Genomic DNA, 56,570 nt, shown 5'->3' with positions numbered 1-56,570 from the left:
AAGGCTGATTTAATCGATTATTCAAGTGTGCGTGGTTCAATGATTATCCGCCCGTATGGCTATGCTTTATGGGATAATATAAAAAATGAGCTCGATCGTCGTATTAAAGAAACGGGGCATGAAAATGTTTATATGCCATTGTTTATTCCTGAAAGCTTGCTTCAAAAAGAAAAAGACCATGTCGAAGGTTTTGCACCTGAAGTGGCATGGGTTACACATGGCGGATCAGAACCATTAGCAGAACGATTAGTTGTTCGTCCAACATCAGAGGTTCTTTTCTGTGAGCATTATAGCAACATCATTCATTCATACCGTGATCTGCCTAAGCTCTATAACCAATGGGCAAACGTTGTCCGTTGGGAAAAAACAACTCGTCCATTCCTTCGGACATTAGAGTTTTTATGGCAGGAAGGGCATACTGCCCATGCGACTGACGAAGACGCAATGGAAGAAACAATTAAAATGCTAAACGTTTATGCCGCTGTCTGTGAAGAAATCCTTGCGATTCCGGTTGTAAAAGGACAAAAGACGGAAAAAGAAAAGTTTGCTGGTGCGAAAGCTACGTTTACCATTGAAAGCTTAATGCATGATGGAAAAGCATTACAGTCTGGTACATCCCACCACTTTGGTACAGGTTTCGCTGAGGCCTTTAACATTCAGTACACGGACAAAGAAGGTAAGCTTCAGTATGTGCATCAAACGTCTTGGGGTTTTACAACGAGAATTATCGGTGCCTTAATCATGGTACACGGCGACGACCGTGGTTTGGTAATTCCACCAAAAGCAGCACCAACACAAGTGATGATTGTGCCAATTGCACAGCATAAAGAAGGCGTGCTTGATTTTGCATATGATTTGAAAACGTCCCTTGGTAAAGTTGCTCGTGTAGATATTGATGCCAGCGATAAAAAGCCAGGCTGGAAGTTCAATGAATACGAAATGAAAGGTATACCAGTTCGTCTAGAAGTTGGACCTAAAGATATTGAAAATAAGCAAGTGGTTTTAGTAAGACGTGATACTTTAGAAAAAGTGTTCGTTCCACTAGATCAATTAGAAACAAAGCTTGTTGAGTTATTAGATGAAATTCAAACCAATTTGTATAATAAAGCACTGAATCACCGTGAAGAAAGAACATCAGTTGCCTTAACTCTAGGCGAGTTAAAAGAGTCGCTTGAAGCTAAGCCTGGTTTCATTAAGGCTATGTGGTGCGGCGATTTAGCGTGTGAGGAAAAAATCAAAGAAGATACTGGGGCAACATCAAGATGTATCCCATTTGAGCAAGAACAGGTATCGGATAAGTGTGTCTGCTGTGGAAAAGATGCAGACAAGATGGTTTATTGGGCAAAAGCATACTAATAATAGCAATTCTTGGGCTCTTCCTTGATGGGAAGAGTCCTTTTTAGTGCCGTATTGGGGCAATATTAGGGTATTTAGCTAATTTTTGGAATCAATGGGCGGATTTTTCAATTCAATGAGCGAATTTGATGGTCTTATGAGCAAATTTCTCAGTTAAATGAGCTAATTTTTTTCGGCAAGCTAATCAGCGGAATTTCCTATCAGCGAATTTAATGATTCTATCGGCGAATTCCAATATTCTATCAGCGAATCTTCCTAATCAATCGGCGAATTTTCCCATCCAATCAGCGAATCCATTCTAAGGTAATTTTTTTTGAAAAAGGAATTACAAAATCAGCAGCGAATATTTTAAATTCAGAAGGGGGACAAGATTATGAAACCAATACTATTAGACTTTGCAGAAGAGTTTTACACAGAGAGATTACTAATACGCAAGCCTTTACCCGGAGATGGTAAAGCTGTCTACCAAGCCATGCAGGCCTCTTTAACTGAACTAAAAGAATGGATGCCTTGGGCCCAACGCGAGCAAACAGAGGAAGAAGTTGAAATAAATATGCGTGATGCACACGCTAAGTTTTTCAGACGTGAGGATTTAAGGCTACATATTTTTAATAGAGAAACAGGGGAATTCATTGGTTCATCAGGTTTGCATAGAATTAACTGGAGCATTCCAAAGTTTGAGATTGGTTACTGGATTGATTCGCGCTTTAGCGGTAAAGGGTATATTACCGAAGCAACTCACGCAATCACTAAATTTGCCTTTACCGAACTTAAAGCAAATCGGGTGGAAATCCGCTGCGACTCTAATAATGTCAAAAGCCGGGCTATTCCTGAACGACTAGGATTTCACTTAGATGGGATTTTACAGAATGAGGGACTTTCAGCGGATGGTAAAGAATTACGAGATACATGTATTTATGCAAAGACAACCCAAGATTAATAACCAAGAGTACTGAAGCACAGTACTCTTGTTTTTTGAAATTTAGTCTAGGATAAATTTCTTTAAATAATATTTTGTAATCGCTAAATATTCGCGTGAATAGGACTTTGGCACAGCAATCCATGGAGTTTCTGCAGGGAGCCCCTGTACCGTTAAGCCATAGTCTCGAGCAATGGAGACGGCACGGTAGAGATGAAAATTATTTGTCACGACCAGTCCAAGCCTATCACCCTTGGGAATTAGCTTTTTTGAAAAATTAATATTTTCATAGGTATCAGTGGATTGATCTTCTAAAATAATCCGATCCTCGCTTATGCCCTGGTCGACCAGTTCTCTCTTGATCGATTCCGCTTCAGAAATATCTTCACCAGGTCCCTTTCCACCAGAAGCGATGACAATTGTTTCTTTGTTTCTCTTTAAATATTCGGCGGCAGCATTAATTCTACTCGCAAACGCAAGGGAAGGGACAGTTCCTTTCACCCTAGCCCCAAGTACAATCAAATAGTCTGCATTTTTAGGAACGTCTTTATGACTATATTGACTAATTTTAAATTGTAAAAAACCAATATAAATCAAACCTAGAATAACCAGAACAGCAGCCAATCCAAACACTCTTTTCTTATGTTTCATCATTTCAAATCCATTTCATGTCATTTTTTTAAACCTATAATATAAAATAATAAATTAAATTAGTGGAAAACTCTAACATATTTTTGAAATAAAGTATAATAATAGAAGAATCAGTTTACTTTTCTTGCACCATTTCGTTATTGGAGGGTTTATAATGTCATCAATTAGTCTATTGAAAAAAACGGCCGGTATTGTATTAGAAAAGAAAAAGCTAACGAAAGTCGTCTCTAGAGTTGGTCTAGTATTGGATATCTCAGGTTCTATGAGAAACTTATACAAAAATGGTACGGTTCAAAAAGTTGTGGAGCGTATTCTTGCGGTAGCTAGCCAATTTGATGATGATGGATTATTGGATATTTGGGTTTATGATAATGAATTTTCTCGTTTGAAATCAGTTTCTGAACAGGATTTTATCAACTATGTAGAAGAGTATATTTTAGCTAACGATTTAATACATAAATTCGGAAGAAATGATGAACCGCCTGTTATGGAGGATGTCATTCAAAAATACACGGTAGAATCTCCGGCCAAGGAACCCGCCTTTATTGTTTTCATTAATGATGGTGGCTGTAAAAGAACAATTAAGAAACCAGTAGTTGAATCGTCAACAAAACCGATTTTTTGGCAGTTTGTTGGTATCAGTGACTCCAACTTTGAAGTTTTAGAAAAATTGGACACTATGGAAGGACGATATATCGATAATGCAAACTTTTTTCACATTAAAGATATCGAAAAAACCACTGATGAGGAATTGTATAATCAGTTACTAAATGAATTCCCATCTTGGTTAAATGAAGCCAAAGCTAAAGGAATTTTACCAGGTGGGAAAATTTAGAGTAAAATTAATTGTTACCTGATTCAATTAAAGTTCGTGAATAGGGGCACGAATAGCATCTAATTGTTCCCGCAATCATCTTTTTTTCAAGGTTATGGGCATAAATAGCGTCTAATTGTTCCCCCCATTCATCTATTTTTCAATGTTACGGGCACAAATAGCTACTACTGTTACAACATGTGAAATCTCTGGCGACTTCATTATAAGAAAAAAGGACTGAATTGATCAGTCCTTTTTCTTACATTATTCGCAAACCCACGAAAGTCCTAGTGTTCCAACTCCCGTATGCACTCCAGCGACTGTAATTAGCATCATTTTTTCCGTTTTAATTTCCGGGAATGTTTCGTTGACTAATTTCTCTAACGCAGTAGCGCGTTCGAGATCGTTAGCATGGACAATAGCTGCCTTCGTAACAGTTTTTGTTTCCAAATCAGTTTTTAAATTATTAATTAACCATGCAATAGCTTTCTTTTCTGTTCGAACTTTATCTTTTATCTTAGCGCCTCCATCTTCGATTGCTAAAATAGGCTTGATATTAAATAGAGAGGCTAGGATGGCTTGGCCGCCTGATACTCTGCCGCTTTTTTTGAGTTGGTCTAAATTTGATGGGACTAGGTATAAACGTGTATGCTCCCGTAATCCATTAAGTCTTGCCTCCACTTCACTGATTTCATACCCTAGTTCTACTAGTTCGATCCCTTTTTTTATTAAAAATGAGAGTGGGTAGGAGCCAGTCATGGAATCAATAGGTACCAATTTAAAACCAGCCATTTCCGCTGCCATCACAGAGGTTTGATATGTTCCGGAGAGTGAACTGGAGGCATGAATAGCGATTCCAAAGTCATAGTTTTCTTTTAATTTTGTATAAAGTTCCACAAAATCACCAAGTCCTGGCTGGGAGGTTTGAAATTTTGAATCTTCCTGTTTCATTCGCTCGTAAAACTCTTTTTGAGTAATATCTATAGTTTCCTTGTAGGACTCTTGGTTAATGATAATATTTAGTGGAACAACGTGAATATTATTTTCCTCGATGAATTCTTGGCTGAGAGAAGCCGTGGTGTCAGTGATCCACGCAATTTTTAGTTTATTCATCTTAATCCTCTTCCTCCAGTGTAAATCTCTTTTTAAGTATCCGTTACCTCATTCGTTTTGGGTAAATTTTAATGGAATTATTAAGTATTTTGATAACTAGGTTCAACATTACAAGAAGGAATAATAGACGACAAGTTATATTTGTCATATTAAAAAGTTAACACTTTGTGACAAAAATATATAGTTCAAATTATTCAAATATAGGAAACTGTGATTTAAATCACTTAGTATGCGTGTGAAATTTCATATAATCACTATGGAAATAGTAATTACATAGGGAGTGTTATTCATGTTAGATCAAAAAACAATTGAAATAATTAAATCTACTGTACCCGTATTAGAAAAACATGGCGAAGCCATTACCACTCGATTTTACCAATTGATGTTTGGTAACCATCCTGAATTATTAAATATCTTTAATCATGCTAATCAAAAACAAGGCAGACAACAAAAAGCATTAGCTGGAACGGTTTATGCCGCTGCAATGTATATTGATAATTTGGAAGCCATTCTTCCGGTTGTAAAACAAATAGCACAAAAACATAGAAGCCTTGGAATTTTGCCAGAGCACTATCCGATTGTTGGGAAACATCTTTTGCTAGCTATTAAGGATGTTTTAGGTGATGCAGCAACAGATGAAATTATTGATGCATGGGCAGAAGCATATAATGTCATTGCCGATGTTTTTATCAGTGTTGAGGCAGAATTATATGATGAATCAGAAAATAAACAAGGAGGCTGGAGTGGCTTCCGCAATTTTATTGTTGATCGAAAAGTAGTTGAAAGTGAAGTGATCACCTCATTTTACTTAACACCTGAAGATCATAAGGCAATTGCAGATTTTACCCCTGGACAATACATTAGTATCAAATTAGAAATAGCTGGTGAAAAATTTACTCATATTCGTCAATACAGCCTGTCAGATGCACCGGGTAAGGCATATTACCGAATTAGTGTGAAACGTGAAGCAGGTACACAAAATTCAGACGGTATGGTATCCAACTATTTACATGATGGTGTAAATCAAGGTGATATTTTAAAAGTTAGTGCTCCTGCAGGCGACTTTGTTTTAAATACTGAAAAAAATACACCTGTCGTGTTACTTAGTGGCGGGGTTGGTTTAACACCAATGATGAGTATGTTAAAGACAGTTGTAGAAGTTCAACCAGAACGGAAGGTCACTTTTGTTCATGCCGCTGCTAATGGGAATGTCCATGCTTTAAGAGATGAAGTAGAGGAATTATCGAAATTAGACAATGTTAATTCTTATTTCTTCTATGATTCACCTACAGAAGAGGATCGCAAAAATAGCCGATTTGATGTGGAAGGATATGTAACTCGCGATTGGCTGCAAGAAAAAGTCAATGCAAAGGATGCAGACTTCTATTTCTGTGGACCTATTCCATTTATGAAAGCAATTAATCGTTCATTAAAGGAAATTGGTGTAACCGAAGATAGAATTCATTTTGAATTTTTTGGCCCGATGGGGAATTTAGAAGAATAGTAAAGAAAAAAGCTGATTTCTTATGGAAATCGGCTTTTTTTGCCAGCATTTTTTCTTTGATTCCAATTAATTCATGGAAAGCGCTACTAGATTAGAGAAGAATGGATAAAATACCTATATCGATTATTGCCTTTTACTGCCATAAATCCTAAAAGAGAAAGGAGCTTTCATCATTGCATTTTTTAACCACAATTATGAACGAGTATGGATATCTAGTCCTTTTTCTTTCAATCGCGCTAGGGATATTGGCACTTCCAATCCCGATGGAAGCAGTGTTGGCATATGCAGGTTTTCTATCATTTCTTGAACAACTCAATTGGTTTGGTAGTATTCTTTCCTCAGCATTGGGATGTACCTTAGGTATGTTGCTCTCCTATTGGGTGGGATATAAGCTCGGTATGCAATTTTTTGAAAAGCATGGCAAGCGGCTTCATATAGAGTCTGAACGTTTAGCTGCCATTTCAAATTGGATAAGAAAATATGGAAATAAACTATTAATTATCTCAATATTCATCCCTGTATTTAGACATTTCATCGGATATTTTTCAGGGATCACTCGTGTTCCAATCAGGGTTTATATTTTATATATGGGAATTGGATCGACCCTATGGGTTTCAAGTTTCATTTTTTTAGGAAAAATCCTTGGACCTCAATGGGAAATGTATTTTGAAGCTATCAAGCGATACGTAATTATTACAAGTATCGTCCTTTTCATCCTATTGGGAATCATTTATGTGATTAAGAAAATAAGGAATGTTGTTATGGAAGCTGGAACCAAATAAATGATTAAAGCAAAGGAATTCTCAGAGAGATTCCTTTGTTTTTATTGTAAAAGTACTATTAAAAGTTACCAATTATCGACACTTTGGAAAAATTCAGCAATGACACGTATTGAAAGTTTGAATCATATCGCAACTATGATTAAATGAAAGAGAGAAATGGCCAGAAAGGATGTTAGTTTCATGAATAAGAATGTCATTCGTTCGATTACGGGCATAGCTGTATTGTTTTGCCTCCTCTGGCTGGTCGGGCTTGTCTGGGCAGTTGGTGAGTATTATGCGGGAAAACCTGAGAAGGTTCCGGAAGTAAAGACCGTTTCCAAAGTAGAAAATAAAAAAGGCTTAACCATTGTGGCCCTAGGCGATTCCTTAACTCGTGGAACTGGGGATGAGACTGGAAAGGGGTATGTCGGTGTCTTAGTTGATGAAATCAAGGAAAAAACAAAACGTCCAGTTCAACTTACCAATCTCGGCATTAATGGTCAAAGGTCTGATTCATTAAGAAAACAAGTCCAGGAAACGGAAGTCGGCCGCCAAATCGGGAAAGCTGATATGGTGCTGGTCACGATTGGCGGGAACGACTTGTTCCGAGGGGGCCAAGCATTAATGGACTTTGAAACAGAAGATATTGCTTCCATTGAAAAGAAATACTTGAATAATTTAAAATTTATTTTAAAACAAATACGCCAAAACAATCCTAATGCTAATGTGTTTTTCATTGGATTGTATAACCCTTTTATTGATTTAGATCATGGAAAAGAAATGTCAAAGGTGGTTCGCCATTGGAATTATGACAGTGCAGAAGTCAGCGCATCTTTTCCAAAAATAGTGTTTGTCCCAACTTTCGATTTGTTTGAGTTAAAGGTAAATGATTATCTATATTCAGACAAGTTTCATCCAAACTCAAAAGGGTATCGTTTAATTGCCGAACGAGTTGCCTCACTGCTCACCTGGTAAGGAGGGGAAATCGATGGAGAAAAAAATTACATTAGCAGTTAAAGATTTAAAAAAGGTGATTGGAAAAAAGGAAATCATTAAAGGATTGACTTTCGATTTACGAGAAGGAGAGGTATTTGGTTTTTTAGGACCGAATGGAGCAGGAAAAACAACAACAATCCGCATGCTTGTCGGATTAATCAAACCGACATCAGGGAGCATTCATATTTGTGGCTCTAATATTGAGGGGGATTTTCAGGAAGCAATGACCAACCTCGGTTGTATTGTGGAAAACCCAGAATTATATCCCTATTTGTCTGGCTATAATAATCTACTTCATTTTGCCAGAATGATTGAAGGGATCGGAGAAGGACGGATTAAAGAAGTTACCGAACTTGTCGGTCTAACAGAAAGAATCCATGATAAAGTAAAAACCTATTCCTTAGGGATGAGACAGAGGCTTGGTATTGCTCAAGCATTATTGGGAAATCCAAAAGTGTTGATACTTGATGAGCCGACCAACGGCTTGGATCCGGCAGGAATTAGGGAAATGCGTCAATTTATTCGGTATCTGGCAGAGGAAGAAGGTTTGAGTGTTTTAGTGTCAAGCCATCTTTTAAGTGAAATTCAACTTCTGTGTGATCGAGTCGCGATCATTTCCAAAGGGACAATCATTCGAACAGATACGGTTCAACAATTGCTTTCCAATCGCGAACGAGTCATTTGGCATATACAACCACTGGAGAGGGGAAAGGATGTATTACGTTCTCTAACAAATATTGAAGAAACAGATGATGGCACTATATTGACGGAATTTAATGAACAAAAGATTCCTCTGTGGAATAAGCAATTGGTTGAAGCTGGTGTTTCCGTCATGGAAATGAATCGGAAAATGCCAGTCCTGGAAGATTTATTCCTCGAACTTACGGGGGGTGACATGATTGAATAAATTAATTCAAAATGAAATGATGAAACTGATTGCCAAGAAACGGCTCATTGTCATTGCTATCATTATTGGTGTTCTTGTCATGTTATTTACATATGCACAATATAAACAAGTCCAAACGCAACGTGAGAAACTTGGAACCAGTGATTGGCGAACAATATTACAACAGCAGATTGTTGATACGACGAATCGTTTAAGCAGCAGTCGAATAACAGATGAATGGAAAAAGCAGCTGCAAATCTCTCTCCAGCAGCAACAATACTATCTCGACCATGATATCAATCCGTCCGAGCCAGGTGCCCCAACGTTTATGAGAATTTTCCTGGAAAACTCGATTGATCTGTTTATTCCTTTAATGGTTATGGTAATAGCCAGTGATTTGGTCTCGTCTGAACATAGCTTAGGATCAATCAAGCTACTGTTAACAAGGCCCGTCAAGAGGTGGAAAGTTCTTCTGAGTAAATATTTTACTTTGTGTTTAGCCATTTCCTTAATCATTGCGATTGCAGGGATTCTTTCTTATTTAATATCAGGCCTCGTTTTTGGTTACAAGGGGTGGGGTGCACCAATCCTAACTGGATTTAATGTGACTGAGACTGGATTGAATACGTCAGAAGTTAAACTGATGGGTCAATGGAAGTTTTTATTAATGGACTTTGGGCTAGTCTGGTTTGTATCCATTGTTGTTGGTACGCTTTCCTTTATGCTGTCAGTATTGATTCGTAGTACCGCAGCTGGGATGGGTGTTATGCTTGCTTCATTAATCTCAGGAGCTATCTTAACAAACATGGTGTCCTCGTGGGAATCCGCCAAGTACTTTTTTATGGTCAATTTGCGGTTAACGGATTATATGAAAGGAACAGCACCACCGATAGAAGGTATGAACCTGTCATTCTCCATTCAAGTCCTTTTCGCTTGGTGGGCAGTAGCAATCTTCGTTTCATTCTTTGTGTTTACAAAAAGAGATGTATATTAAACTAGAGGCTATTTCCGTATTGGCGGGAATAGCCTTTATTATTTAGCTTTGTTTAACCACTGTGAGTTTTTGCACCCTGTTGATTGGGCGGACATCAATCGGCCAAGTTCAACATAACCAATTATTAAAGATAAATAATAAAAGTTCTAACTTGAAAGAAAATTATAAAATTAATAAAATATGAGAGAGGAGAATTGACAAATGGAGGAGTGTTTATGTCATTTGCAATAAAAAAGATCGATCATATCCAACTTGCTGCCCCTAAGGGTTGTGAAGAAGTCGCAAGGGAATTTTTTGGTGGAATACTAGGGTTAATTGAAGTGGAAAAGCCTGCAGAATTAAAGAAACGAGGCGGTGCTTGGTTCGAATTTGGAACCTTTCAACTTCACATTGGTGTAGAAGAACCGTTTTCACCAGCAAAAAAAGCACATCCTGCCTTAGTTGTTGAAAATATTGAAGAATTAAAAAGACATCTACATGAAAAGGGAGTTACATTTACAGAAGACCATCTACTTCCAGGGGCAAACAGAATTCACCTGCACGACCCCTTCGGCAATCGTCTTGAGCTCTTAGAATGGGATTAGGAAACGCCTTTAAATAATTGTTGATTTTGGCACTCTGTTGATTGGAGTGGAAGGCACGAAGACTCCTGGTGGAGTACGGGGCAAGGGAGACCCCGCAGGAGTAAAGCGACGAGGAGGCTCCCCGGCACGCCCGCGGAAAGCGAAGTGCCTGGAACGGAGATCAACAGACAAGTTTAACACAGCCTAAATAATAAAAAACAGCCCCACTCCAAACAATTGGAATGGGGCTGTTTGCCTCTAATTGGGGGATTGAAGGCCATATTACATAGGGATATTCTATTCAAATTCCAGAAAGGGGGGACCAACTGGAAAGGAAACAAGCTAAAAGTAATCGCTCGTTTATTTATTATTGTTTCGCAGTAATTTTCACTGGTTCACTGCTTACTCCAAAGTGCTGTTTTATGATTAATGAAGGACCGCCAAGACTAAACAAGTAACGGGCTTCAATGACTAGCTTCATAAATGCACCAATTAAGCCTGACAATCGGACCTTCCCTACTTTACCAACTCCAGCAGATAGTCCAATCGAAGTGACAGAGCCTTTGTGGTGATATTCAAAAGCAGTTAAGTAACATCTGCTTCACCAGATTTAAGTAGTTTCTCTAATTTCTTACTTGTGATAATTCCGCCGTATCCTGCACCTAGAATCACGATTTTTGGTTTGTTCATAACTTCCCACTCCTAATATCTCTATATAATTTATTGTAAATTATTTCACATATGTATTTTCAAAAAAATAAATCTTCAAGTTTTATATTTTGTGAAGTGTTTCACATATGTTCTATTCATAGAATACTCTACTTAAAATAATTCCACAATAGTATTTTTACTAAGAATTTGTCAAATTGGTAAATTTTTTTTCAATTACTGGGAATGATAATTTCGTACCAGATATGAAGTTTACTAAATACCTATGTGGAAGGAGATACTTATGAAGTTTAAATTGTTACTTTTATCATTAGGAATATTAATGTCAGTGCCTGGAATGGCAGCCGCCGCCCCATCCACACCAGATACCTCCAATGGTGAACAGAGGGAAAAAGCCCCGTGCAATTGTGAAGAAAAAGGGCATCGCAATATGATGCATAAAGATTGGCAAGCAAAGATGGAAGAAAAACAGAAAATGCTTCTTTCCTGGGTAGACCAGTATACACCAGAGAAAAAAGCAGAATGGACGGCAGTCCTTGCTGAGAAGAAAACTCTAAGGAACCAATGGATGAGTCCTGAGAATGCCGCCAAACGTGAGCAATGGAAAAAAGAAAAAATGGCAAAAATTATAGAACTAAAAAAACAATTCGATGCTGGAAAGATAACAAAAGAAGAATTTTTTAAACAAGCACACGGCGGAAAAGAAATGTCTCATTGGAAAACGTTCCATGAACTAAAGATGGCAGTTGAAAAGAAGGATAACAAACAAGCAGCATTACTTCTGAATCAATTGTTAGAACAAAGTAAACAACATAATGAAAAAATCAAAGAATTATTAAAAAAGTAATTAGCATCAGTAAAAAAACTAATTCAAGCGGAATTAGTTTTTTATTTTTTCTCTTTGGGTACAGATTGTAAATATTTTCAGTTGTTAAAATGGCTTAATAAAGGGAACATTTAAAAATGATAATCAATGAGGAGGTTCAAAATGAAAAGAAAAAATTTGATGATGACTACCGTTGCACTTGGCGCAGCATATTTACTCCGAAATCCAAAATCCAGGAAAAAATTAATGAATCAAGTTCAATTATTCACAAAAAGGTAATATCCAAAAACATCCCCATCAAGTGATTGAAGGGGATGTTTTCAGAGTTAAGAATTACTTCTTTAAATTAATTGTACCTTGTTGTGTTTCTTTGATATCTTCTTTTATTTCTTCCCTTATATCATCCGCAATTCCATCAGTGGCTTTTTTAAATTCACGAATCGAACGGCCAAAGGCACGGCCAATTTCAGGGAGTTTGTTTGGACCAAAGATGACTAAAGCTACGATTAAAATCAAAATTAATCCTGGTACACCAATATTTGAAAACATATTTTCATCTCCTACTGGATTAAATCCGCCTGCACGTAATGATACAGCAGTTTTGCAGTATTTTCAATGGAAGTTTCATGTGTTCTCTCGAACGCATGTGAAGAATCGATACCAGGACCGATTAAGCCATGGACAATATCATGACCAGAGCGGATTGCAGCTGACGCATCTGAACCATAGAAAGGATAAATATCCAGTTTATAATCGATATTGTTCTCCTCGGCAAGTCGCACTAAGTTCTTTCTCAATTCAAAATGATATGGACCACTTGCATCTTTCACACAGATGGAAACAGTATATTCATCAGTTGATTGTCCGTCTCCCATCGCCCCCATATCGACTGCTAAATATTCCACAGTTTCGGGAGTAATATTGGAGTTACCACCGTATCCGATTTCTTCATTGTTAGAAATTAAGAAATGCGTTGTATGGGGGAGGGTGATATTTTCCATCTTTATTTGTTTTATTAATTGTAGAAGAATAGCCACACTTGCTTTATCATCCAAATGGCGCGATTTAATATAACCACTTGGTGTGATTTCTACACGGGGGTCAAATGAAACAAAATCACCCACTTCAATTCCAAGTGCACGAACTTCTTCAGCATTATGTACTTTTTCATCAATTCTTATTTCAATATTGTCCTGATTGCGCTCAGCTTTCCCCGCATCTTTATAGACATGGACAGAAGTTTGATGCATTAAAATGGTTCCTGTGATTTTTTTTCCGCTGCTTGTTTCAATTTGACAGTATTCGCCTTCGATGGAGTTAAACTTAAATCCGCCAATTAGATCAATTTTTAAGCGTCCATTTGATTTTACTTCCTTTACCATCGCACCTAGCGTATCCACATGTGCTGTCAGCATCCGATGTTTACTTGAATCCTTTCCTGGAATTGTCGCGATTAGCCCTCCTTTACGGTTTCTGTATGTTTGAATTTGTAATTCAGCTAGGAATTTTTCAACATAAGTAATAACCTCATTTGTATTTCCAGATGGACTTGGAATGGATACTAAGTCAGCTATTAATTTCATTGTTTCTTTAGTATTTGTATTTACCACAGCAACTGCTCCTTTCTAAATACCTCTGCAACTATTATACATAATTATGACATTCATGTGTTTATTCGCAATTATGGTCAACTAATACAAAGACAATGCATAACTTAACAGGTGTTAATTTTTTTCAAATGGATTAAAAAAGAAGGTTTTGGGCATTAATGAAGTATTCGGATTATTTGAAAAATTATGTGCTGCTTCAGCAACAATTGGAGGAGAAAAAATTGACTAGAGCTGAACTATACCATTCTAAGCCGAAGCAATCATTCATAAAGGGTTTATTTATTTTCTTAGTCATGTGCCTTGTAGTAACTTCCGGTTTCATTGTATTTCGACACTATTATCAAAACACAATTAAAATTGAAGCTCCGATAGAAAACCCAGGGCCGAAGGTGGTTATTCATCTGCCAAATGGGCATAAGGTATATACCTATGAAAAATTCATTTTTAAAAAAGATGGAAAAACCTATTATAAAGGGGATCGGAACACGATTGATTTAACTGGTGGAACTGTCGCCTACGAAGATTGGAAATAAACATCGTTTGCGAGAAAAGAAAGGACTAGCAGGGGCTAGTCCTTTTCCATGGTAAAAACCTTTATCTGAACCAACCCTTCTTCTTAAACCAAAGAGACATGCCTAATGCAACAATAACCATTAGAAGAAGCGTGACAAAAAATCCATATTTCCAAGATAATCCAGGGATGTAATGGAAATTCATCCCATACAATCCAGCGATAAAAGAGAGTGGCATAAAAATCGTGGTAATCACGGTTAAAACCTTCATGACATGATTGGTTTGATGGGAGTTAAGTGATATATAGCTGTCGCGGATGTCCGTGGTTAGTTCACGGTTTGCTTCAATCATTTCTGATAATTTCAATAAATGGTCATGAATATCAGAATAATATTCCCTTTTCCCCTGGATGGAAGTTAGTCGCTGTGAATTTAGAACTCTGTATATTAGGTCGCGCATCGGTGAAATGGTGTGCCTCAATGATAGAAGATAGTGCCTTGTATCAAATAAATCCTCAAGCAATGCCTCCATGGATCTTCCTCTAGAATTCTCGTCAATTTCAGTTAATCGTTCTTCGATTTTAAAGACTTGTGGGAAATAACTATCTACCATTTTATCAAGGACAAGGTATAAAACATGTGTTGGCTCCCACTTTTCAATGTTAGTCGACTCAGTAAATCGTTTCCATACTGCCTCGATTTCAGTTGAAGGGTTAAGGTGAAAGGAAACGATATAGTTTTCACCTAGGAAAAAATCAATCTCATCTCTTGTGAGTGTTTGGTGATTTAGGGACTGTGTAATAAAAAAAGTGTGGTCTTCATAATAATCCAACTTAGGTCTTTGTAAATGATTAATACAATCCTCGATCGCCAATGGATGAAAATGAAAAGGATCTCGTAGATATTCGATTTCCTCATCAGTTGGTAGATGAAAATCAATCCAATACCATTTATATTCCCCTTTAAGCAAATCAACGATTGCTACATCTTTAACCAATTGATAATTTTTATTTACAGCAATTGTCTTAATCATAATAACTCCTTATCTTGACTGACCATCTTCTTTTATAGGATGGTATAGTTTAGGAATAAAATACCATCTAATGAGGAATTTATAAAGAAAGTAGTTGGGGAGAAGTAAAAAAATAAACATTGAAGATGAGGGGTTAAATGAATAAAAAAAAGGTATTCTATAGTAGAATGCCTCTTCATAGATCTAAAAATATTACACACTTGGTGCAGTTTCTTTATTCCGCATCGCTTGTGGTATGTAGACACAGAACGGTTCACTTTCCATATAGTCTCCAGTCACTGCATAGGTACGTGAGCGAGAGCCGCCGCACATTTTGTTATATTCACAAACGCCGCATTTTCCTTTGTAGTTATCAGGCTGCCGTAGTTGTTTAAACACTTTGGCCTCACGGTAAATTTCAGCGAGTGGGGTATCACGGATGTTTCCACCTACAATTGGGAGTAAGCCACTTGGCATGACATCACCAATATGGGAGACAAATGCAAAGCCGTTGCCATCATTTACACCTTTAGGTGCCCGCTTTAAACCGTCATGCATAGAAGCAAAATCTGTAGTAATGGAGTCTTCGTAATGAATTTCGCCTTTTTCAATCAATTGTTCGCGTGTTTTTTGCTGTAACACAACTCTGCGGTAATGCTGGGCTGCCGTTGTTTTGATATCATATGGGGCAGTTTTGCTCAACTCATATAACCAACGAAACACTTTTTCATGCTCAGCGGGAGAGATACAAGCGTCCATTTGTCCTCTGCCTGTTGGAACTAGCAAGAAGATATACCACATGACTGCGCCAAGTTCACCGACAAGCTTTGCCATCTGTTCAAGCGAATCATAATTATAACGAGAAATGACGGTATTGATTTGAAGCGGCATATCTAATTCGATTAAGTACCTAATTTTTTCAACGGTTAAATCAAAGGATCCAGGAGTCCCACGAAAGTGGTCATGTATCTCTGGGGTTGGACCATCTAAGCTAAAGCCCCAGCGAGAAAGTCCGACGTCCTTAAACATTTTCATCTTTTCTTTGGTAACATTCGCAGTCGCACTTGGTGTCATCGAAACACGCATACCTTTTTTGATCGCATAATCAGCAAGCTCATAAAGGTCTTCTCGCAACATACAATCCCCGCCAGTAAATACGAGCATCGGATTATCCATTTCATAGATTTGATCAATTAAATTAATTCCTTCAGCATGCGTTAGTTCGCGTGGATCTGGAGTAAGCTGCGCATCAGCTCGGCAGTGAACACATTTAAGTTGGCAGGCTCTTGTTACTTCCCAAATGACAATAAATGGATTCTTTTCATAATCGATTACATTTCTCATTCCATGTGGATGCCCCACAGCATGAGGATGTCCTTTTCCTATTCCTTGCATCATCATCACCCAAATCATTATGATTTATAAAACTATAAAGATTGTTTCTATAGGTTTATTATAGGTTTAACAGACTAGAGTGCATGTTAGGATTGTTACAATATTTCTACATTACTTGTGTGAATTATCTGATTTCTAATAATATCTTAATCATCTTTTTATTACATTTTTATTACAAAAATATTAATGAAAATAAAATTTCAATGCATAATGTTACATTTTGTAGGATTGGGTAATAGTTTGTTTGTAATATTAAAGGACTTATTTACTAATTCTGTTACTTTTTACTAGGTAAGCCATATCTTTGGGGATTCTAACAACCTGTAAATTTCGTTTATGATATTAATACATAAACGAAATGAAGGAGTGCTACGATGAAGAAACATCTACTATCTATCGCAGCAACGGCGGGGATCCTGATTTCTACATATGCTGGGACGGCAAGTGCACACGAAAACATCTATACTGTCCAGTCAGGGGATACTCTTTGGAAAATTTCACAAGCTAATAAAGTTACTGTAGCAGACTTGAAAACTTGGAATCACCTAACATCTGATTCTCTTTTTGTAAATCAGAAGCTGACATTGTTAGCTCCACACAGTCATGAAACAGCGATTGAAACGTATACAGTTCAAAAAGGGGATACATTATACCTAATCGCTGTTCGTAACAAACTATCAGTTGCTCAGCTTAAATCACTGAATAATCTTACTACTGATACGATTTATGTAGGACAAGTGTTGAAACTAACTACAAGTGGTACATCTACACCAGTGCCTGCTCCGACAGTATCAAAGGCTCAAATGGTAATTGATGAAGCCAAAAAGTACATTGGGACATCTTATTTATGGGGTGGAAATACGCCTGCTGGTTTTGATTGCAGTGGGTTAACAAGCTACGTGTTTAATAAGGTGGGAGTATCAATTCCACGAACGGCGGCTGCTCAATGGTCAGGAATGAAGTCTGTCAGCACCCCAAAAGCCGGAGATTTAGTATTCTTTGAAACATACGCTCCAGGTCCTACGCATGTAGGGATTTATTTAGGCAACAACCAATTCATTCAAGCAGGTTCAAAAGGCGTCTCAATCGCAGATATGACAAATTCCTATTGGAAACCAAGATACCTTGGTGCGAGAACCGCATTTTAATAGATAAACTGGAGGGCCTTTTCAATACGAAAGGCTCTTTTTTATTTTTCCAAAATTAAAAATATAGTATGATAGGATTAATCAAAAATGAAGTGAATGGAGTTGTCGGATGTTTAAAAGAATATTAAGTATAGGGATTCTGTTGTTAATCATAGCAATAGGTTTTTTTCAAAAGGATGAATTACTTCACCTTGTTAAACAAGGGGGAGCCTTATCCATTTTGATTAGTATGATATTGGTAGCGATTTGTGTCTTTTTTCCCGTGATTCCATTTCCCGTTCTTGCAGGAACGATTGGTGCGGTATTTGGAACATCTCAAGGTATGATAGTTTCCTTAACAGGTGCCATGGCAGGAACAATGGCATTCTTTTTCTTATCTAGGTATGGTTTTCGTGATTATGCTCAGCAAAAACTAATGAATTTTCCAAAGGTTCAAGAATACGATGAGTTTCTAAATAAGAATTCCTTTGTTGCGATCTTAACCTGTCGATTAATTCCAATCATACCGGCACCAGTTGTTAATATCGTGTGTGGTTTAAGTCATGTCAAATGGCTAACTTTTTTTACGGCTTCACTCATAGGAAAAATACCAAATATTCTACTTTTGTCGTATGCTGGTGCATTATTTAGTAACAACAAGCTCTATTCTTTTGGAATCTATGGTGTATATTTGGTTTTTATTTTTATCATTAACTTTATTATTATTTATCGCAAACAAGCAAATAAATCACTGGATTAAACGACTTCTCGAATGTTTAAATCATTTTGTTTTTCAACAGAGATGACTTCCTTAAAGAAGCTTTTTAAGATGAGCCATTTAGCTGGATAACTGTAAATGAAATCTTCTATGACCTGTGAGGAATAATATAAAAAACAATCGATGCTTACTTTTTCCTTTTTTAAGTCGTAAAGAAGAGCATGTGGAATGGTGTAATAGTCATTCAACTGATAAGGATTGAACTTTACGACTTGAATTTTTTGTTCATTGATAAAATTTTTTAAGGATTGTTCTTGAATGGCTATACTTTCTTCCTTGCTAAGTCCATCTAAACAAATACGATCATTAATAAAATAAATTCCCTTCAAATTAAACACCCCAATTTTTCATTGATTGGTATTGTTATTGACAGGGTTTAGAAGAAGTATACTTCTATTTGAAAATACATATGGAGAGATACAATATGATAAGTGCTGCAATACATGGATTTATTCTAGCTTTTGGGCTCATTCTGCCACTTGGAGTCCAAAATGTGTTTATTTTTAATCAAGGGGCGATGCAGTCGCGGTGGATTTACGTGCTACCAGTTGTTCTGACCGCTTCAATTTGTGATACATTACTTATTTCTTTAGCTGTTTTTGGTGTCTCGGCGGTTGTTTTAGGGATAACTTGGATAAAAATGGCGTTATTGCTTGGAGGAATTCTTTTCTTACTATACATGGGGTATTCTACGTGGAAAAGTAAACCTAATGAAGAGAAAACAACAGGTAATACATTCTCGCCCCAAAAACAGATAATGTTTGCTGCCTCAGTCTCTTTATTAAACCCTCATGCAATCATGGATACCATTGGAGTAATTGGTACTAGCTCCTTATCCTATTCGGGTTCAGCCAAAATTACCTTCATGGTGGTATGTATTTTGGTTTCCTGGTTTTGGTTCTTTGGACTATCAATCGTAGGTAGATTGGCTGGTAAAGTAGATTCTTCAGGGAGATTTATTCTTATTTTAAATAAGATTTCCGCAATAATTATGTGGGGAACTGCGATTTATCTTATGATTTCTCTTTAAATGAATGAGTTTCAAAGACTATTCAATCCATCCTTCCGTCATTAACAATTGACTTAACAACATGAAAAGTACGCATTTAAGTATGAATGCGTGCTTTTTTTATAAAAAAAAATTACCCAGCTATTGGCCGGGTATGCAAAACTAATCTATATTTTAAGGGGGCGGAGGTTTAAGGTTCTTCCGTGAACCTATTTATATGATAATGGATAAATATTAATAAATTATGAACGAAAGATTAATAGTATAAGAAAAGGTGATAAAATGAGAGATTTTCATTGTTGCGCGACATGCAGGCATTTTAAAGCAGAGAAAAGGGCAGAGGGGATGCACTATTTTTGTAGTCGTTTAGGCTTTGAAACAAAAACGGCCTACAAATTTAATTGCTGGAATCCGAAAGAAAACATTAAGAAAATGATTGATAATAATAGGAAGGATATTAATACTCCAGGATGAGTTGCACTTTTTTTCTAAGATTAATGACAAATATACATTGTCCTCCTGTCATAATCATGTTATTTTCATCAATATCATTTAAGATTTGGTTATTGGCAGGGAGTGAATTCTAATGGCAGCAACACATGTTTTTTCAAAGAAAGAAGAACTCGCGAATTCAATCACACACGGAATAGGAGTAATGCTTAGTATTGCTGCCTTAGTTATATTGATTACATTTGCTTCCCTTTACGGGAATGTCAGGCATATCGTAAGTTTTACAATTTTTGGTGTAACAATGCTGATTCTTTATATGTCTTCAACACTGCTCCATAGCTTCCCGGAAGGAAAGGTAAAGGACATTTTCGAAATATTTGACCATTCTTCTATTTACTTTTTCATTGCCGGGACCTATACCCCGTTTCTACTAATTGTAATTAAAGGAGCACTAGGCTGGACACTGTTAGGAATTGTATGGGGACTGGCGATTGCTGGCACTGTTTTTAAATGTTTCTTTGTGAAAAAGTACCTTTTTACCTCCACAGCTCTTTATGTTGTCATGGGGTGGTTAATTGTTTTTGCCTGGAAACCTTTAGTCAATAATCTCTCGCCACAGGGTATGACTTATTTAATTATTGGCGGTGCTCTTTATACACTAGGCGCCATATTCTATGTGTGGCGAGGGTTTAAATATCACCATGCGGTTTGGCATCTATTTGTATTGGCAGCCAGTACAGTACACTTTTTTTGTGTCTTGCTTTATGTATTGCCGTTAAGATAAAAGAAACAGCACTCACCTTGAGGCTGTTTCTTTTATATCGATAATAGTTTAACATCAAACATGCCGCATTTTTTTAAGATTTATTGTCTCTCGTGAAAACCATAAGCTCATTAAAAAGCTAATGATTCCTGTAACCACTAATACCGCTCCGATGATTTTCATGCTTTCCTCAGTAATGTTTTCTCCAAAAATTAATCCCAAGATAATCGATGCTAGAATTGAGCCTAAATATCGGCAGGTTTGAAACAGGCCAGAGGTGGTGCCAATTATCTCTTTTGGACTTTCCTTCACCATCGCCACTTGGAGAACAACATTTCCAATTCCGTAGCTTAAGCCCATGATTGATAAAATAATCCCAATACCAAGATAGGAGGATTGAACAAAAAACAACATAAAAGTCAACGCACCAATAATTGATATGAATGCCCCAACCATAATTGGCTGGTTTACACCCGTACGGTCAATCCATTTTCCAGTAACAGTTGATATAATAATGCTAACTCCTGACATAAATAGCATTAACATACCGCTTAATTCAACACTTAAACCCATTCCTTCTTGAAAATAACTAGGCAATCCGAAAAATAAACAATAGAAAAAGATATTTAAAAAAATAAACTGGATATAGACCATCGAAAGTTTTGGATGTATTCTAAAAATCCGTATATCAATAAATGGCTCTTTAACCCTTAACTCCCTCCAAGCAAATAAACCGAAAAAGATGATTCCAACCAAACCTGATAAATAATGAATTTTTTCTTCAAAGGATAACAGGAACCATAAAAAGAAGACCATTCCTGCAGCAAAAAATCCGATTCCAAGAAAATCTAGATGGGATAATAACTCTTTCATGTGAGACTTGTCCTGTTTAATGTCCTTAGGAAACATATACCAACCAAGCAGAAAACTAAGGATAATAAACGGGAAATTGACCCAAAAGATGGCTGGCCAATTCCCTAGCACGATTAAGAAACCACCAATGGTCGGTCCAAGCGCTACCATTGCTGAAGCAAAAATTGATAAAACAGCTAGAGCTGAGGCCTGTCTATCCTTAATATGATCACGAATTAACGCCATTCCGGATGGGTATATGGCACTGCTGCCAATCGATTGAAAAAGTCTCATGATCAATAACATCAGAAAGGTAGAGGCAAGAGCTGCACCAAGAGCAGATAGGGCAACTAAAATAAGCCCAATTAAGAAGGTCTTTTTTCGACCGAAAATATCACCAATTTTTCCCGTTACTGGCTGTGCAACCGCACTTGCTAAATAAAAGCTGGAGATTAGCCAAGAAACAGTTGAAAAAGAAAGGTGAAAATCCTTTTGAATACTGTGTAATGCTAATGCAATCATAGATGAGTTAAGCGGATTTAACATCGTGCCTGAGGCAACCGCTGTTAAAAATAATGCTCGATTTTTCTTCATTTTATTTTCCTTTGCTCGAAATAGAATTTATTTAATTTTTAACTTCCGACGGGGAGTCTTTTTTTTTGAAAAAAATTCAAATAGAAAAAGAGTAGGAGGCTTTCAACAAAAAAGTAGATCGGGATAGAATAGGCGATCTTATACCCATTTTTGTATTGAAAAACACCAATGGTCACACAAAGCCTTTCTAAAAGGATTGCCATAATGGTCCAAATGATAATATACCATACTTTTTTCTGACCAGTAATTTTAAAGCGTTCATAAAAATAAACAAAAATATATCCAAATGGTGCGTACATCGTATAGGAAAGCAAACAAATAAAGAGTAGATTGCTTCGTCACCAACATCATATAAATCCAACGGTGGAACGGCAATAGTATGGTCAAAAATCATTCCTAGAAAAGGGCCAATGAGGAAACAATAGGCGGCTGTCAATTCTGGTAATTTTTTAGGCAAAAATAAATGAAACCAAGCCCCCCAAAGATCATTCCAAGAACAAACCATTCATTTATATCAAAGCGACGATCATAGATTAGATGGACCATTATATTCCTGTTTCTCCTAGACGCTAATTTCATTAACATTTTCTCAATAAGTAGCGAGTAAACCATCTGCCCGATACAAACTAGGCTGAATTGCCAGATGGACCAATGATGGTTATGACTATATCCTAATATTCTTAGTAAATTTTCACAAACCAATAAAAGGGTCAAAATAACCGCTGTAATGAGTATTCTGATACTAGTCATCTTAGTGAATGACAACTGATTGACAAATAATAGCAGTAAATATGGAATGATGAGGTCCCGATAAATTAAAACAGTGATAAATTCTACCGGATCTTTACCAAAAGTAAATAAATTCATTTTAAGGGATATGATTGTAAAAATGTTGATTTGAACAATCTGAATCGCTAGAAATAGTATGATATTTACATTACTGGGTAATTTCTTTTTCGATGAAAAGAAGACGGTCAAAACCAACCAAGCAAGCAATAATTATATACATAACAAGTCCCATATTTTTCACCCAATTATTCCAATAATGATTTATGTTAGGTTTTACACAAATATGGATATTTAGTCAGCAATTAATAAATATATCATTCTAGGAATAGCCTCCAAATAAATATAAATAGGATAGGTAATCCACATAAATGTGGGGGGAGGGATAAATTTGGAGGTTATTGGGAAAAGTGTCATTCGCAAAGAGGCTCTTGATAAAGTTTCAGGGAGGGCGAAATATACCCATGATTACCATTCCAATCCGATGTTATCGGGCAAAATGGTCATTAGTCCTTATGGCCATGCGAAGATAGTGAAAATTGACGCATCCGAAGCTTGGAAGATTAATGGGGTTAGGGCCATTCTGGCTGGAAAGGAGTATCCATTAACAGGGGAGGCCATCCGAGACCGGCCGCCTATCGCCTTTGATAAGGTCCGCTACCACGGTGAAACGGTTGCACTTGTTGTAGCTGATTCACCAGCGCAGGCTAAGATGGCGGCTGACCTGATTAAAGTCCAATATGAATTATTGCCGGTCGTAAACTCCCCGTCCCAAGCATTTGAAAAAGGAGCACCCTTAGTCCATGAGAACTTAGGGAAATATAAAAAGGAGGATGACTCTCACCCGGTGCCTGACACCAACATTGCTACCCATATAAAAATTCGTAAAGGTAATATGGAAAAAGGGTGGGCTGACACAAACACAGTGGTGGAAGCAAGTTATTCTTTTTCTCCTTCTGATCATGCGGCAATGGAAACAAGGTGTGCGTCTGCCGAAATCATGCCCGATGGGAATATCTTTATTACTACATCTTCTCAAGCCCCTTTTATGGTTAAAAGGCTAATCGCTGATTACTTTGGTGAGGATATGGGGAAGATTATTGTTCGAACACCACTTGTTGGCGGTGCATATGGAGGAAAGGCAGCCGTACAACTGGAGGTCCTGGCCTATCTTGCATCTAAAGCAGTGGGTGGAAAACCGGTAGAGATCTTAAACACGCGAGAAGAAGATATCTTAACATCGCCGTGTCACATCGGTTTAGATGCAAAGATTAAAATTGGAGCCGATCACAGCGGGAAAATAAGAGCGGCGGAAATCCGCTTTTTATGGGATGGCGGTGCCTATTCCGATAAAGCGATTGATCTTACTAGGGCTGGAGCGTCGGATTGTACTGGACCATATAACATACCAAATGTCTGGTGTGATTCCTACTGCATGTATACAAACCACCCCTATGCAGCCCCATTTAGAGGCTTTAGTCATTCTGAACTTTCCTTTGCTATTGAACGAACATTTGATTTACTAGCTCTAAAATTAAAAATGGACCCGCTTAAACTTCGGTATATAAATGCAATAAAACCGGGGGATACGACTCCGACAAGGGTCCGTTTAAATAAAAGTAATGTCGGTAACTTACAACAGTGTATTGAGCGAGTAAGAGATTTAATCAAGTGGGATGAAGGTACGATCAAAGAGGTAAACGAGCGGTTTGTGAGAGTAAAGGGGGTTAGCTGCAGTTGGAAAACATCGACGATTGATCCCAATGCCCCTTCGGGAGTGATATTAACATTTAATCCAGATGGAAGTATCAATTTACTTTCTGGTGTAATTGAAATTGGAACTGGAACGAAGACAGTCCTTGCTCAGATACTGGCAGAAAGGCTGAAGATGAGTGTGGATAAGATACATGTTCGGATGGAAGTGGATACGCAAACAACACCAGAGCATTGGAAAACTGTCGCTAGCAGAGGAACATTTATGGCAGGAAGGGCACTGCTCGAAGCGGCGGATGATGTGATCAGGCAATTAAAGGGAATTGCTTCGACCGTTTTAAGAGCACCGACAGAAGATCTTGTGGTAGCTAATAACCGAGTCTTTTTGAGGGATGATCCATCCATAGGAATTCCGATTAAAGACATCTGCTATGGTTATCAATATCCTAATGGTAATTCGATAGGCGGACAAATTATTGGGCGAGGGAATTATATCTTACGTCATATAACCCATTTGGATCCTGAAACTGGGGCAGGTAAGCCGGGGCCTGAGTGGACAGTTGCAGCCTATGGTGTAGAAATTGAATTTGATAAAAGAGATTATACCTATAGGGTATTGAAGGCCTGTACGGTGGTTGACATTGGGCGAGTTTTAAATGAAAAAGCTGCATTAGGCCAAGTAATGGGTGCGATGAGCATGGGATTAGCATTTGCTGGCAGGGAAACGTTTTATTTTGACGATCAAGGCCGGGTTCTTAATCCCCAGCTCCGAACCTATCGGCCCCTCCGCTATGGAGAAAATCCTGAATATATAGTGGGATTCGTTGAAACACCGCTATTAGATGGTCCGTATGGGGCACGAGGTGTGGGGGAGCATGGATTAATGGGTATGCCTGGTGCACTCGGTAATGCCTTGTCTACGGCTGCAGGGGTTTCACTTCACCATCTACCGCTTATTCCTGAATTGATTTGGAAAGCAAAGGAGGCGCAAAAAAATGCTTCCCTTTGAGTTTGATTATTTTAAACCAGCCACATTAAACGAGGCAGTCGATTTATATCAGTCTCTAGATAAAGATGGAAAGAATCCAATGTTCTTTTCTGGCGGCACGGAGTTAATTACGCTTGGAAGAATCGATTTAGCGTATACCGAGGCGGTTATTGATATTAAGGATATCCCTGAATCCAAGGTAATGCAGGTAAACGGTGATCATTTGCTGCTAGGCAGTACCCTTTCACTTACAAAGATTGAAGAGGCAAATCTTTTTCCATTGCTAACTCATACAGCTAGTGAAGTTGCGGACCATACGGCACGTGGGAAAATTACTTTAGGTGGGAATATATGTGCACGAATTTTTTATCGAGAAGCTGTTTTACCATTTTTGCTCGCGGACAGCAAAGTATTAATTGTTGGTCCCGATGGAAAAAAGATGGTGCTAATCAATGAAATATTTCAAGAGCAGCTTCAATTGAAAAAAGGGGAATTACTTGTTCAATTAGCAACAGAATCCCGGTTCATAGCCGCACCATTTATTAGTATCAAACGCCGTCAACAGTGGGACACTGGTTATCCACTAATTACAGTAGCCGCATTAAAATTGGGGCAGGAGGTGCGCTTTGCAATCAGTGGCTTGTGCCCATTTCCGTTCCGGTCAAAGGAGTTGGAGTCTTCTTTAAATAATAAAGAACTGCCTTTGACTCAAAGAATTACTAATGCCCTTGCTAAGTTACCAAAGCCGATTTTAGATGATGTTGAAGGGTCAGCAGAATACAGGCTTTTTGTATTACGGAATATCTTGTCAGATGTGTTTGCTGCATTGGGTCCTGTTTCTTGAGATTGATAGTTTAATTGAAGGAAGGAGGGTTAGGGGTGAAATCGCATTCGCTTATACTAAATATTAATGGAGAAAAGCAAAGTGTAATGGTACGGTCAGGCGATACCCTTTTATATGCAATCCGAGGTCTTGGACTGACTGGTGCAAAGCCTGGGTGTTTGAACGGGGATTGCGGCGCTTGTACAGTCAATGTTGATGGGTGGCCGATGAAATCATGTCTAATGCTTGCTGTTGAAGCGGATGGAAAGAAGGTAACAACAATTGAAGGTTTGGAGAGTACACCCATCCAGCAGGCTTTTGTTGAAAATTTTGCTTTCCAATGTGGCTACTGCACACCTGGGTTTATAATGAACTGTCACTCGTTAATCAAGCAGCATCCAGATGCAGAAGATAAAATCATCAAGGAATGGTTGGAGTCAAACATTTGTCGATGCACCGGTTATGCAGAAATAGAAAAGGCTGTGAAATCTGTGTTAAGGAAAAATGAATAAAGGGAATAACGGAATAAAAAGGATGCCATTCATTGGCACCCTAAGATTGATTATCTTTTCTTCATCTGAAAATAAGTATCTAAAACACGGCGTCCTATTTTCAAGTTTGCCCGATTGTCTTTTTTGCCCTGGTAAGCCCATGGTACAATTACCGCCATAGCCACTTCAGGATTCGAACTAGGAGCATAACTTACCAAACTAAGGTTCATAACTGGTGGTGGTTCTTTCCCAAATCGGTACCGCTCTGGTCCGTCGTAAAAAGCTTCAGCTGTACCTGTTTTTCCGGCAGGAGAGTAGGGTGCATTTCCGAAATATTTATAAGCCGTGCCGCCACGTTCTTGCATAACCTTTCTAAATCCTAATTTGACGCGATACAGCCAATCTGATTTCATATCAATTGTATTTAGGACCGTTGGGGATATTTCTTTTACAACAGGACCAAGTTCACTTGTTCCTTCTTTTGGTTCGAGCATTTGTTTCACAACATGCGGCTGCATTCGGTAACCGCCATTTGCGATGGTAGAAATATATTGTGCCAACTGCATAGCAGAATAAGTATCATATTGACCAATCACCAGGTCAAGCAAATATCCCGGCAAGTGACTTTGACCTTTAAATCCCGATTGCTCATTCGGTAAATCAATTCCTGTTCTGGTTCCAAGACCGAACGAGGCAAACGAGTTACGAATGGTATCAAATGCCTTCGCGCTTATATTTAATGGCTGCTCGTATTCATAATGCCCTTTTCCAATTCTTATCGCTGTATGGAACATATAAACGTTGGAAGATAATTTTAAGGCATTAATTTCACTTAATCTGCCTAAGTAGGCATAGGATTTCTTTAAAGGAGTGGCCTTGATTTTTAATCCTGTATCATCAAAAACTGTCCCCGGAGTAATCGCGCCTGTTTTATATCCAGTCAAAATAGTTGCTCCCTTGACAGTAGAACCAACATTATAGGTGGTGGTAAATGTACCGAGAGCATCATCTTCCATTTCTACTCTGCCTGTTTGATTATTTCTTACTATTTTTTTACCAGACATAGCTAAGACTTCGCCGGTTTTTGGGTTCATTAAAACCACATATGCTCTGTCTGTTAGATAGGTTCCAGGATATCTTTTCGCAGCCCAAAGCTCCTCTTCAATGATTCGATCAATCTTCCTTTGTAAATCCATATCAATACTTAAAACAAGGTCTTTTCCTTTTTTTCCATTTGATATAGGATGGTTTTCGATTACATTTCCTGTTTTATCGGTTACATTTTTTATTTTTGATTTGTAACCATGTAGGACATTTTCATATTGCCACTCAAGTTGACTTTTTCCCACTCTGTCATTACGGCTGTAATCTCTTGCTAAAAAATATTCTAATTGTTCAGCAGGCAGCCCTTCATCGGATTTGGTTACTTTTCCTAATACTGACTTTAAGGTTTGGTTGAAAGCGTAAGACCTCTCCCAGTCCGTAGTAGTATCCACCCCTGGGAGTGATTGCAGATTCTCACTTACGACAGCCAATTCTTTCGCCGTCACGTTTTCATTTTTAATGATTTGAGTTGTAAACTTGTAGCCATTGTTAAACTCTTTAAAAAGTGCAAGGACCTCTAGTTTTTCATTAGTCAATTCCTTTAATTCGCCAGTTGTGATGCGTTCTAATTTCAATTTATAAATATCATTATCTGTTAATTTCTTTGCATAATATAATTCCATTTCCTTTTTTGAGATTTTGGCATCGGCGCGTTCTGGATTTGTCATAATCCAAAAATCGCGTTTATCCCTATCCGTCACCTTGTTTGTTTTTTTCGAAATCAGTTTTGCTAACTTTTCAGCTGTTTCGAGCATGACTCCTTGGCTAAACCCTTCATTGGTGTAAGAAATGGCACTTTTAGGGACATTATCAACGATAATTTTGTAATCTCGGTCAAGGATTCTTCCTCGCGGGACGGGGCTACTAATCGTGATATCTTCTTTTCTTGCTAAATCTCTTTTGAAATTTTCACCATAAACAATTTGCACAAAACCAAGCCGGAGGATTAGTACGGAAAATAAGAAAAAAACACTGAAAAATAATATATTTAAACGAAAGGGGAAGTGGGACTTATTTTTTTTCTGTTTTTCCAATTTCCTGCACATCCTTTTTACTTAAACAAATATGATTTACATACCTATCCTGCCCATTTGTAAATAGCAGTATGATAATTATTCCAATTCATTATTTATAAATCCACACATTTCTAGTTTGATAAATTTTTTGTCTATAAAAAAATTTCTAATTTTTCCCCATATTTTAAGTTTTACTTTATAATCAGAAGGGATGTGGTTTTTTCTAAAACAAACATCTTTAGAAACGAGAGATTGATTAGGAGGTCTAGATGATGGAACAGAAAGTCATTGATCCAGTGGTACTAAAGGCATTAGGGCAATTTAAGGCTTTGGATGAAAAAATCACTCATTTTTCAAGCATCATTGGTTTAGCTGACTGGGATCAAAAAGTCATGGCACCGAAAAAAGGGAGAGGTACATTCGCCAAGGCAACTGGGACCCTTCGGACGGAAATTTTTAAGCTTTCTGTTTCTGAGGAAATGGGAGAGCTGCTAGGGGAGCTAACTCTTCCTGATAACTTGGCATTATTAGATGAAGTGACAAGAGCAAAAGTTAGAGAATATAAAGAGTATTACCAAAAATCAAAGAGCATTCCTGCTGACTTGTTTCAGGAATATAGCATCTTAACGGCTCAGGCAAATGATGCTTGGGAAGAGGCAAGGGAGAACAATGATTTTGCCCGCTTCCTTCCGTACTTAGAGAAAATAGTTGATTACAAGCGAAGATTTGCTGAAATCTATGGGTATGAGGACCATCCGTACGATGCCCTTCTGGATGAGTTTGAACCAGGTTTAACGGTGAAAAAACTCGATCCGCTGTTTGCAAAATTAAGAGATTCAAGTGTTAAGCTTTTAGAACGAATTCAACAAAATGGAAAGCGGACACAGGCAGAAATTTTTGAACAATCGTTTTCGATTGAAAAGCAAAAAGAATTTAACCGCTATATCCTGCCTATTATTGGCTTTGATCTTGAAGCGGGTAGATTGGATGAAACGGTACATCCTTTTGCTCAAACCGTTAATACAGGTGACGTACGATTAACGACTCGTTATTTAGAAGGAAATGTCCGCTCTGCTTTATTTGGAACCATTCATGAGGCTGGGCATGGAATTTATGAGCAGCATATCAATCCTCAATTTGAGGAATCTGTTCTACAAAGCGGAGCATCCTTCGGTATCCATGAATCTCAATCGAGATTCTTAGAAAATATGGTCGGCCGCAGTAAGGAATTCTGGAAGTATTTCTACCCTAAACTTCAAGAGTATTTTCCAAAGCAGCTCGAAAATATGACTGTTGACGAATTTTATCGGGCTGTAAATACGGTGCAGCCTTCATATATCCGTGTTGAGGCCGATGAATTAACCTATAATTTGCATATCATGCTTCGTTATGAAATTGAAAAAGCATTAATCAGCGGGGAGATTGAAGCGAAGGACCTGCCAGAAGTTTGGAATCAAAAAATGCAAGATTATCTCGGTGTAAAACCTAGTAATGACACAGTAGGCGTCTTGCAGGATGTTCATTGGTCATTTGGAGGCATCGGTTATTTCCCGTCCTATTCATTAGGGAATCTCTATGCAGCTCAAATTCTCCGTACGATTCAAAAAGACCTTCCAGATTTCTATAACTATATTGAAAATGGACGCTTTGATCTTATCCAAGAATGGTTAAAAGAAAAGATTCATCAATATGGAAAGCTTTATACACCGAATGAATTAATTGCTAAGGTAACGGGGGAAGAATTAAACGCGGAATATTTGGTTGAATATCTTGAGAAAAAATATACAGAGGTTTATGGATTGTAAACTGTAAAGCAGTGAAGTATGTAAATATTAATCTCTTAAAAACTAACATTGACATTTTCTTTACAGTATAATAAACTATTAATAATTAAATATTTCCTTTTTAAAGGGGAGTAGCTGCTACAATAAAGTCGTCATTCCGAGTATTCATTACTCCGGCTTTATTGGCAACATTTACGTTGTTAGCAAGACCTTTACTTTACTGTAAAGGTCTTTTTGCGTGTTATTTTAGGCCTTTACTGTAATCAGTAAAGGCCTATTTTTATGGCGTAAGGGAGTATTTTTTGAAAAAAACCAACTTTAAGGAGGAAATATTCATGGACTTAACTCTTTTACTGGAATACGGCTGGGTATTATTAATCTTGGTGGCATTAGAAGGTCTCTTAGCCGCTGACAATGCTTTAGTACTTGCAATTATGGTGAAACAATTACCAGAAGAAAAACGTAAGAAGGCATTATTTTACGGTTTGGCAGGAGCTTTTGTGTTTCGCTTTGCTTCTTTGTTTGTGATTTCGTTCCTTGTGGATGTGTGGCAGGTTCAAGCCATTGGCGCGCTGTATTTGCTGTTTATGGCAGGGAATCATATATTCCGTAAGGTGGTCATTAAAGGGAAAGAAGAAGATAAAGAGGAGAAGGAAGGGGCAAAAAAGAGCAATTTTTGGGTGACGGTATTAAAAGTTGAAGTGGCTGACATTGCTTTTGCCGTTGATTCGATCCTTGCTGCTGTCGCAATGGCTGTTGCCCTGCCAAACACACCGCTTCCAAATATCGGTGGTCTGGATGGTGGTAAATTCTTGGTAATCTTTGCTGGCGGGATTATTGGATTAATTATTATGCGCTTTGCAGCGAATCAGTTTGTAAATTTATTGGAAAAACGACCAGGTTTAGAAATTGCTGCGTTTACTATTGTAGGCTGGGTTGGTGTGAAGCTTGCGGTCTACACATTATCACATCCTATGTTAGCGATTATAAATGAAGATTTTGCTCATTCAACAGTTTGGAAAATAACCTTTTATGTAGTATTAGTAGTGATCGCCGCAGCTGGCTGGTTTTTCTCGAAAGATAAAAGTGTAGAACCAGTGCGAGAAGAACCAAAGACACTATAATTATTTTTTTACCTTCATAAGAAAGGCAGACTCAACCCAATCTGCCTTTCTTATGGTTTTTACATAGCATTCAATGGACAGTGAGGTTAAACGTTGTAGAAGTTGAACCAATGAGCATCCTATAAAGTATAATCATAAATCCAATTTTCTAGTGAGGTTTGTATTGATGAAATTAAAAACATATCTAATAATCGCCTTTAGCCTGAGTGTTGTTTCCATTATTGGCTTTAGTCTGATATCCTTATTAATAAGTGACCAAAAAATCATTCATTTTGACCGTATTATAATCAACAGTGTACAAGGACTGGAAACACCGCTTCTTACATATGTGATGAAATTCTTTACGTTTATTGGTTCTGCTCCATTTGTCATTGTTCTGAGCCTTTTTCTTTTATTTTTTCTCTATAAAGTACTCCATCATCGCTTAGAATTAATCTTATTTGTCGCGGCCATAGCGGGTTCTGCAATTTTAAATGGAATTTTAAAGAATTTTTTTCAACGAGTTCGCCCTGAGTTTCATCGCTTAATTGAAATAGAAGGTTATAGTTTCCCAAGCGGGCATGCGATGAATGCTTTTACGGTCTATGGGATTATTTCGTTCTTATTATGGCGGCATATTACAAGCAGGTTAGGAAGATGGGTACTAATCTTCGTAAGTATGGTGATGATTTTAGCCATTGGGCTCAGTCGAATTTATTTAGGAGTCCATTACCCAAGTGATATCATTGGCGGATATTTTGCTAGCGGCTTTTGGCTTACTTCAGCTATTTTCTTTTTCCAATATTATCAGGAAAAACGTTATAATAAAAAACAGCGACGTGAAAAGAATAATGCCTAAATTTTTTATCTAGTATGGAGTGATACATATTATCAGAAACAGTATTCCTAATTTATTTACCATTTCTAACTTATTTTTCGGATATTTATCCATAATGTATTCCGCACAGGGGGATTACAAAAATGCAGCCATATTAATATTAATAGGGATGATGCTCGACAGTATGGATGGAAGGATTGCAAGAATGTTACGGGTTGATAGTGAATTGGGAAAAGAGTTAGATTCGCTAGCAGATGTGGTAACTTTTGGTGTTGCACCGGCAATGATGGCTTATTATTCTTATTTCTCTGAGTTTGGTATAGCAGGGATGGCCATTTCAGGATTATTCCCTTTATTCGGAGCCTATCGATTAGCACGTTTTAATATTAATGCTGTTAAATCTTCAAATCATTATTTTACCGGTGTTCCCATCACTGCAGGTGGGGGATTGTTAACATTGCTAACACTGTTCCAAGGTAAGATGCCAGAGATCATCTTGCCCATTGCCTTTTTTATCATCTGTTACTTAATGGTGAGCACGATAAAAATCCCAAGTTTGAAAGATGTGCCACTGCCGAAATATGGAATTATCGTAACACTTTTCCTAGGGTACGCGATATACCTTGTCTTCAAAAAAGAACAGCATCGCTTCCCATATTTCATCTATGTCGCAATCCCGCTTTACATAGCTTTTATCATCTTCCAATTAGTAAGAAGAAAGAGAAAAATTAACGGTGGAATAAAAAAATAAGAACAAAAAAGGGTGTCAGGCACCATGTGAAGAATTCACACGGTGCCTGACACCTATTTATTTACCTACATTTATAATTACATTCCGAACGACATAACCCAGATCGATCCCGCTACGGTTACGAAGGCGATGAAGAATCCGTAAGCGACGTTGATGATTTGGGACTTGCCGTCTTCTCCTTCGTTCATGTGCATGAACATATATAATTGAAGGGCAGCTTGGATGACTGCTAATGAACCAATGATCCAGAGTATGGTTTTAAAAGGAAGATTGGTTTTCAGTGCCACACCAAGTGCTGCAAAAGTTAGTACTAATGACATAATAAAACCTAAAACATGTGTAAGTGGAAATCCTTTTGTATTTTTAGCCATTTATGCCACCATCCTTGCTAAATACACAAATGTGAAAATAAAGATCCAGACAACATCTAAAAAGTGCCAATATAGTCCGATGATAAAAGTTTTACGAGCAGTTACAGGTGTTAAACCTCGTTTTAGTATTTGGATAATGACCATAGTCGCCCAGCCAATACCCATACTCACGTGCAGTCCATGTGTTCCAAGTAATACAAAGAAGCTTGAAAGGAAAGCACTTGTTTGCATTGTGGCTCCTTCATGAACATAATGGATAAATTCTGTGATTTCCATGAACACGAAGCCAGCACCTAAGAGAAGGGTAATGATAAACCATAACAATAATCCATTCCGGTTATGACGGCGCATCTCATAAATGGCAAGACCGCAAGTAAAACTACTAGTTAATAAGAGTATCGTTTCGACCATAACATCTTTTATTTCAAAAAGGTCCTTTGGTGTTGGTCCGCCAGCATATCTCGCACTTAGGACAGAAAACACCGCGAAGAGGGTACCAAAGAGGACAATCTCCGCTCCTAAGAAAATCCAGAATCCGAGAATATTCATTCGGTTCTGTTCTGTTTGATATTCGAGTGGTAAGGCTGTGTTTACATTAGCTGACATGGCTGTTCCCCCCTTTATCGACGTTACGCCATGCTTTTTCAGTTTCCTTGATTTCGTCAACATGAACATGGAAACCATCGTTGTAATCAAATGAACGAATGATTAACCCGATTAGGATTCCAACAGTGGCTACAAGTGCCGCAATTTTCCATTCAAAGACTAGGAAGAAACCAGCAATGCCAAAGATTACACCCATATAGATTGGTAAGCCGGAATTACTTGGCATATGGATTTCTTCAATTTCTTCGTCTTTCAACGTCAATCCTTCGTTATTCTTTTTCATATACCAGAAGCTATCGACTGATTTAATTTCAGGCAGTTTTGCAAAATTATAGAATGGAGGCGGTGAAGCAGTTGCCCACTCTAGTGTTCTTGCATCCCATGGATCGTTTGAAATATTACGGTCTGCATAGCGTGCACTCCAATAAATGTTATAGCAAAGTGCGCCAAAGCCGATCGCTAAGATAACTGCGCCAATAGTGGATAAAAGGAATAATGGTGCATAGCCTGATTCAGCTGAATAAGTGTACGAACGACGCACCGCACCATCTAATCCTAGGAAGAACATTGGCATAAACGTTAAGTTAAATCCAATTGTAAAGAACCAAAAATGTATTTTACCAATTTTCTCATTGAGCATATGGCCGAACATTTTTGGCCACCAGTAATAAAGTCCAGCAAATACCGCAAACACAACACCAGGAATTAACACATAGTGGAAGTGAGCGACAAGGAATAGGGTGTTGTGATATTGATAATCCGCTGCACCCATCGCAAGCATTACTCCTGTAACGCCACCGATGACAAAGCAAGGAACAAACGCAAGTGCCCAAAGCATCGCGGTTGTAAATTGAATACGTCCTTTTCTCATCGTAAATAACCAGTTAAACATTTTGACTCCCGTTGGAATGGCGATCATCATTGTTGTAATAGAGAAAACAGAGTTTACTCCTGGTCCAGCTCCCATTGTAAAGAAGTGGTGAACCCAAACGAGCATACTTAAAAACGCAATTCCCACAATGGAGAATACCATTGATTTGTACCCGAACAACATTTTCCTTGAAAAGGTTGAAATAACCTCAGAGAACATCCCAAATGCAGGAAGGACAACGATATATACTTCAGGGTGCCCCCATAACCAGAAGAGGTTAGCCCACATCATATCCATACCGCCACCCGCTAAGGTGAAGAAATGGGTTCCAAAGATCCGATCAAACGTCATTAATGCAAGCGCAACAGTGAAAATTGGGAATGAAGCGACAATAATCACCGACGCAATGAATGAAGTCCATGTAAACATTGGCATTCTCATTAGTGTCATGCCTTTTGTTCTCATTTTTAAGATAGTGACTATAAAATTAATCCCCGTCATCAGGGTACCAATCCCAGCAATTTGCAAGGCAATCGCATAATAGTTATTCCCGATTCCTGGAGTAAATTCTTTACCTGCAAGAGGGAAGTATGCAGTCCAACCAGCATCAGGTGACCCACCGACAACAAACGAAATATTAAACAGCATTGCACCACTAAAGAACAACCAGAAGCTTAATGCGTTAAGTTGTGGGAATGCAACGTCACGAGCACCGATTTGCAGCGGAATTACCACGTTCATTAAGCCAATTAATAATGGCATCGCTGCAAACAAAATCATTATGACACCGTGTGTAGTAAAAATTTCATTGTAATGTTGTGCATCTAAAAATTTCATTTCTGGACGTGAGGTTTGAGCCTTCATTAAAAGTCCGTCCACTCCGCCACGGAAAAACATTAATACACCAGAGAGGATATACATAATTCCAATTCGTTTATGATCAACGGTTGTTAACCATTCTCTCCAGAGCCATTTCCATTTCTTTAAATAGGTAACTCCAGCAACAATTCCGATCATTGTTAAGAGAATAGCAATCTGGGAACCTAGTATTAATGGGTTGCCAACAATAAAAAAGTCATGCCAATTAATGTTCATCGTGCTCACCTCCATCTGATTTTTCACTCTTGTCCATACTTTCCATACCTTCCATGTCCATAGAATGACTATTTGTTTCTTTCTCTTCGAAAATTTTTCCTTTTACACCATGTACTTCGTACAATTCAGGATTTGTATAAGTTTTAGAATTCATATCCGCATGGTTTACCCAGGCAAGATGAGTTCCAATAAATGTTTCACGTCCTAAGTGTGTAGGTTTAAGAAGTTGATTGTATTTCTTTTCTGTTAATTTAGGAGCCGTGTCTTTAACTTCTTTTACCCATTTCTCAAAGGCTTGAGGGGATTTCGCCTCAACGGTAAATTCCATTTCAGCATAGCCCTTACCGTTAAAGTTTGTATTTCTTCCTAAAAATTCACCAGGTTTGTCGGCTGTGAGGTACAGCTCTGTCTCCATCTTGTTCATGGTATACTTTTGGCCGCCTAAAGCAGGAACCCAGAAAGACTGCATTGTTCCCGCAGAAGTAAGCTTAAATTGCACAGGTGTGCCAGCAGGAATATTCACGTAGTTCACAGTTTCAATCCCTTGTTCAGGGTAGCTAAAAATCCACTTCCAATCGGCAGAAGTCACATTAATGGTAATTGGTTTTTTATTTTCATATCCAGCAGGTACTTTTTCTAGCTTGTAGATTGTTTTAACAGTAGGAATCGTTAAAGCTATGACAATAAGAATAGGAATTACAGTCCAAATAATTTCTAATTTTGTACTGCCATGTTCTTCAGGTGGTTCGTAATCTGCATTTTCAGGTTTAGCACGATATTTCCAGATGATATATCCAAATAAACCAAATACAACGACAATCACTAACAGCATAAAAATAAGTGACCAGTTAATTAAATCTAGAATGTCACGAGCGGCTGGCCCTTTTGGATCAAAGACGACCATATTCGTACATCCGCTTAAAAGCAAAGTTGGTACTAAAGCTAACAGTGGGATTAAGTAGCTTTTTTTAAACATGAATTTTTCTCCCCTCCAAAATGTTCACTTTTACGATTATAATCGTGAAACCTTTCACAAACAAGACTGAATTACTTCTTTTTTTGTTCCAATTTAGTAAATGAGTCTAAATTAAATTAGTTATTATTTAATAGTAATTAGTCTGTTAGTATTTTCTAAACCTATATTAACAATAATGCTGTGATGTTTATATACGTTTTTCGATTAATTTGTGACAAATTTGTTAAGGTTTTAAAATTCCTATCGAGGAAAAATATGTATGTATTTTTTTACCTGGAAATTTTATCCTTTTTGTTCGAAACTAATAATTGTCTATTTTTGCAAAAGAGTGGGATAATACGAAGGAATACATAGACAGAGGAGAGCAAAAAATGAAGGTAAAAGTGAATCGTAATGCAGCAAAAGCTTTGAAAAAAATGTTAGAACAAGAAGAAGCACAAGGAAAACTATTCCGTGTTTATGTCACAAGTATTCATGGGGACCATGCCCATTATGATTTAAGGCTTGATACCCCAAGCGAAAACGATGTGGTAGTCACAAGTGATAAAGAAATTGATTTCATCCTTGATAAAAATGATCCAACTTTAAATAGTATCTGGATCCAATATTTCCAATTACCGAAAGAAGAATGGCTAATTACTAACCCAACCATGGGTGTTCATCACCATCATTAATAGAAATACATTAAAAGCGCTTGTTATTGGCAGGCGTTTTTTTATTATTAAAATTTTTGGGGGACAGATAAGCAGGTTTACCCTTCTACAATTATAGAAGGGAAATCTTTTTGCACTAAACCTTTATGATATTGGAGGAGAGAATGACTCCAAAGTTCTTATATCTATAATTAACACTTATTTCGAGGATATGATAAATGAAGTAGTCCATTATTAATTTGTAAATGTATTAAATGAGCCTGTGTTGGTTCAGGAAGGTCAATTACTCGTTCAAAATCACCATATACGCGCTCTCTCATCATTTCCATTTCAAATGGTAACACAGGTTTTATACTGCCATTAATTTTTAATTGTGTATTTGAAATTAAGCTAAGCGAAATATCTTCTTGATTTACTCCAGGTATTTCAAAAATAATAAAGTTATAATAATCATTTTGATATAGATCAAATTTTGGATTAAACGATACTTCTCTAAAAAATTCATCGGGTTGTTTTTGCTTGAGTACATTAGACCAAAAATTGCTCTCTCTATATTGGTTGGTAATCTCTAGCCATTTTCTCATTTTTTCAATATCCATATTACTGCTCCTTTAAAGTTGATTGGCAATAGGCATTGAAGGGTTAGCTATTTGATCCTGATCACTAACATCTGTATCTATATTACCCGAGTTCATAAGAGAAGAAGCTGGTGAAAAATCACCTAAAGAGAAATTTGCTCCAACAAATTTACTATTAGCAGTATGGCTGTTATGCACGGTAGGACCAATATCAACATTCCCGTTTTGGGCAGCTCCATTTATCTTGAAATTTAAAATATTGATTTGAAATGGCATATCAAAAAACTCCTATATTATAAGATTGGTGGTACAGGTTGAAATGGTGTATTTATATTAGTAGAATCAGTAGTTCCAATGGAGGTTTGATCATTTACATCTGGATCATTTAACAGGTTTTCCATCATTGCCTCAGTTGGTGATGTATCTCCATATGAAGCATTAATTCCTTGTAATTTACTATTGGCTGTGGGGCTGTTATGAGATGCTTCCCCTATAGTTATGGAACCATTACCCGAAATACTGTTGATTTTTAGATAATATAAATTGATAACAACCGATGACATCTTTAAACACCTTTCTATTCTTGGCTTATGGGTACTATATGCAATAGAGTGCCTATATGTTACTTAATAAAGGATCCAACGGAAAATCGCAGAGTCCTTGTGTTTTTTATTTATAATACCGATGTTATGTAAACTTGAGAGTTTGATTAGTTTTTAGAAATGATGTTAATCTAATAATAGGAAAAGTCGAAGGGAGTATGTGTTTACATATGGATAAATTAAAAAATGACATTGAAATCAAGCTAGTTGCACTCGACATGGACGGTACGCTATTAAATAATAAAGGACAAGTTTCGGATGCGAATCGCCAAGCCATCAAAGACGCTAAGGACAAAGGAATATATGTGGTTCTAAGTACAGGCCGTTCGCTTTTGACAAGCCGTGAGCATGCTGACTCATTGGAACTAGATTCTTATTTGGTCACCGTTAATGGGAGCGAAATATGGGATAATCAACGTGAATTAGTAGAGAGGAACTTGGTAAAGTCCGAGCTTGTTGAGTGGATGTGGAGGTTATCGCAGCAGCATAACACTAAGTTTTGGGCGATTAGCACGGAACGTAATTGGCATAATGAAATGCCAGAGGACTTACATACCTTAGAATGGATGAAATTTGGCTTTAATATCGATGATGACGATACAAGAGAGATAATCATGAAAGAATTACAGGCAAAGGGTGAATTTGAACTTAGTAATTCCACGTTGAAAAATATCGAAGTGAATTCGGCCGGCATTAATAAAGCGAAGGGTCTTGAGATTGTTTGTAACAGGCTCGGATTGGATATGAAAAATGTAATGGCGGTTGGTGATAGTCTGAATGATTTGGCGATGATTAAGGCAGCCGGCCTGGGAGTTGCGATGGGAAATGCTCAAGAACTTGTTAAAGAGTCTGCAGATTGGGTGACCTCCACAAATGAGGAAGACGGAGTCGCAAAAGCAATCTACAAATGGGTTTTATAAACATTGTTCATTTCCAGTAAAATTTTGAAATTCTCATGGTATAGGAAAAAATGAAATGGGTAAAAATAATTATGCAATCAATTTGCAATTTACATGTAATTGTTACATGCTAGGAGGCTACAAAGAATGGAATCAGGTAAAGTAAAATGGTTTAACAGTGAAAAAGGTTTTGGATTCATTGAGCGTGAAGGTGGAGAAGATGTATTTGTTCACTTTTCTGCTATTCAAGGCGAAGGATACAAAACATTAGACGAAGGTCAAGAGGTTACGTTTGAAATTGAAAGTGGCCAACGTGGACCACAAGCAGTAAACGTCCGTAAATCATAATGACCCGCCGATAAACAGACCCAGTCTTTGGGTCTGTTTTTTTTATAATATTGCGATGTGCTCCATTTACCGTTAAGAAGAGAATATAATCTTCACGGTAAATGAAAGGGCACTCCATTTACCGTGAAGAGGAAAAAACCGTCCCCCTGGTAAATGAAAGGTCGCTCCATTTACCATGAAGAGGAAAAAACCGTCCACCCGGTAAATGAAAGGTCGCTCCATTTACCATGAAGAGGAAAAAACCGTCCACCCGGTAAATGAAAGGTCGCTCCATTTATCATGAAGAGGAAAAACCTGCCCACCCGGTAAATGAAAGAGTGCTCCATTTACCATGAAGAGGAAAAAACCGTCCCCCTGGTAAATGAAAGGTCGCTCCATTTACCGTGAAGAGGAAAAAACTGTCCACCCGGTAAATGAAAGTGCACTCCATTTACCGTGAAGAGGAAAAAACGTCCACCCGGTAAATGTAAGGTAACTCCATTTACCATGACTTAAAAGAATCTGCACGGTAAAAGAAATACACTAGAAAATCCCCCTTTGCAATAATACGCAAAGGGGGTTTAACTTTCTAAACTAATTATTTATTTCTTTAACTCTTCCAACTTGTCCGTCAGTAAGCCTGACTTTTATGCCATGAGGATGAAAGTTGGACTTGGTTAATATATCCTTGACGGTCCCCTCTGTTAGTTTCCCACTTCGTTGATCCGCTTTTAGGACAATTTTGACGAGTGCACCCGGGGAAATATCTACTCGATTTTGCCCGTTAGACACCCATTTTTCTCCGAGAATTACTTACTTTTTTCGTCTGCTGGCTTTGCAGCTTTTTAGTTGCCATCGAGTTGTTTGAACTTGAAGTTCCTCCGGCAGATTTATTCTTCTTATTTTGCAGTTGTTGTTTCATCGCTTCTTGCAAACTTATCTTTTTCTTCGGTTCTTCCTGTGGATTGGTTTGATTTTCATTACTCATAAAAAATCCTCCTATTAATGTGTTAAGTCCATTATAAGCTATTTTCATCCAAATAATAAAATTTACCTCATAATTTAAAAAGATAGTTAATTTGGCGATTGTAAAAGGCCGTTCAATTACATGAGGGGCTTTTTTGAATGATTTAGTCGAATTATTTTTGCAGGATTTTAACAGTGGGGTGAGAATTATATTAATATGATAATTCAAAAAGGGGGATTAGCATGAGTATCCAAGTAATAGAAAAAGAAGAAATGAAGGTTGTTGGGATTTCATGGAACGGAACTTATTCACAAATTAGTACACTCCCAACTCTTTTTAAAAAGATGGTAAATAGACTAGAAGAAGTATCTTATCAAACGAATGAACCTGTTTTAATCGCACCTTTTCATAGCAGAGAAACCGAAATTACCTATTATGTGACAACACCAGTAGAAAAAATCGAGGAAATTCCAGAAGGTATGGTTGGCTTTACAATTCCAAGTAAAAATTATGTTTTTGCTACACATCGAGGAAGCCTTGAAGAAGTGGAAAATACATATAAACAAATTTATTCTTGGATGGAAGAATATGGCTACGAACAGGATCACAATGCATTAAGTATGGAAGTATTTAAAGAAGAGCATAAACATCAAAATGAGAATGGTGAACTTTATTTCGATATTTATTTGCCTGTAAAGACTTATAAACAATAACTAAGTCGGGAATATTAAGATCGTAAAATAAGCCTAGGATATTAATATTGTCCTTAATTAGAGCGGATTACTTTACTATTAGAATGAAATATCATAACATATAAATATATATTCAAATAATTTCCTTCGGGGTCAGGTGAAATTCCTAACCGGCGGTGATGAAGCTAAGCTTCTTAGTCCGTGACCCGGTTAACATTATTATGTTAAGCGGTGGATCTGGTGAAACTCCAGGGCCGACAGTTAAAGTCTGGATGGGAGAAGGAAAAGACAGGATTAATAGTAGGGTGAAGTGTACCTATTTTTAAGCCTTTATTTTCTATTGCCTTTTTACTGGACCCTGATGACTTATTGTTATCAGGGTCCTTCTTTTTTTAGAGTAAGAATTAAAGGGAAACATAGTAAGGAGTAGGAACAATATGTTTACTGGAATTATTGAAGAAATTGGCGTGGTTGCAAACATCCAGCGGACTGGCGAATCGTTTGTGTTAACCATTGAAGCAAAAAAAATACTGAACGATGTCCATCTTGGTGACAGTATTGCTGTTAATGGGGTTTGTCTAACGGTTACATCCTTTACTGGGAAACTGTTTACGGTAGATGTTATGCCGGAGACTGTCAGAGCCAGCAGCTTAAACATGGTAAAACGGGGTTCAAAAGTAAATCTTGAACGGGCGATGGCAGCGGGTGGAAGGTTTGGCGGCCATTTCGTTTCAGGACATATTGACGGAACAGGTGTAATCAAAAGTAAACAATCACTTGAAAATGCGATTTACTATGAGATTGAAGCCGAAGAGGAATTATTGAAATATGTAATCTTAAGAGGGTCGATTGCGGTTGATGGGACAAGCTTAACCGTATTTGCCGTTTCGGAGAATAGTTTTACATTATCCATTATCCCGCACACATTGTCAGAATCGATTCTAGGTCTAAAGGGTTCAGGGGATATTGTTAACTTAGAATGCGATATGATAGGAAAATATGTTGGTCATTTTATTAGTAATTTTTCTAATCAACCGCCGCAAAAAAGCAGCAAAGGGATAACCGCTAATTTTTTAGAAGAGAATGGATTTTTTTAAACTATGTTCGTTACATCATGATTGAAAGGAGAGATACCCGTGTTTAATTCAATTGATGAAGCACTATCGGATTTAAAGGAAGGTAAGGTAGTCATTGTCTGTGATGATGAGGATAGGGAAAATGAAGGGGACTTTATTTCCCTAGCTGAAAAAGCAACACCCGAGGTCATAAATCTCATGGCCACTCACGGACGAGGTCTAATCTGTGTGCCAATTGATGAGGATTTAGCCAAGAAGCTTGACTTACATCCAATGGTTACCAATAACACAGATCCGAAACGAACTGCTTTTACTGTCAGTATTGATCATAAATTCTCTACCACTGGCATTTCTGCATTTGAAAGATCCGCAACCGTTTTGAGTATGGTTGACCCAGAATCAGAAGCCGCTGATTTCTTAAGACCAGGGCATATTTTTCCACTCATTGCTAAACAAGGTGGAGTTCTGAAGAGAAATGGACATACAGAAGCAGCGGTGGATCTTGCCAAATTATGCGGTGCTAAGCCTGCTGGGGTTATTTGTGAAATTATGAATGAAGACGGAACGATGGCCCGCGTTCCCGATCTTTTCAAAATTGCTGAGAAAATGAATCTTAAAATGATTACGATTAAGGATTTAGTTGAATACCGAATAAAAAAAGAAAACATGGTTAAGCGGGAAGTTTAACTAAAAAAATCGCTAATACACAAAACAATTGATGGAGGTATATACATGGGAAATATTTTTGAAGGAAATTTAGTTGGCTCTGGTTTAAAAATTGGAATTGTTGTTGGACGTTTTAATGAATTTATTACCAGTAAATTATTAAGCGGTGCACAGGATGCACTTAAAAGACATGGCGTTAGCGAATCAGACGTGGACCTTGCGTGGGTTCCCGGGGCATTTGAGATTTCATTAATCGCCCAAAAAATGGCCAATAGCAATAAATATGATGCGGTAATTACGTTAGGAACAGTTATTCGCGGTTCAACTCCACATTTTGACTTTGTTTGTAATGAAGTAGCAAAAGGTGTTTCTGCGATTAATTTAAAAAGTGGCATTCCGGTTATTTTTGGAGTGTTAACAACAGATTCAATCGAACAAGCCATTGAGCGTGCCGGAACAAAGGCGGGTAATAAAGGTTGGGATGCAGCAACGGCTGCGATTGAAATGGCAAATTTATGCAGAAGTATTGAAGCATAAATTATTGTAAAAAAACATATACAAATCATTCCACTTTTTCTATAATTAACGTAACAAAAAATATTTTTAAAATTAGGTGCTAAAATCTTATTCGAGATTTTAAGCTTAAAAGGGAAGTTGGTAGAAGCCAACGCGGTCCCGCCACTGTAAATGGGAGCAACCTATATTATGTCACTGTCAATTACGATGGGAAGGCATAGGAAGCGTTGATCATGAGCCAGGAAACCTGCCTAATTCTTGTGCGCCAAGTAACCTACGAGGATAGGAAGGTGTTGAAGGCTAGACTCCTTTTACTTTTGCTAGTAATAGAATCTATTCATACCAACATCTCCATCAAAACGTGGAGATGTTTTTTGTTGTTATCTACGCCAATTTGTTTGGCACAAGAAAGATTTATTTTTTGTTACATACAAGATATACCACAGAAAGCAGGGAGAAAAATGAAAAAATTGTATTCATTGCTGTTAGTAGTATTATTGACAATAGGAGTGTTAGCGGGTTGTGCTGAAAAGAAAGACCAGGTTAACGAAGAAAATAAATCCAGCGTTGAGAAGAAAACGGCGGAGATTACATATCCCCTTACGATTACAGATGCAGCCCAAACCAAAGTTATTATCGAAAAGAAACCCGAAAAGATCGTTTCTCTTATCCCAAGTAATACTGAAATTGCTTTTGCATTAGGTTTAGATAAAGAAGTGGTGGGCGTGTCTGATTTCGATAATTATCCGGAGGCTGCAACAAAAAAGGAAAAAGTCGGAGGTCAAGAAATTAATTTAGAAAAAATTATTTCCTTAAAGCCTGATTTAGTGTTAGCTCATGCCTCTTCAGCGCACAATTCTGAAGCAGGACTGCAGCAGCTAAAAGATGCTGGGATTGCAGTTTTAGTTGTAAATGATGCCCAAAATATTGATCAAGTTTATGATTCCATTGATATGATTGGGAAAGCCACCGGTGAAACTGCGAAAGCAGATGAGATGATTACAGGGATGAAGGCTAAGTTGGCCGAAATTAAAGCAAAGGCTGCGGGAATAAAAGAAAAGAAAAAGGTATTTGTTGAGGTTTCACCTGCACCAGAAATTTATACACCAGGAAAGAATACGTTTATGGATCAGATGATTAGTATCATTAATGCAGAAAATATCGCAAATGATCAAGAAGGCTGGATTAAAATTGACCAAGAGGCAATGATTAAACGTAATCCTGATGTTATCGTTACAACATACGGGTACTATGTGAAAAATCCGACGGAGCAAGTTTTAAGCAGAAAAGGCTGGGAAACAGTCAACGCTGTAAAAAATAAGCAAGTAGTTGATGTGGATTCTGATCGCGTTACTCGCTCAGGCCCGAGGATTATTGAAGGAGTAGAAGATCTTGCGAAGGCTGTCTATCCTGAAGTTTTTAAATAATAAGTATCTTGCCTATATTATAGCGGGAATTTTCCTAGTTCTTTCTATCTTATTAGGTATTTCAATTGGAACGGTGTCCGTTCCAATCTTAACCCTTATTAAGATTATCACTGCTAAGTTATTTGGGGTTATCTCATTGGAAACAATCGACCCCATGTATTCGAGTATTGTCCTAAATATTCGTTTACCTAGAGTGATCTTATCAGGTCTTGTCGGGGCTTCCCTTGCTATTGCAGGGGCAGCCTTTCAAGGACTGCTTAGAAATCCGTTAGCAGATCCTTATACATTAGGTGTATCCTCGGGAGCGTCTGTCGGGGCAGTGTTGACCCTGTTTTTTCAGCTTTCCATTCCCTTCATTGGATCCTTTACATTACCATTGTTAAGTATCCTATTCTCTTTTTTTACAATCTTCCTAGTTCTCATGTTTGCGAGTAAAATCGAACGCTCAATGCGAGTGGAAACCATTATATTAACAGGTATTATTTTCAGTTCCTTTTTAGGAGCCCTAATTTCGCTTATGATTGCACTAACGGGAGATGAACTCCGGCAGATTATTGGCTGGCTTTTGGGAAGTGTTTCAATGAGGGGCTGGGATTACATAAAAATCATTTTCCCATTTTTCATCATTGGCTCATGTTTGCTCCTCTTTAATGCAAAGGAACTTAATGCGATGTCATTTGGGGAAGAACGGGCACAACATCTAGGGGTTAATGTACACAAGAGAAAGCTCTTAATCTTGACAGCCGGCTCGATATTAACAGGGGCAGCCGTTGCGGTGTCAGGCACCATTGGTTTTGTTGGTCTGGTCATTCCACATCTGTCGAGATTATTATGGGGACCAGATCATCGCCATCTTCTTCCTTTGTCAATCATAACGGGGGCAGGTTTTTTAATTTTAGCTGACTTGATTTCGAGAACGATCATTTCTCCAACAGAATTACCGATTGGTGTCATCACTGCTTTAATTGGTGCTCCAATATTTGCAATAATCCTGCTACAAAGAAAAAGGATGGAAAGAAGTGGTTAAAGGATGCTTAGCGTTCAACAGGTTTCTGGTGGATACTCGAATGAAGCGGTTCTGGAGGACATTTCTTTTGAAGTGGAAAAGGGAGAACTTTTCGGAATCCTCGGTCCGAATGGAAGCGGGAAGACAACCCTTTTAAAAATGCTAAGCGGCATTTTACCAATCCAAAAAGGTGAGATTCAAATCAACGGAAAACGGCTCCAGCAATACAAGGCAAAACAATTGGCCAAAATAATTGCTGTCCTGTCCCAACATTCATCACAATCTTTCTCTTACACGGTGAAAGAAACCGTTTCGCTCGGACGTTATGCCCATCAAAAGGGGTTGTTTCAATCTTGGGGTCCCGCTGATGAAGAGGTTGTCCAAAGAGTAATGAATCAAATTGGTGTATCTAGTTTCCAAAATAAGAATATTCAGGAGTTATCAGGAGGGGAAAAACAAAGAGTTTTTCTCGCCCAAGCGCTCGCCCAAGAGCCTGAAATCCTTTTATTAGACGAACCTACCAATCATTTAGATTTATCCTACCAGAAGGAATTGTTAGATTTCTTAAAACAATGGACATCAGAAAATCAGTTAACGGTCATCTCTATTTTTCATGATTTAAACCTTGCTGGGCTTTATTGTGACCGGCTGCTTCTCCTTGAAAACGGACGGATTAATATCAATCACATTCCTAATGAGGTGCTTCGTGAAGAACGAATCAGAGACGTGTACCATACTGACATTCAAAAACACCCTCACCCTAGAGTTGCTGCACCACAGATGGCATTATTGCCAAAAGTAAATCACAACAAGGTCATGTTTACAATAGATGAGTCAAGGTTACATATATCAAAGGAATGGATTGAATTAACTTCTTCCATGCCATTAAGGACCATGTCCTCAGGAGTAATTGGTTCGGGTACCGGATGGCATCAGACGTTTGTGAATCGACATGTCAACAAGGATTACAGATGTAATGACCACCGCAGCGAGATGGCCTTATTTTTGAAATCAAAAGGGTTTGAACCGTCGGAAACTGTGGGCATGATGACTGCAGTTATATTGGAAGATGTCGTTTACAAAAGATATACCGATACTGGCTTCTCGATATTTGCGGTTGTAACAGCAGGGGTTGGAAATGCGATTGATGCTTCGAAGAGTGAACTACATTCATTTGAAATGATACCTGGAACTATCAATACATGGATTTTTGTCGAAGGAGAGTTAACAGAAGAAGCCTTTATCCAAAGCATTATGACCGCCACTGAAGCAAAAGTTAAGGCATTGAATGATCTAATGGTAATGGATGAAGTTTCCGGAACCTTCGCGACCGGAACATCGACCGATAGTATTTTAATAGCTGCTACACAAACGGGCGATACGCTAGAATTTGCAGGAACGATTACTCCGTTAGGAAAGCTCATCAGCAAAGCTGTTTATCAGTGCACGACAGAAGCGATTCAAAAATCAAGCAAAAGGAAACGAAAATGTTAGTCTATCATTTAGCCGCTATTACAATTGCTTATATTATCGACATGTTTATTGGAGATCCACCCAACTGGCCTCATCCTGTTAGATGGATTGGTACAATGATTTCATTTTTAGAAAAACGCTTGAATAAGGGAAAGTTAAAAAAATGGAAAGGGGTAGGAATGCTCCTTTTTATTTTACTCTTTGTTTATTTCATTGCCTTCGTTTTAATTTTGGTCGGTTATCGTGTTCACCCATTTGTCGGGATATTAGTAGAAAGTATTATTATTTCTACAACTATTGCTCGAAAGAGTTTAAAGGAAGCTGCCCTTGAGGTCTATCGTCCGTTAAGTGAAGGGGAACTTTCTGAAGCGAGGAAAAAGCTATCCTATATTGTTGGCCGTGATACAGAAAGCCTTGATGAAGGTGAAATTGCAAGGGGTGCCATTGAAACGGTGGCTGAAAATACCAGTGATGGTGTGACTGCCCCGATGTTTTGGGCACTCATTGGCGGGGCACCACTGGCGATGGTTTATCGAGCCACTAATACATGTGATTCAATGGTGGGCCACATGAACGATAGATATAAAGAGTTTGGCTGGGCTTCTGCAAGATGGGATGATGTAATGAATTGGATTCCCAGTCGATTAACAGGCATGACCATGCTGATTGGAAAACGACCAGTAGAGATAGGTTTTAAGGATGCTTGGATGATTTTGTTCCGTGATGCGAAAAAGCATCCAAGCCCAAACAGCGGCTGGGGAGAGGCGGCTGTTGCAGCTATTTTAGGGATCCAGCTGGGCGGTATCAATTATTACAAAGGGATTCTATCGAACCGCGCAAAAATGGGTGATCCGATTCAAATGATCCAAGCATCGCATATTCTTGGAGCAAATACTATTCTTAGCAGAACGGTCTTTTTATTTTTACTACTATTATGGATTGGGGGAGTATTCTTTGAGTTGGCCTTCACATGGATCGAATCCTCAATATTTATATAAAGCTATGGGATTAGCGCTCCCAAAGGAGTTTATCGATTTTAGCGCAAATATTAATCCACTTGGTCCGCCAACTGCACTAAAGGAAAAGTGGTTAGATTTTTTTCGAGAAATTCATGTGTACCCAGATCCGTTTGCAACCAAGCTTACGGACATGATTTCAAAAGCAGAACAGACCAAGAGTGATACTATTTTAATTGGCAATGGTGGAGCAGAAATGATTACACTGCTTGGACGAATGCTTGCTGGTAAAAGAGTCCTCATCATCGAGCCGACTTTTTCAGAATATGAGGAAGTATGTCGGGCAAATCAATGTGAAATTGTCTATCATCAATTAGTTGAGCCAGACTTTACATTGAACCCTACCGATCTACGCACAAGTCTAATAGATGTGGATGCTATGTTTTTGTGTAACCCTAATAACCCAACCGGAATTCACTATCCTCCGTCAACGATAATCTCAATCGTAGAAGAGTGTGAAAAACGAGATTGCCTGGTCATCTTAGATGAAGCTTTTTTTGATTTTTTAAACGAATATGAATCATTTGTTCCATACATAAACCGATTTTCAAATTTAATTATTATTCGCTCGCTGACAAAGATGTTTGCTATACCAGGAATACGCTTAGGGTATTTAGTCGCTCAATCAGAGATAGTTTCAGAACTGAGCAAGCAGCAATCCCATTGGAGCACAAATACTATTGCGTTACTAGCAGGGGAAGTTTGTCTTCAAAACGAAGCTTTTATTAAAAAGACACAAGAATTTATTGGTCATGAGCGTAAGAGGCTTTTTGCTTATTTTCATCAAAATAACTATATTGCTTCGTCATCCGATGTAAATTTTTACTTACTACAGGATCCGCTTTTAAAGGATCAGTTCACATTATTTGAATTTCTTCTTCATCAGGGAATCATCCCACGACATACTTTTAATTTCCCAGGCTTGGAGGGAAGATGGCTGCGTTTTGCCATAAAAGGTCATGAAGAAAATAATCAATTAATGGAGGTGTTAACACAATGGCGGCATCAAAACTCATCTTCATAACAGGTGGTGTGAGGAGCGGGAAGAGCAGCTTTGCGGAGAAGACAGCAATTGAAATGGCAAGTAAAACTGGAGGTCGACTTAGCTATCTGGCTACGGGTGTTGCTTCAGATTCAGAAATGAAGGAACGAATTAAAAAACATCAACAGGATCGCTTAACAGGGGCTAGCGAGTGGAAAACATATGAACAGTCCGTTCAAATAGGAAAGATAGAGAATGAATTTAATGCCGAAGATGTGGTTTTACTAGATTGTCTGACCACACTATTAAATAATGAACTATTTTCTTCTGAGCAAAAATGGGATGAACGATTTTTAACCACTGTTAAAGATACTATTCTCATCGGGATTACTTCTATATTGGAACGGGTCGGAACCATGTTAATCGTGAGTAATGAGGTTTTATATGAATCCTTACTTGGCAATGAAATGGTGTTTAAATATGGCCGTTTACTTGGACAAATCCATCAATACTTAGTTAGGGAGGCGGACCAAGTGTACATTGTGGAAGCAGGGATTCCAATCGTCATGAAGGGAGCAATATTATGAAAGGACTCATGATTCAGGGGACAGCTTCAGATGTGGGCAAAAGTTTAATCGTAACAGCCCTGTGCAGGATCCTTTCCAACGAGGGAGTAAGGGTCACTCCGTTTAAATCGCAAAACATGTCCAATAACTCTTACGTAACAAGCGACGGAAAAGAGATTGGAAGAGCACAAGGAATTCAAGCAGAGGCTGCTAGAGTAGAGCCTTCGGTATGGATGAATCCGATTTTATTAAAGCCGCGTTCCGCACAAGACGCTGAAATTGTTTTTCTAGGTAAAGCAATCGAGACCCTTTCAGGTCGCGGGTATCGGGATCACTTTTATGAGAAGGGGTTAGCAGTAATTAAGGAATCACTTCAACAACTTGCAACTGAATTTGATGTAGTCGTAATTGAGGGAGCAGGCAGCCCAGTTGAAATCAATTTAAAGGACCGCGAACTTGTTAATATGAAGGTGGCCGAATTGGCGGATATACCAGTAGTTTTGGTTGCTGATATTGATCGCGGCGGAGTGTTTGCAAGTATTGTTGGCACGCTTGATTTACTGGACCCTAACGAAAGGGAAAGAGTAGTTGGTGTGATTATTAATAAGTTTCGCGGCGATCGCAGCTTATTTGAGGATGGAGTTCAGTGGCTCGAAGAAAAAACAGGTGTTCCTGTATTAGGTGTATTACCGTTTGTTGAAAATCATATGATTGATGGCGAAGACTCATTATCGATCAGAACACAATTTCCCTATCCGAAAAAAGGGACACTAGATATTGCTGTCATCCACCTCCCGTTTATTTCAAATTATAGTGACTTGGAACCATTCTTATATGAGGAAGATGTAACAGTCCGTTGGGTCAAAAATTCAAGTGAATTCGGACAACCGGATGCGATTATCCTACCTGGTACAAAAAGTACGATCAGTGACATGCAAAATTTACGAGATAAACAGTTAGATATTTTAATCAAAAAACATGTGGTCAATGGCGGTTTTATTGTAGGTATCTGTGGTGGGTATCAAATCCTCGGTGAAGAATTGATTGATAAAGAAGGTAGGGACACAAACATTCCTAACTACAAGGTTAAAGGATTAGGAATGATCCCAGCGACGACTACTTTTTATCAAGAAAAGGAAACGAATCAAGTCAATGCTCAGTATCACAAAGCTACTGGATTACCTGCAACTCAACGGCTAGAGGGCTATGAAATTCATTTAGGAAAGACTACCTTTTCTAAAGGCGGGATTCCATTTTTAACCTTTGCCAATGGGGAAGATGATGGGTATTTCGGAAATGACGGACATATCATTGGAACATATCTTCATCATCTTTTTCATAATGATGAGTGGAGAAATCAATGGTTAAATATGATTCGGAAAAAGAAAGGTCTGCCAGTCCAAGGAATTAAATCTATTAGCGAGTATAAAGATAAACGATTTAATATTTTAGCAAATGAGATGATAAGTCACATAAAATGGGATCTGATGAAAAAGCTCATCCATCAATGGGGTTCAAAATGATGATGTTCTGGAAAGGTTTTTTAATCGATATTCAATTTTTTACTGCGATCCCAATCAGAAGAGAATTGCCAATGGATAAGGAACATCTTAAAAAGGCAGTGCAAGCATTCCCGTTAGTAGGATTAATGCAAGGAATCATTTATTCTGCGCTCTTATATCTTTGTTTGGAATTTACTCCTTTTAGCCACCTTGCTTCATCCTTCTTGCTTTGGCTGGCAACAATTCTCTTGACGGGAGGAATTCATCTCGATGGCTGGATGGATGCGAGTGATGCTTTTTTTTCCTATCAAGATCAGGAGAAAAGGCTTGAAATTATGAAGGATCCTAGAACAGGTGCCTTTGGTGTTCTGTCCATTTTGGTTTTATTAAGCTGTCGGTTTCTATTTATTTATGAAAGTATAGCGAATGTTGAAAACGTCCTATTTATCATTATTGCACTTATTCCTTTTTTAAGTAAAAGTGTCATGGGAATTCTGTTGTTAACTGTGAAGACCGCCAAAAATGACGGACTCGGCGCATTGTTCCAAAATGCGGCGAAACCGCAGTCACTTTGGCTGTATCCCATTTACTTAATCTGTCTGCTCATTTTAGTTAGTTTTTTTAATAAGCAATTCTTCAATATAGGTATATTAATTCTGATTTCAGCATGCTGTATATTTCTGTTTCGCCGAAAAGCAGTGAAATGGTTTGGCGGTATTACCGGGGATGTCTTAGGTGCTGCGGTGGAAGGGACTGAGTTACTACTGTGGATGACCGTGTGGTTATTGCATTATTTCGTCATGGTGTAACCGAAGAAAACAAACGAAAAGCTTATTTAGGATGGAATGATTCTCCTTTATCTCCTGAAACTAAGAAGCTCGTCATTTCAAAAAGTTATGAGCATTATTATTCTAGTGACTTGCAGAGATGTGTTCAAACAGGAGAAAGATTATTTTCAAATGCTAGTATAAATCTTGTCAAAGAATTACGAGAAATGAATTTCGGTCAATGGGAAGGGAAAACGTACGAAGAATTAAAAGAAAATGTTCACTATCGCAATTGGCTGAGAGCTCCTAATTTACATCTACCGCCGGAAGGTGAATCATATCATGAATTCACTAGTAGGGTTGATTCTGGCTGGTCTAATATTACCGACGAGCTTCTTATGTCAAACGATAAAAGCGCTGCGGTAATTACTCATGGCGGAGTTATTCGCTATCTGTTATCAATGTTTGCACCAGTCAAAAGAGAATTTTGGGCGTGGGAGGTAAAGCATGAACAAGGATACGAACTCATTTTTGAAAGAGAATCACTAAGGAGGGGTGAACGATGCATTTTATTATTGGAGGTGCCTTTAACGGCAAAAGGGCATGGGTAAAGAATACCTATAGCTGTTTCAAGAATAAACATTGGGTTTCAGCTTACGATGACCACACTCTCCCGATAAATTTAATTGATTTCAACGAGGGCGTAGTGATTCTTGAGGGAGTAGAAATTTGGCTGAAAGATTTAATAGCCACATTCGATGCCGATAAGTGCCGTCAGATATGGGCCAATAATTTAGAGGAATGGACTACTTGGGAAAATGCAGATGAGCTGCGCAAGTTAATTGTGATTGGAACTGATATAACAAAAGGAATTGTTCCAATGGAGGTAGAAAATAGACGATGGCGGGATGTAACAGGTTGGGCTTTTCAAGATATCGCTGCCAAAGCAGAAAAAGTTGACGTCATTTGGTATGGATTAAACCAAACTATAAAGTAAAGGGGAATGGGAATAATGAGAATTTACACAAGAACAGGTGACAAAGGAAAAACAAGCATCATCGGTGGAAGGGTAGATAAAGATGACATTCGTGTTGAAGCATATGGAACCGTGGACGAAGTGAATTGCTTTGTCGGGCAGGCCATACAAGAACTGGACCCCAATATATTTAAGGACGTTCTGGCCGATCTTGAAAAAATCCAACATGAATTATTTGATTGTGGTGGAGACCTCGCAAATGTGACAGCGAAGCGGGAATTAAAACTTCACCAAGAGTCCATTGATTACCTTGAAAAGAAAATCGATGAATACATTGAAGAAGCGCCTGAGTTAGAGCGATTTATTTTACCAGGAGGAACTAAACCATCGGCTTCGATTCATATCGCTAGAACGGTGACTAGAAGAGCCGAGCGATTAGTTGTTAAGTTGGTGAAAGCTGATCCAAAAACTTCTGAAATAGCGTTGATGTACCTTAACCGCCTGTCAGACTATTTCTTTGCGCTAGCAAGAGTGATCAACTTCCGATTACATGTCAGTGATGTAGAATATGTTCGCAGTGCGAATGTGTTTAGGGATGGGAAGCGTAAGGAGGAAAAGTAAATGAAAGGAAAATGGGTTAGCGGACTGGCAATGTTAACGGCATTGTCTGTGGTCGGAGCTATGATTAAAATTCCAGCTATTGTCGGCAGCGTCGCATTGGATGCATTCCCTGCACTTTTGGCAGCAGTCTTGTTTGGGGCAGGGGCAGGTGCATTAGTGGGGGCATTTGGGCATCTATTATCGGCATTGATTGGTGGGTTCCCACTAGGGCCCATGCACTTTTTAATTGCTGTCGAAATGGCTGTGCTGGTTTGGGTTTTTGGGCACATGTATAAAAATAATAAAATTTTAGCATGTGTTGTTTTCATCATTGGAAACTCATTGGTTGCCCCGTTACCATTTATTTATTTAATGAATCTAGGATTTTATTTGGGGATTATTCCTTCTTTGCTCATTGGTTCCATCATCAATACGGTCATCGCAATGGTGGCAATTCCACGAATAACTTCACTTGTAACACATGGATTACCCAATCGGGATGTCAAACAATGAGGGATATCGTAACCATTCCTTTTAGCGGTGGGAACTCCCTCATTATTGCTTGTGATAATAGCGGAGCGATTGGAATGAAGGAGCAAGATCTTGTTCATGTACCCTATGAAACCGTAGCTTATTATGCATTTAGAGTTGCCGCAATGGAATGTATAGCAGCAGGAGGGGAGCCTATTTCAGTACTGCTGCATAACTTTTGTGGAAATGAACCTTGGGATGAGCTAGTTAGTGGAGTAGAAAAGGGGCTTTCTGAACTAAAGTTATCAGGGGTAAGTATTTCTGGAAGTACAGAAAGTAACTTTCAGCTTCTGCAATCAGCCATAGGGTTAGTGGTCTTAGGGAAGAAATCGTCTGCTAAAATAACCGACCGAACTTTCTCAGAACAATTGAAATTGGCTGTTGTTGGTTTACCGCTAGTTGGAGATGAAGTGATCGAACAAAATGATCAAATTGCACCTCTATCGATATTCAAAGAGGTCAGCAAGATTAAGGATATTATGCTGTGGCCGGTTGGTTCTAAAGGGATTTTATTTGAACTTAACCAAATGTTCTTTAATGAAGAGTTAACAAAAGAAAGGATCGTCACTACCGTTGATATAATCAAATCAGCTGGCCCATCCACCTGTTTCATGGCCGTTTTTCAACCCGATCAGGAAGAAATCCTCCGAAAAATCACAGGGGACTTGTTCCATACCTTAGTAATAAAAAAATAGCACCGGCTTGGTGCTATTTTTTATTACTGCTGAATTCTTTCAATGAGAGAATTAACTCCCTTGCCGACCTTATATAAAACTTGATCCAACTTTTCTTTCCAACCTGGAGCATTTTCTTTGATCGTTTCCCCGATTTTCTGAGCATTTTCATTTAATTCCTTGCTAATTTTCTTCGCCTGTTCATTGATACTTACTTTTGTCGAGCCTTTACCGGCTAGTTGATCATTTATAGAAATCACATCAAAGCTTTCTTTTGGAAGATCTTGAACAGATTTCTTCATAATCTCCTTAAATATAGGTACCACATTAGCCGAACTTGGACTTGGCAAATAATGTTCCCGATCAGTTTGGTCAAACCCTATCCAGATGGCGCCAACCAGATTTGGCGTATACCCGACCATCCATTGGTCCTTCGTTCCACTAATATCATTATATGGCAGCTGGGTGGATCCAGTCTTACCGGCTATTTGGACGTCAGGGATTCGGGCGCGCCGAGCCGTTCCTGTTTCGACTACATTTAAGAGCATCGATGTCATTTCATCTGTGACTTTTTCAGACGTTACTTTTGTGGTTTTTGCTTCAT

Annotated in this window: 63 protein-coding genes, 1 pseudogene and 2 riboswitches (2 of these 66 only partly in view); of the genes and pseudogenes, 43 read left to right on the top strand and 21 right to left on the bottom strand. The window is 38.1% G+C overall.

Features of this window, described 5'->3' with window-relative positions; all coding sequences use genetic code 11:
* Both proS and FS608_RS11500 read left to right on the top strand, forming a co-directional pair.
* Positions 1 to 1,356, top strand: partial view of a proline--tRNA ligase gene (gene proS, locus FS608_RS11505; protein WP_144550025.1) — the 3' portion only. The gene continues 75 nt to the left of window position 1, outside the view; the window shows 1,356 of its 1,431 coding nt (coding positions 76-1,431); the start codon falls outside the window, past its left edge; the stop codon is at positions 1,354 to 1,356.
* A 373-nt stretch (positions 1,357 to 1,729) separates the two neighbouring features.
* Positions 1,730 to 2,296 carry a GNAT family N-acetyltransferase gene (locus FS608_RS11500; protein ID WP_144550023.1) on the top strand — a complete coding sequence of 189 codons (567 nt, stop codon included), beginning with the start codon at positions 1,730 to 1,732 and terminating at the stop codon, positions 2,294 to 2,296.
* Positions 2,297 to 2,338: 42 nt separating this feature from the next.
* On the opposite strand, the gene FS608_RS11495 is transcribed toward FS608_RS11500, so the two are convergent.
* On the bottom strand, positions 2,339 to 2,926 hold the full coding sequence (locus FS608_RS11495; protein ID WP_395947773.1) for a YdcF family protein: 588 nt from the start codon (positions 2,924 to 2,926) through the stop codon (positions 2,339 to 2,341).
* Positions 2,927 to 3,080: 154 nt separating this feature from the next.
* Here FS608_RS11495 and FS608_RS11490 point away from each other — a divergent pair, with 154 nt between their 5' ends.
* On the top strand, positions 3,081 to 3,761 hold the full coding sequence (locus tag FS608_RS11490; RefSeq protein WP_144550019.1) for a vWA domain-containing protein: 681 nt from the start codon (positions 3,081 to 3,083) through the stop codon (positions 3,759 to 3,761).
* 243 nt (positions 3,762 to 4,004) lie between these two features.
* On the opposite strand, the gene FS608_RS11485 is transcribed toward FS608_RS11490, so the two are convergent.
* Positions 4,005 to 4,853 (bottom strand): DegV family protein, encoded by an 849-nt coding sequence (locus tag FS608_RS11485; RefSeq protein WP_144550017.1) that lies wholly within the window; start codon positions 4,851 to 4,853, stop codon positions 4,005 to 4,007.
* Positions 4,854 to 5,142: 289 nt separating this feature from the next.
* On the opposite strand from FS608_RS11485, the gene hmpA reads away from it, so the two are divergent.
* From hmpA to FS608_RS30755, 7 genes are all read left to right on the top strand, one after another.
* Positions 5,143 to 6,357 (top strand): NO-inducible flavohemoprotein, encoded by a 1,215-nt coding sequence (hmpA, locus tag FS608_RS11480; RefSeq protein WP_144550015.1) that lies wholly within the window; start codon positions 5,143 to 5,145, stop codon positions 6,355 to 6,357.
* Between the two features lie 173 nt (positions 6,358 to 6,530).
* Complete coding sequence (locus tag FS608_RS11475; RefSeq protein WP_186328688.1) at positions 6,531 to 7,139, top strand: DedA family protein; 609 nt, start codon at positions 6,531 to 6,533, stop codon at positions 7,137 to 7,139.
* Positions 7,140 to 7,319: 180 nt separating this feature from the next.
* Positions 7,320 to 8,093 (top strand): SGNH/GDSL hydrolase family protein, encoded by a 774-nt coding sequence (locus FS608_RS11470; protein WP_144550011.1) that lies wholly within the window; start codon positions 7,320 to 7,322, stop codon positions 8,091 to 8,093.
* A 13-nt stretch (positions 8,094 to 8,106) separates the two neighbouring features.
* A complete protein-coding gene (locus tag FS608_RS11465; RefSeq protein ID WP_144550009.1) occupies positions 8,107 to 9,021 on the top strand; it encodes an ABC transporter ATP-binding protein in 915 nt (304 codons plus the stop codon).
* Positions 9,014 to 9,994: an ABC transporter permease gene (locus tag FS608_RS11460; protein ID WP_026566923.1), complete on the top strand. Its 981-nt coding sequence runs from the start codon at positions 9,014 to 9,016 to the stop codon at positions 9,992 to 9,994. Before FS608_RS11465 ends, FS608_RS11460 begins: the two co-directional genes overlap by 8 nt.
* A 215-nt stretch (positions 9,995 to 10,209) precedes the next feature.
* Positions 10,210 to 10,578: a VOC family protein gene (locus tag FS608_RS11455; RefSeq protein WP_144550007.1), complete on the top strand. Its 369-nt coding sequence runs from the start codon at positions 10,210 to 10,212 to the stop codon at positions 10,576 to 10,578.
* A 37-nt stretch (positions 10,579 to 10,615) separates the two neighbouring features.
* On the top strand, positions 10,616 to 10,765 hold the full coding sequence (locus tag FS608_RS30755; RefSeq protein WP_222127336.1) for a hypothetical protein: 150 nt from the start codon (positions 10,616 to 10,618) through the stop codon (positions 10,763 to 10,765).
* Between the two features lie 159 nt (positions 10,766 to 10,924).
* On the opposite strand, the gene FS608_RS30200 is transcribed toward FS608_RS30755, so the two are convergent.
* On the bottom strand, positions 10,925 to 11,062 hold the full coding sequence (locus FS608_RS30200) for a hypothetical protein (protein WP_186328687.1): 138 nt from the start codon (positions 11,060 to 11,062) through the stop codon (positions 10,925 to 10,927).
* A gap of 447 nt (positions 11,063 to 11,509) precedes the next feature.
* Between FS608_RS30200 and FS608_RS11445 the strand changes: the two genes are divergently transcribed.
* Positions 11,510 to 12,073, top strand: coding sequence for a hypothetical protein (locus FS608_RS11445; RefSeq protein WP_144550005.1), 564 nt, complete (start codon positions 11,510 to 11,512; stop codon positions 12,071 to 12,073).
* Positions 12,074 to 12,385: 312 nt separating this feature from the next.
* On the opposite strand, the gene FS608_RS11440 is transcribed toward FS608_RS11445, so the two are convergent.
* Both FS608_RS11440 and FS608_RS11435 read right to left on the bottom strand, forming a co-directional pair.
* Positions 12,386 to 12,601, bottom strand: a complete 216-nt coding sequence (locus tag FS608_RS11440; protein WP_144550003.1) for a twin-arginine translocase TatA/TatE family subunit — start codon at positions 12,599 to 12,601, stop codon at positions 12,386 to 12,388.
* Between the two features lie 11 nt (positions 12,602 to 12,612).
* Positions 12,613 to 13,635, bottom strand: a complete 1,023-nt coding sequence (locus tag FS608_RS11435; RefSeq protein ID WP_186328690.1) for a M42 family metallopeptidase — start codon at positions 13,633 to 13,635, stop codon at positions 12,613 to 12,615.
* Positions 13,636 to 13,838: 203 nt separating this feature from the next.
* Between FS608_RS11435 and FS608_RS11430 the strand changes: the two genes are divergently transcribed.
* On the top strand, positions 13,839 to 14,195 hold the full coding sequence (locus FS608_RS11430) for a hypothetical protein (protein ID WP_260871646.1): 357 nt from the start codon (positions 13,839 to 13,841) through the stop codon (positions 14,193 to 14,195).
* A gap of 61 nt (positions 14,196 to 14,256) precedes the next feature.
* On the opposite strand, the gene corA is transcribed toward FS608_RS11430, so the two are convergent.
* Positions 14,257 to 15,207 carry a magnesium/cobalt transporter CorA gene (corA, locus tag FS608_RS11425; RefSeq protein WP_144549997.1) on the bottom strand — a complete coding sequence of 317 codons (951 nt, stop codon included), beginning with the start codon at positions 15,205 to 15,207 and terminating at the stop codon, positions 14,257 to 14,259.
* 192 nt (positions 15,208 to 15,399) lie between these two features.
* Positions 15,400 to 16,581, bottom strand: coding sequence for a TIGR04053 family radical SAM/SPASM domain-containing protein (locus FS608_RS11420; protein WP_144550099.1), 1,182 nt, complete (start codon positions 16,579 to 16,581; stop codon positions 15,400 to 15,402).
* Between the two features lie 374 nt (positions 16,582 to 16,955).
* On the opposite strand from FS608_RS11420, the gene FS608_RS11415 reads away from it, so the two are divergent.
* Together FS608_RS11415 and FS608_RS11410 are read left to right on the top strand one after the other, a co-directional pair.
* Complete coding sequence (locus FS608_RS11415) at positions 16,956 to 17,729, top strand: C40 family peptidase (RefSeq protein ID WP_144549995.1); 774 nt, start codon at positions 16,956 to 16,958, stop codon at positions 17,727 to 17,729.
* Between the two features lie 109 nt (positions 17,730 to 17,838).
* Positions 17,839 to 18,468, top strand: coding sequence for a TVP38/TMEM64 family protein (locus tag FS608_RS11410; protein WP_144549993.1), 630 nt, complete (start codon positions 17,839 to 17,841; stop codon positions 18,466 to 18,468).
* Here FS608_RS11410 and FS608_RS11405 read toward each other — a convergent pair.
* Entirely contained in the window at positions 18,465 to 18,824 is a 360-nt protein-coding gene (locus FS608_RS11405) for a hypothetical protein (protein WP_260871645.1), read from the bottom strand. The two genes, FS608_RS11410 and FS608_RS11405, sit on opposite strands and share 4 nt — an antisense overlap.
* A gap of 86 nt (positions 18,825 to 18,910) precedes the next feature.
* Between FS608_RS11405 and FS608_RS11400 the strand changes: the two genes are divergently transcribed.
* Together FS608_RS11400 and trhA are read left to right on the top strand one after the other, a co-directional pair.
* Positions 18,911 to 19,516 carry a LysE/ArgO family amino acid transporter gene (locus tag FS608_RS11400; protein WP_144549989.1) on the top strand — a complete coding sequence of 202 codons (606 nt, stop codon included), beginning with the start codon at positions 18,911 to 18,913 and terminating at the stop codon, positions 19,514 to 19,516.
* Between the two features lie 565 nt (positions 19,517 to 20,081).
* Positions 20,082 to 20,729, top strand: a complete 648-nt coding sequence (gene trhA / locus FS608_RS11390) for a PAQR family membrane homeostasis protein TrhA (RefSeq protein ID WP_144549985.1) — start codon at positions 20,082 to 20,084, stop codon at positions 20,727 to 20,729.
* A gap of 54 nt (positions 20,730 to 20,783) precedes the next feature.
* On the opposite strand, the gene FS608_RS11385 is transcribed toward trhA, so the two are convergent.
* Complete coding sequence (locus tag FS608_RS11385) at positions 20,784 to 22,154, bottom strand: MFS transporter (protein WP_144549983.1); 1,371 nt, start codon at positions 22,152 to 22,154, stop codon at positions 20,784 to 20,786.
* Positions 22,155 to 22,586: 432 nt separating this feature from the next.
* Entirely contained in the window at positions 22,587 to 23,021 is a 435-nt protein-coding gene (locus FS608_RS30750) for a hypothetical protein (RefSeq protein ID WP_144549980.1), read from the bottom strand.
* Between the two features lie 310 nt (positions 23,022 to 23,331).
* Here FS608_RS30750 and FS608_RS11375 point away from each other — a divergent pair, with 310 nt between their 5' ends.
* The 3 genes from FS608_RS11375 to FS608_RS11365 are packed head-to-tail and all read left to right on the top strand — an operon-like array spanning position 23,332 to position 26,976.
* Complete coding sequence (locus tag FS608_RS11375) at positions 23,332 to 25,662, top strand: xanthine dehydrogenase family protein molybdopterin-binding subunit (protein ID WP_144549978.1); 2,331 nt, start codon at positions 23,332 to 23,334, stop codon at positions 25,660 to 25,662.
* Positions 25,649 to 26,485 carry an FAD binding domain-containing protein gene (locus FS608_RS11370; protein WP_144549976.1) on the top strand — a complete coding sequence of 279 codons (837 nt, stop codon included), beginning with the start codon at positions 25,649 to 25,651 and terminating at the stop codon, positions 26,483 to 26,485. The genes FS608_RS11375 and FS608_RS11370 overlap by 14 nt, the downstream gene beginning before the upstream one ends.
* 35 nt (positions 26,486 to 26,520) lie before the next feature.
* A complete protein-coding gene (locus FS608_RS11365) occupies positions 26,521 to 26,976 on the top strand; it encodes a (2Fe-2S)-binding protein (protein ID WP_144549974.1) in 456 nt (151 codons plus the stop codon).
* Between the two features lie 50 nt (positions 26,977 to 27,026).
* Here FS608_RS11365 and FS608_RS11360 read toward each other — a convergent pair whose 3' ends face one another.
* Positions 27,027 to 29,105 (bottom strand): peptidoglycan D,D-transpeptidase FtsI family protein, encoded by a 2,079-nt coding sequence (locus FS608_RS11360; protein ID WP_395947772.1) that lies wholly within the window; start codon positions 29,103 to 29,105, stop codon positions 27,027 to 27,029.
* 242 nt (positions 29,106 to 29,347) lie between these two features.
* Here FS608_RS11360 and FS608_RS11355 point away from each other — a divergent pair, with 242 nt between their 5' ends.
* From FS608_RS11355 to pssA, 4 genes are all read left to right on the top strand, one after another.
* The gene (locus tag FS608_RS11355; RefSeq protein WP_313958710.1) at positions 29,348 to 30,880 is read left to right on the top strand and encodes a carboxypeptidase M32; all 1,533 of its coding nucleotides are present in this window, start codon (positions 29,348 to 29,350) and stop codon (positions 30,878 to 30,880) included.
* A 314-nt stretch (positions 30,881 to 31,194) separates the two neighbouring features.
* Entirely contained in the window at positions 31,195 to 31,983 is a 789-nt protein-coding gene (locus FS608_RS11350; protein ID WP_144549968.1) for a TerC family protein, read from the top strand.
* A 166-nt stretch (positions 31,984 to 32,149) separates the two neighbouring features.
* Positions 32,150 to 32,821: a phosphatase PAP2 family protein gene (locus FS608_RS11345; protein ID WP_144549966.1), complete on the top strand. Its 672-nt coding sequence runs from the start codon at positions 32,150 to 32,152 to the stop codon at positions 32,819 to 32,821.
* Between the two features lie 19 nt (positions 32,822 to 32,840).
* On the top strand, positions 32,841 to 33,551 hold the full coding sequence (gene pssA / locus FS608_RS11340; protein ID WP_186328686.1) for a CDP-diacylglycerol--serine O-phosphatidyltransferase: 711 nt from the start codon (positions 32,841 to 32,843) through the stop codon (positions 33,549 to 33,551).
* 77 nt (positions 33,552 to 33,628) lie between these two features.
* Here the strand turns inward: pssA and qoxD are convergent, their stop codons facing one another.
* Genes qoxD through qoxA form a run of 4 tightly spaced genes read right to left on the bottom strand, consistent with a single transcriptional unit; the run spans position 33,629 to position 37,470 of the window.
* Positions 33,629 to 33,922 (bottom strand): cytochrome aa3 quinol oxidase subunit IV, encoded by a 294-nt coding sequence (gene qoxD, locus FS608_RS11335; RefSeq protein WP_098575300.1) that lies wholly within the window; start codon positions 33,920 to 33,922, stop codon positions 33,629 to 33,631.
* Entirely contained in the window at positions 33,923 to 34,528 is a 606-nt protein-coding gene (qoxC, locus tag FS608_RS11330) for a cytochrome aa3 quinol oxidase subunit III (RefSeq protein WP_144549964.1), read from the bottom strand.
* Positions 34,518 to 36,494 carry a cytochrome aa3 quinol oxidase subunit I gene (gene qoxB, locus FS608_RS11325; RefSeq protein WP_144549962.1) on the bottom strand — a complete coding sequence of 659 codons (1,977 nt, stop codon included), beginning with the start codon at positions 36,492 to 36,494 and terminating at the stop codon, positions 34,518 to 34,520. The genes qoxC and qoxB overlap by 11 nt, the downstream gene beginning before the upstream one ends.
* On the bottom strand, positions 36,484 to 37,470 hold the full coding sequence (qoxA, locus tag FS608_RS11320) for a cytochrome aa3 quinol oxidase subunit II (protein WP_144549960.1): 987 nt from the start codon (positions 37,468 to 37,470) through the stop codon (positions 36,484 to 36,486). Before qoxA ends, qoxB begins: the two co-directional genes overlap by 11 nt.
* A 371-nt stretch (positions 37,471 to 37,841) precedes the next feature.
* Here qoxA and FS608_RS11315 point away from each other — a divergent pair, with 371 nt between their 5' ends.
* Entirely contained in the window at positions 37,842 to 38,144 is a 303-nt protein-coding gene (locus FS608_RS11315; protein WP_144549958.1) for an iron-sulfur cluster assembly accessory protein, read from the top strand.
* A 170-nt stretch (positions 38,145 to 38,314) separates the two neighbouring features.
* On the opposite strand, the gene FS608_RS11310 is transcribed toward FS608_RS11315, so the two are convergent.
* The 3 genes from FS608_RS11310 to FS608_RS11300 are packed head-to-tail and all read right to left on the bottom strand — an operon-like array spanning position 38,315 to position 39,264.
* Positions 38,315 to 38,722, bottom strand: a complete 408-nt coding sequence (locus FS608_RS11310) for an Hsp20/alpha crystallin family protein (protein WP_144549956.1) — start codon at positions 38,720 to 38,722, stop codon at positions 38,315 to 38,317.
* A gap of 12 nt (positions 38,723 to 38,734) precedes the next feature.
* The gene (locus FS608_RS11305; protein ID WP_144549954.1) at positions 38,735 to 38,977 is read right to left on the bottom strand and encodes a spore germination protein; all 243 of its coding nucleotides are present in this window, start codon (positions 38,975 to 38,977) and stop codon (positions 38,735 to 38,737) included.
* A gap of 17 nt (positions 38,978 to 38,994) precedes the next feature.
* Positions 38,995 to 39,264 carry a spore germination protein gene (locus FS608_RS11300; RefSeq protein ID WP_144549952.1) on the bottom strand — a complete coding sequence of 90 codons (270 nt, stop codon included), beginning with the start codon at positions 39,262 to 39,264 and terminating at the stop codon, positions 38,995 to 38,997.
* A 209-nt stretch (positions 39,265 to 39,473) separates the two neighbouring features.
* On the opposite strand from FS608_RS11300, the gene FS608_RS11295 reads away from it, so the two are divergent.
* Positions 39,474 to 40,223 carry a Cof-type HAD-IIB family hydrolase gene (locus FS608_RS11295; RefSeq protein ID WP_144549950.1) on the top strand — a complete coding sequence of 250 codons (750 nt, stop codon included), beginning with the start codon at positions 39,474 to 39,476 and terminating at the stop codon, positions 40,221 to 40,223.
* A gap of 126 nt (positions 40,224 to 40,349) precedes the next feature.
* Positions 40,350 to 40,550 (top strand): cold-shock protein, encoded by a 201-nt coding sequence (locus tag FS608_RS11290; protein WP_026566955.1) that lies wholly within the window; start codon positions 40,350 to 40,352, stop codon positions 40,548 to 40,550.
* Between the two features lie 573 nt (positions 40,551 to 41,123).
* Here FS608_RS11290 and FS608_RS11285 read toward each other — a convergent pair.
* The gene (locus FS608_RS11285) at positions 41,124 to 41,321 is read right to left on the bottom strand and encodes a YwbE family protein (protein WP_144549948.1); all 198 of its coding nucleotides are present in this window, start codon (positions 41,319 to 41,321) and stop codon (positions 41,124 to 41,126) included.
* The gene (locus FS608_RS11280) at positions 41,314 to 41,517 is read right to left on the bottom strand and encodes a hypothetical protein (RefSeq protein WP_098575308.1); all 204 of its coding nucleotides are present in this window, start codon (positions 41,515 to 41,517) and stop codon (positions 41,314 to 41,316) included. The genes FS608_RS11285 and FS608_RS11280 overlap by 8 nt, the downstream gene beginning before the upstream one ends.
* Before the next feature lie 221 nt (positions 41,518 to 41,738).
* Between FS608_RS11280 and FS608_RS11275 the strand changes: the two genes are divergently transcribed.
* From FS608_RS11275 to FS608_RS11195, 17 genes and pseudogenes are all read left to right on the top strand, one after another.
* Positions 41,739 to 42,209 carry a GyrI-like domain-containing protein gene (locus tag FS608_RS11275; protein WP_144549944.1) on the top strand — a complete coding sequence of 157 codons (471 nt, stop codon included), beginning with the start codon at positions 41,739 to 41,741 and terminating at the stop codon, positions 42,207 to 42,209.
* Between the two features lie 118 nt (positions 42,210 to 42,327).
* A riboswitch (FMN riboswitch) is annotated at positions 42,328 to 42,476 on the top strand.
* Positions 42,477 to 42,625: 149 nt separating this feature from the next.
* A complete protein-coding gene (gene ribE / locus FS608_RS11270) occupies positions 42,626 to 43,285 on the top strand; it encodes a riboflavin synthase (protein ID WP_144549942.1) in 660 nt (219 codons plus the stop codon).
* A gap of 39 nt (positions 43,286 to 43,324) precedes the next feature.
* Positions 43,325 to 43,948 (top strand): annotated as a pseudogene (gene ribB, locus FS608_RS11265) (3,4-dihydroxy-2-butanone-4-phosphate synthase); the annotation flags it as partial.
* A 48-nt stretch (positions 43,949 to 43,996) separates the two neighbouring features.
* Entirely contained in the window at positions 43,997 to 44,467 is a 471-nt protein-coding gene (gene ribH / locus FS608_RS11260; protein WP_144549938.1) for a 6,7-dimethyl-8-ribityllumazine synthase, read from the top strand.
* 57 nt (positions 44,468 to 44,524) lie between these two features.
* Positions 44,525 to 44,715: riboswitch (cobalamin riboswitch) on the top strand.
* Between the two features lie 192 nt (positions 44,716 to 44,907).
* Entirely contained in the window at positions 44,908 to 45,873 is a 966-nt protein-coding gene (locus FS608_RS11255; RefSeq protein ID WP_144549936.1) for an ABC transporter substrate-binding protein, read from the top strand.
* Entirely contained in the window at positions 45,839 to 46,900 is a 1,062-nt protein-coding gene (locus tag FS608_RS11250) for a FecCD family ABC transporter permease (RefSeq protein WP_144549934.1), read from the top strand. Before FS608_RS11255 ends, FS608_RS11250 begins: the two co-directional genes overlap by 35 nt.
* Before the next feature lie 3 nt (positions 46,901 to 46,903).
* Positions 46,904 to 48,373 (top strand): heme ABC transporter ATP-binding protein, encoded by a 1,470-nt coding sequence (locus FS608_RS11245; protein ID WP_144549932.1) that lies wholly within the window; start codon positions 46,904 to 46,906, stop codon positions 48,371 to 48,373.
* A complete protein-coding gene (cbiB, locus tag FS608_RS11240; protein WP_144550094.1) occupies positions 48,367 to 49,350 on the top strand; it encodes an adenosylcobinamide-phosphate synthase CbiB in 984 nt (327 codons plus the stop codon). The genes FS608_RS11245 and cbiB overlap by 7 nt, the downstream gene beginning before the upstream one ends.
* The gene (gene cobD, locus FS608_RS11235) at positions 49,307 to 50,392 is read left to right on the top strand and encodes a threonine-phosphate decarboxylase CobD (RefSeq protein ID WP_144549930.1); all 1,086 of its coding nucleotides are present in this window, start codon (positions 49,307 to 49,309) and stop codon (positions 50,390 to 50,392) included. Before cbiB ends, cobD begins: the two co-directional genes overlap by 44 nt.
* Complete coding sequence (locus FS608_RS11230) at positions 50,365 to 50,937, top strand: bifunctional adenosylcobinamide kinase/adenosylcobinamide-phosphate guanylyltransferase (RefSeq protein WP_144549928.1); 573 nt, start codon at positions 50,365 to 50,367, stop codon at positions 50,935 to 50,937. Before cobD ends, FS608_RS11230 begins: the two co-directional genes overlap by 28 nt.
* Complete coding sequence (locus FS608_RS11225) at positions 50,934 to 52,439, top strand: cobyric acid synthase (protein ID WP_144549926.1); 1,506 nt, start codon at positions 50,934 to 50,936, stop codon at positions 52,437 to 52,439. Before FS608_RS11230 ends, FS608_RS11225 begins: the two co-directional genes overlap by 4 nt.
* Positions 52,439 to 53,227, top strand: a complete 789-nt coding sequence (gene cobS, locus FS608_RS11220; RefSeq protein ID WP_144549924.1) for an adenosylcobinamide-GDP ribazoletransferase — start codon at positions 52,439 to 52,441, stop codon at positions 53,225 to 53,227. Before FS608_RS11225 ends, cobS begins: the two co-directional genes overlap by 1 nt.
* Entirely contained in the window at positions 53,197 to 53,796 is a 600-nt protein-coding gene (locus FS608_RS11215) for a histidine phosphatase family protein (RefSeq protein ID WP_260871644.1), read from the top strand. The genes cobS and FS608_RS11215 overlap by 31 nt, the downstream gene beginning before the upstream one ends.
* The gene (locus FS608_RS11210) at positions 53,748 to 54,182 is read left to right on the top strand and encodes a bifunctional adenosylcobinamide kinase/adenosylcobinamide-phosphate guanylyltransferase (protein WP_144549920.1); all 435 of its coding nucleotides are present in this window, start codon (positions 53,748 to 53,750) and stop codon (positions 54,180 to 54,182) included. The genes FS608_RS11215 and FS608_RS11210 overlap by 49 nt, the downstream gene beginning before the upstream one ends.
* Before the next feature lie 15 nt (positions 54,183 to 54,197).
* Positions 54,198 to 54,782: a cob(I)yrinic acid a,c-diamide adenosyltransferase gene (locus tag FS608_RS11205; protein ID WP_144549918.1), complete on the top strand. Its 585-nt coding sequence runs from the start codon at positions 54,198 to 54,200 to the stop codon at positions 54,780 to 54,782.
* Positions 54,783 to 55,274, top strand: a complete 492-nt coding sequence (locus FS608_RS11200; protein WP_144549916.1) for an ECF transporter S component — start codon at positions 54,783 to 54,785, stop codon at positions 55,272 to 55,274.
* Complete coding sequence (locus FS608_RS11195) at positions 55,271 to 55,987, top strand: ATP-binding protein (RefSeq protein ID WP_144549915.1); 717 nt, start codon at positions 55,271 to 55,273, stop codon at positions 55,985 to 55,987. The genes FS608_RS11200 and FS608_RS11195 overlap by 4 nt, the downstream gene beginning before the upstream one ends.
* A gap of 23 nt (positions 55,988 to 56,010) precedes the next feature.
* Here FS608_RS11195 and FS608_RS11190 read toward each other — a convergent pair whose 3' ends face one another.
* Positions 56,011 to 56,570, bottom strand: the final stretch of a protein-coding gene (locus tag FS608_RS11190; protein WP_144549912.1) for a transglycosylase domain-containing protein. 1,534 nt of this gene lie beyond the right edge of the window; only the last 560 of its 2,094 coding nucleotides appear in the window; the start codon falls outside the window, past its right edge; it ends in the stop codon at positions 56,011 to 56,013.

This window comes from Bacillus sp. X1(2014) (genome assembly GCF_007678255.1).
The sequence above is the reverse complement of the archived record's forward strand: the minus strand, read 5'-3'. Positions and strand labels throughout refer to the sequence as shown.

Excerpts from the sequence above, each read along its gene's own strand:
- FS608_RS11500 (WP_144550023.1), top strand. The coding sequence starts at position 1,730 with ATGAAACCAATACTATTAGACTTTGCAGAAGAGTTTTACACAGAGAGA.
- FS608_RS11495 (WP_395947773.1), bottom strand. The coding sequence starts at position 2,926 with ATGAAACATAAGAAAAGAGTGTTTGGATTGGCTGCTGTTCTGGTTATT.
- FS608_RS11490 (WP_144550019.1), top strand. The coding sequence starts at position 3,081 with ATGTCATCAATTAGTCTATTGAAAAAAACGGCCGGTATTGTATTAGAA.
- FS608_RS11485 (WP_144550017.1), bottom strand. The coding sequence starts at position 4,853 with ATGAATAAACTAAAAATTGCGTGGATCACTGACACCACGGCTTCTCTC.
- hmpA (WP_144550015.1), top strand. The coding sequence starts at position 5,143 with ATGTTAGATCAAAAAACAATTGAAATAATTAAATCTACTGTACCCGTA.
- FS608_RS11470 (WP_144550011.1), top strand. The coding sequence starts at position 7,320 with ATGAATAAGAATGTCATTCGTTCGATTACGGGCATAGCTGTATTGTTT.
- FS608_RS11465 (WP_144550009.1), top strand. The coding sequence starts at position 8,107 with ATGGAGAAAAAAATTACATTAGCAGTTAAAGATTTAAAAAAGGTGATT.
- FS608_RS11455 (WP_144550007.1), top strand. The coding sequence starts at position 10,210 with ATGTCATTTGCAATAAAAAAGATCGATCATATCCAACTTGCTGCCCCT.
- FS608_RS11445 (WP_144550005.1), top strand. The coding sequence starts at position 11,510 with ATGAAGTTTAAATTGTTACTTTTATCATTAGGAATATTAATGTCAGTG.
- FS608_RS11440 (WP_144550003.1), bottom strand. The coding sequence starts at position 12,601 with ATGTTTTCAAATATTGGTGTACCAGGATTAATTTTGATTTTAATCGTA.
- FS608_RS11435 (WP_186328690.1), bottom strand. The coding sequence starts at position 13,635 with ATGAAATTAATAGCTGACTTAGTATCCATTCCAAGTCCATCTGGAAAT.
- corA (WP_144549997.1), bottom strand. The coding sequence starts at position 15,207 with ATGATTAAGACAATTGCTGTAAATAAAAATTATCAATTGGTTAAAGAT.
- FS608_RS11420 (WP_144550099.1), bottom strand. The coding sequence starts at position 16,581 with ATGCAAGGAATAGGAAAAGGACATCCTCATGCTGTGGGGCATCCACAT.
- FS608_RS11415 (WP_144549995.1), top strand. The coding sequence starts at position 16,956 with ATGAAGAAACATCTACTATCTATCGCAGCAACGGCGGGGATCCTGATT.
- FS608_RS11410 (WP_144549993.1), top strand. The coding sequence starts at position 17,839 with ATGTTTAAAAGAATATTAAGTATAGGGATTCTGTTGTTAATCATAGCA.
- FS608_RS11400 (WP_144549989.1), top strand. The coding sequence starts at position 18,911 with ATGATAAGTGCTGCAATACATGGATTTATTCTAGCTTTTGGGCTCATT.
- trhA (WP_144549985.1), top strand. The coding sequence starts at position 20,082 with ATGGCAGCAACACATGTTTTTTCAAAGAAAGAAGAACTCGCGAATTCA.
- FS608_RS11385 (WP_144549983.1), bottom strand. The coding sequence starts at position 22,154 with ATGAAGAAAAATCGAGCATTATTTTTAACAGCGGTTGCCTCAGGCACG.
- FS608_RS30750 (WP_144549980.1), bottom strand. The coding sequence starts at position 23,021 with ATGAATTTATTTACTTTTGGTAAAGATCCGGTAGAATTTATCACTGTT.
- FS608_RS11370 (WP_144549976.1), top strand. The coding sequence starts at position 25,649 with ATGCTTCCCTTTGAGTTTGATTATTTTAAACCAGCCACATTAAACGAG.
- FS608_RS11360 (WP_395947772.1), bottom strand. The coding sequence starts at position 29,105 with ATGTGCAGGAAATTGGAAAAACAGAAAAAAAATAAGTCCCACTTCCCC.
- FS608_RS11355 (WP_313958710.1), top strand. The coding sequence starts at position 29,348 with ATGGAACAGAAAGTCATTGATCCAGTGGTACTAAAGGCATTAGGGCAA.
- FS608_RS11350 (WP_144549968.1), top strand. The coding sequence starts at position 31,195 with ATGGACTTAACTCTTTTACTGGAATACGGCTGGGTATTATTAATCTTG.
- FS608_RS11345 (WP_144549966.1), top strand. The coding sequence starts at position 32,150 with ATGAAATTAAAAACATATCTAATAATCGCCTTTAGCCTGAGTGTTGTT.
- qoxD (WP_098575300.1), bottom strand. The coding sequence starts at position 33,922 with ATGGCTAAAAATACAAAAGGATTTCCACTTACACATGTTTTAGGTTTT.
- qoxC (WP_144549964.1), bottom strand. The coding sequence starts at position 34,528 with ATGTCAGCTAATGTAAACACAGCCTTACCACTCGAATATCAAACAGAA.
- qoxB (WP_144549962.1), bottom strand. The coding sequence starts at position 36,494 with ATGAACATTAATTGGCATGACTTTTTTATTGTTGGCAACCCATTAATA.
- qoxA (WP_144549960.1), bottom strand. The coding sequence starts at position 37,470 with ATGTTTAAAAAAAGCTACTTAATCCCACTGTTAGCTTTAGTACCAACT.
- FS608_RS11315 (WP_144549958.1), top strand. The coding sequence starts at position 37,842 with ATGAAGGTAAAAGTGAATCGTAATGCAGCAAAAGCTTTGAAAAAAATG.
- FS608_RS11310 (WP_144549956.1), bottom strand. The coding sequence starts at position 38,722 with ATGGATATTGAAAAAATGAGAAAATGGCTAGAGATTACCAACCAATAT.
- FS608_RS11305 (WP_144549954.1), bottom strand. The coding sequence starts at position 38,977 with ATGCCATTTCAAATCAATATTTTAAATTTCAAGATAAATGGAGCTGCC.
- FS608_RS11300 (WP_144549952.1), bottom strand. The coding sequence starts at position 39,264 with ATGTCATCGGTTGTTATCAATTTATATTATCTAAAAATCAACAGTATT.
- FS608_RS11295 (WP_144549950.1), top strand. The coding sequence starts at position 39,474 with ATGGATAAATTAAAAAATGACATTGAAATCAAGCTAGTTGCACTCGAC.
- FS608_RS11290 (WP_026566955.1), top strand. The coding sequence starts at position 40,350 with ATGGAATCAGGTAAAGTAAAATGGTTTAACAGTGAAAAAGGTTTTGGA.
- FS608_RS11280 (WP_098575308.1), bottom strand. The coding sequence starts at position 41,517 with ATGAGTAATGAAAATCAAACCAATCCACAGGAAGAACCGAAGAAAAAG.
- FS608_RS11275 (WP_144549944.1), top strand. The coding sequence starts at position 41,739 with ATGAGTATCCAAGTAATAGAAAAAGAAGAAATGAAGGTTGTTGGGATT.
- ribE (WP_144549942.1), top strand. The coding sequence starts at position 42,626 with ATGTTTACTGGAATTATTGAAGAAATTGGCGTGGTTGCAAACATCCAG.
- ribH (WP_144549938.1), top strand. The coding sequence starts at position 43,997 with ATGGGAAATATTTTTGAAGGAAATTTAGTTGGCTCTGGTTTAAAAATT.
- FS608_RS11255 (WP_144549936.1), top strand. The coding sequence starts at position 44,908 with ATGAAAAAATTGTATTCATTGCTGTTAGTAGTATTATTGACAATAGGA.
- FS608_RS11245 (WP_144549932.1), top strand. The coding sequence starts at position 46,904 with ATGCTTAGCGTTCAACAGGTTTCTGGTGGATACTCGAATGAAGCGGTT.
- cbiB (WP_144550094.1), top strand. The coding sequence starts at position 48,367 with ATGTTAGTCTATCATTTAGCCGCTATTACAATTGCTTATATTATCGAC.
- FS608_RS11230 (WP_144549928.1), top strand. The coding sequence starts at position 50,365 with ATGGCGGCATCAAAACTCATCTTCATAACAGGTGGTGTGAGGAGCGGG.
- FS608_RS11225 (WP_144549926.1), top strand. The coding sequence starts at position 50,934 with ATGAAAGGACTCATGATTCAGGGGACAGCTTCAGATGTGGGCAAAAGT.
- cobS (WP_144549924.1), top strand. The coding sequence starts at position 52,439 with ATGATGTTCTGGAAAGGTTTTTTAATCGATATTCAATTTTTTACTGCG.
- FS608_RS11210 (WP_144549920.1), top strand. The coding sequence starts at position 53,748 with ATGCATTTTATTATTGGAGGTGCCTTTAACGGCAAAAGGGCATGGGTA.
- FS608_RS11205 (WP_144549918.1), top strand. The coding sequence starts at position 54,198 with ATGAGAATTTACACAAGAACAGGTGACAAAGGAAAAACAAGCATCATC.
- FS608_RS11200 (WP_144549916.1), top strand. The coding sequence starts at position 54,783 with ATGAAAGGAAAATGGGTTAGCGGACTGGCAATGTTAACGGCATTGTCT.
- FS608_RS11195 (WP_144549915.1), top strand. The coding sequence starts at position 55,271 with ATGAGGGATATCGTAACCATTCCTTTTAGCGGTGGGAACTCCCTCATT.